Source organism: Vibrio sp. 1288, assembly GCF_033344475.1.
Genome location: NZ_JAWPOX010000001.1, coordinates 230,686 through 286,316, shown reverse-complemented (window position 1 = coordinate 286,316; position 55,631 = coordinate 230,686). Strand labels below are relative to the sequence as shown.

Genomic DNA, 55,631 nt, shown 5'->3' with positions numbered 1-55,631 from the left:
AGGTAAAATCTGGATCCGTGTGTTCCCAGACAAACCAATCACAGAAAAACCACTTGAAGTTCGTCAAGGTAAGGGTAAAGGTAACGTTGAGTACTGGGTAGCCCAAATCCAACCTGGTAAGGTTATGTACGAAATGGGTGGTGTACCTGAAGAATTGGCACGTGAAGCGTTCCGTCTTGCGGCACGTAAACTGCCTTTCAAAACTACATTTGTAACTAAGCAGGTGATGTGATGAAAGCACAAGATCTACGCGAGAAAAGCGTTGAAGAGCTTAACGCTGAGCTAATGAATTTGCTACGCGAACAGTTCAACTTGCGCATGCAAGCTGCGACTGGTCAACTACAGCAAACTCATACTCTGAAAGCTGTACGCCGTGATATCGCACGTGTGAAAACTGTTTTGACTGAGAAGGCAGGCGCATAATGAGCGAAGTAAAACGTACTCAACAAGGTCGTGTTGTTAGCGACAAGATGGACAAGTCTATCACTGTTGCTATCGAACGTTTCGTAAAACACCCAATCTACGGTAAATACGTAAAACGTACGACTAAAGTACACGCACATGACGAGAACAACGAGTGTGGCCTAGGCGACACAGTTGAAATCGCAGAGTGTCGTCCACTGTCTAAGACTAAGTCTTGGACTTTGGTAAAAGTTCTAGAAAAGGCGAAGATTTAATCTCGTTAATTCTATGAAACTAAAGCGGCTCCAAAATATTTTTGGAGCCGTTTATTTTTTGACTACCCAATCACAAAAAAGGGTGGTACAATTCGCGTCCCTTTTAAAGAGGCAGCCCGACCCGTGATGGGTCTAGTTATTAATATTTAGCGGAGCACTAACATGATCCAAATGCAAAGTATGCTGGACGCAGCTGATAACTCAGGCGCACGCAGCGTAATGTGTATTAAGGTTCTGGGTGGCTCTCACCGCCGTTATGCACATATCGGTGACGTCATCAAAGTTACTGTGAAGGAAGCAATCCCTCGCGGTAAAGTTAAAAAAGGTGATGTTCTGAAGGCGGTGGTAGTGCGCACCCGTAAAGGCGTACGTCGTCCTGACGGTTCTGTCATTCGCTTCGACCGAAATGCTTGCGTATTGCTAAACGACAATACTGAGCAACCAATCGGTACACGTATCTTTGGTCCTGTGACACGCGAACTTCGTGGCGATAAGTTCATGAAGATCGTTTCACTGGCTCCAGAAGTTCTGTAAGGAGCACGTAGAAATGGCAGCTAAAATCCGTCGTAATGACGAAGTAATCGTTCTTGCTGGTAAAGACAAAGGCAAGAAAGGTAAAGTAACTAAGGTTCTAGCAACTGGTAAAGTTATCGTTGAAGGTATCAACCTAGTTAAGAAACATCAGAAACCTGTTCCAGCTATGGGTATCCAAGGCGGTATCGTAGAGCAAGAAGCAGCTATCGACGTTTCTAACGTGGCTATCTTTAACGCAGCTACTGGTAAAGCTGACCGTATCGGTTTCCGTTTTGAAGACGGCAAAAAAGTTCGTTTCTTCAAGTCTAACGGCGAAACCGTTTCTAACTAATAGAAGTAATTTGGAGTTCTACTATGGCGAAACTGCATGATTACTACAAGTCGTCTGTAGTCGCTGAACTGACCAAACAGTTCGGTTACACAAGCGTCATGCAAGTCCCTAGAATCGAGAAAATCACCCTAAACATGGGTGTTGGTGAAGCAATCAACGATAAGAAACTGCTAGAAAATGCAGCGTCTGATATGGCAACGATCTCTGGTCAAAAGCCACTTATCACAAAAGCGCGCAAATCTGTTGCAGGTTTCAAAATCCGTGAAGGCTACCCTATCGGTTGTAAAGTAACCTTGCGTGGCGAACGTATGTGGGATTTTCTTGAGCGTTTAATTAACATCGCTCTTCCACGTGTACGTGACTTCCGTGGTGTTAGCGCTAAGTCTTTTGACGGTCGCGGTAACTACAGCATGGGCGTTCGCGAGCAAATCATCTTCCCGGAAATCGACTTTGATAAAGTTGATCGAGTACGCGGTCTAGACATCACTATTACGACGTCTGCTGGTACTGATGAGGAAGGCCGTGCTCTGCTGGCTGCCTTTAACTTCCCATTCCGTAAGTAAGGTGAAGGGTTACTGTTATGGCTAAAAATTCAATGAAAGCACGTGAAGCAAAACGTGCGAAGCTAGTAGCTAAGTTCGCTGAAAAGCGTGCAGCGCTAAAAGCTATCATCAGCGATGTAAACGCATCTGAAGAAGATCGTTGGAACGCGGTTCTTACACTGCAATCTCTTCCACGTGATTCAAGTGCATCACGTCAGCGCAACCGTTGCAACCAAACTGGTCGTCCACACGGTTACCTACGTAAGTTCGGTCTAAGCCGTATTAAGGTTCGTGAAGCTTGCATGAAAGGCGAGATTCCGGGTCTTCGTAAGGCTAGCTGGTAATTGCCACTTAATCATTTGGAGTAAATCATATGAGCATGCAAGATCCGATTTCGGATATGCTGACCCGCGTTCGTAACGGTCAGGCAGCAAACAAAGTTGCTGTAAAAATGCCTTCTTCAAAGCTTAAAGTTGCAATTGCTGCACTACTAAAAGCTGAAGGTTACATCGTTGACTTCGCTGTTGAAGGCGAAGCAAAACCTGAGCTAGAAGTTACACTTAAGTACTTCCAAGCTAAACCAGTAATCGAGCAACTTAAACGTGTTTCTCGTCCAGGTCTACGTGTTTACAAGAAGAAAGATGAACTTCCTTCTGTAATGGGTGGTCTTGGTATTGCTATCGTTTCTACTTCCAAGGGTCTTATGTCAGACCGCGCTGCACGTAAAGCAGGTCTTGGTGGTGAAATCATCGCTTACGTAGCTTAATAAGGAGTAGACTATGTCTCGTGTTGCAAAAGCACCTGTCGCTATTCCAGCTGGCGTAGAGGTGAAACTAAACGGCCAAGAAATCACTGTAAAAGGTGCGAAAGGCGAACTAACTCGCGTTCTTAACAACGCAGTTGTAATCGCTCAGGAAGAAAATAACCTGACTTTCGGTCCTAAAGAAGGTGTTGCTAACGCATGGGCTCAAGCAGGTACTGCTCGCGCTCTAGTTAACAACATGGTTGTTGGTGTTACTGAAGGCTTTACTAAGAAGCTAACTCTTAAAGGTGTAGGTTACCGTGCTGCTATCAAAGGCAACGCTGTAGGTCTAACACTAGGCTTCTCACACCCAGTTGAGCACGAGTTGCCAGCGGGTATTAAAGCTGAATGTCCAAGCCAAACTGAAATCGTGATCACTGGTGCTGACAAGCAACTAGTTGGTCAAGTTGCGGCTGACATTCGTTCTTACCGTGAGCCTGAGCCATACAAAGGCAAAGGTGTTCGTTACGCAGATGAAAATGTGCGTACTAAAGAAGCTAAGAAGAAGTAAGGTAACACTATGGATAAGAAAGCATCTCGCATCCGTCGTGCTACACGTGCACGTCGTAAGATTGCAGAACTGGGTGCGACTCGCCTAGTTGTACACCGTACTCCTCGTCACGTGTACGCACAGGTTATCGCGGCTAACGGCTCTGAGGTTATCGCAGCAGCTTCTACTGTAGAAAAAGCGATCCGTGAGCAAGTGAAATACACTGGTAACGTTGATGCAGCTAAAGCAGTGGGTAAAGCTATTGCTGAGCGCGCTCTAGAGAAGGGCGTAACTGCAGTTGCATTTGATCGTTCTGGTTTCCAATACCACGGTCGAGTAGCGGCGCTAGCAGAATCTGCTCGCGAAGCTGGTCTGAAATTCTAAGGTAGGGTTGGAAGATGGCTAAAGAACAACAAGTTCAAGCGAATGATTTGCAAGAAAAGCTAATCGCAGTTAACCGTGTTTCTAAAACGGTTAAAGGTGGTCGAATCATGAGCTTCACTGCACTAACAGTAGTTGGTGACGGTAACGGTCGTGTAGGTTTCGGTTACGGCAAAGCTCGTGAAGTACCTGCAGCGATTCAAAAAGCAATGGAAAAAGCGCGTCGTAACATGACTACGATCGCTCTAAACGAAGGCACTCTTCACCACCCAGTGAAAGGTCGCCATTCGGGCTCTAAAGTTTACATGCAGCCTGCTGCAGAAGGTACTGGTGTTATCGCAGGTGGTGCGATGCGTGCAGTACTAGAAGTTGCTGGTGTACACAACGTACTATCTAAAGCGTACGGTTCTACGAACCCTATCAACATCGTTCGTGCAACGATCGATGCACTAGGTAGCATGAAGTCACCAGAAATGGTTGCTGCTAAACGTGGTCTAACTGTTGAATCTATTTCGGAGTAAGAACACCATGGCAACTATTAAAGTAACTCAAACTAAAAGCTCAATTGGTCGTCTGCCAAAGCACAAAGCTACTTTGCGCGGTCTAGGTCTTCGTAAAATCAACCACACAGTAGAACTTGAAGATACTCCGTGTATTCGCGGTATGATCAACAAGGTTTACTACATGGTTAAAGTTGAGGAGTAATCAGAATGCGTTTGAATACTCTAGCACCGGCTGCTGGCGCGAAAACTTCTGCGAAGCGAGTAGGTCGTGGTATCGGTTCAGGCCTAGGTAAAACTGGTGGCCGTGGTCACAAAGGTCAAAAATCACGTTCTGGCGGCAGTGTTCGTCCAGGTTTCGAAGGCGGTCAGATGCCTCTGAAACAACGTCTACCAAAATTCGGTTTCACTTCTCGTAAGAGCCTAGTGTCTGCTGAAGTTCGTCTAGCTGAGCTAGCGAAAGTTTCTGGTGACGTAGTTGATCTAAACAGTCTTAAAGCTGCTAACATCATCACTAAGAACATCGAATTTGTAAAAGTTGTTCTTTCTGGTGAAATCAACAAAGCAGTGACTGTTAAAGGTCTACGTGTGACTAAAGGCGCTAAAGCTGCAATCGAAGCTGCAGGCGGTAAAATCGAGGAATAATCTCGAGGAACGAGGTACAGATGGCTAAGAAACCAGGACAAGATTTTCGTAGTGCTCAGAGCGGCTTAAGTGAACTAAAGTCGCGCTTGTTATTCGTAATTGGTGCACTTTTAGTATTCCGAGCCGGCTCTTTTGTGCCGATTCCTGGTATTGACGCTGCTGTACTTGCCGATTTGTTCGAACAGCAAAAAGGTACCATCGTTGAAATGTTTAACATGTTCTCCGGTGGTGCTCTTGAGCGTGCATCTATATTAGCATTGGGCATCATGCCGTATATTTCGGCATCTATTGTTGTCCAATTGCTAACTGTAGTTCATCCAGCGTTAGCTGAACTCAAAAAAGAGGGTGAAGCAGGCCGTCGTAAGATAAGCCAATACACACGCTACGGCACGCTTGTACTTGCAACCTTCCAAGCTATAGGTATTGCAACTGGCCTACCAAACATGGTCGACAATCTGGTTGTTATCAACCAAACCATGTTTACGCTAATTGCTACCGTAAGTTTAGTAACCGGTACCATGTTCTTGATGTGGTTAGGTGAACAAATTACAGAGCGCGGAATTGGTAACGGTATTTCGATACTGATTTTTGCAGGTATTGTTGCTGGATTGCCTTCTGCAATCGGTCAAACAATCGAGCAAGCGCGTCAAGGTGAATTGCATGTACTTCTTCTGTTGCTAATCGCGGTATTAGCTTTTGCAGTAATTTACTTCGTTGTTTTCATGGAACGTGGTCAACGCCGAATCGTCGTTAACTATGCGAAACGTCAACAGGGTCGTAAAGTGTTTGCTGCGCAAAGCTCGCACTTGCCTCTTAAAATTAACATGGCAGGTGTAATTCCAGCGATTTTTGCATCAAGTATTATCTTGTTCCCAGGAACATTGGCTCAGTGGTTTGGTCAAAACGGTGAGAGCAGCGCGTTCGGTTGGTTAACTGACGTGTCTTTGGCTCTTAGCCCTGGTCAACCGTTGTATGTAATGCTTTATGCAGCAGCAATTATCTTCTTCTGTTTCTTCTACACGGCGTTGGTTTTCAACCCGCGTGAAACAGCAGATAACTTGAAGAAGTCTGGTGCATTCGTACCCGGTATCCGCCCAGGTGAGCAGACAGCGAAATACATTGATAAAGTAATGACACGTTTAACCCTTGCTGGTGCACTGTACATTACCTTTATCTGTCTGATTCCCGAGTTCATGATGGTCGCGTGGAACGTACGTTTCTACTTCGGCGGTACATCGCTACTAATCGTAGTTGTTGTAATTATGGACTTTATGGCACAGGTACAGACTCATCTGATGTCTCAACAGTATGATTCTGTGTTGAAGAAAGCGAATCTGAAAGGCTACGGCCGTTAATCCGGCGGTAGACTCAGTTTCATTTACGGAGTTTAGCAATGAAAGTTCGTGCTTCCGTTAAAAAAATCTGCCGTAACTGTAAAGTAATCAAGCGTAACGGTGTCGTTCGCGTGATTTGCAGTGAGCCAAAGCACAAACAGCGCCAAGGCTAATTAGCAGAAATTTTTACTTGAAAATGAAGGTTGGGTCGAGTATATTCCTCGGCCTACCTTTTGCGTGCAAAAGAAGTAGTATTCCGCAGCGTATCCATAACGGGCTTTGCTGCGGCTAATTCTTTTATAGAAACACTTAGGAGTGAATAATGGCCCGTATAGCAGGCATTAACATTCCTGATCAGAAACATGCAGTAATCGCTCTAACAGCGATCTACGGCATCGGTAAAACTCGCTCTCAAGCTATCCTAGCTGAAGTGGGTATTGCTGAAAATGTTAAGATCAGTGAACTAACTGAAGAGCAGATCGATCAACTGCGTGATGGTGTAGCTAAGTACACTGTAGAAGGTGATCTACGTCGTGAAGTATCTATGAACATCAAGCGTCTTATGGACCTTGGCTGTTACCGTGGTCTTCGTCATCGTCGCAGTCTACCACTACGTGGACAGCGTACTAAAACCAACGCTCGCACCCGTAAGGGTCCGCGTAAGCCGATCAAGAAATAATCGGGAAGGTAGAGTACAATGGCTAAACAACCAACTCGCGCTCGTAAGCGCGTACGCAAGCAAGTTGCAGATGGCGTTGCGCACATCCATGCTTCTTTCAATAACACAATCGTAACCATTACTGACCGTCAAGGTAACGCTCTTGCATGGGCTACTGCAGGTGGTTCTGGTTTCCGTGGTTCTCGTAAGTCTACTCCGTTCGCTGCACAGGTTGCTGCTGAGCGTTGTGCTGAAATGGCTAAAGAATACGGCCTAAAGAACTTGGAAGTTATGGTTAAGGGTCCTGGTCCAGGTCGCGAATCTACTGTTCGTGCACTAAACGCCGCTGGTTTCCGCATCACAAACATCGTTGATGCTACACCAATCCCTCATAACGGTTGTCGTCCACCTAAGAAACGTCGCGTATAACGTTTCTAGGACAATTGGAGAAGAATCATGGCAAGATATTTGGGTCCTAAGCTGAAGCTTAGCCGTCGTGAAGGCACTGACTTATTCCTTAAGTCTGGTGTTCGCGCGATCGATACCAAGTGTAAAATTGATAACGCACCAGGTGTACACGGCGCTCGTCGCGGTCGTCTATCTGAGTATGGCGTTCAGCTTCGTGAGAAGCAAAAAGTACGTCGTATGTACGGCGTTCTAGAAAAACAATTCCGTAACTACTACAAAGAAGCTGCTCGCCTAAAAGGCAACACTGGTGAAAACCTACTTCAGCTTCTTGAAGGTCGTCTTGATAACGTAGTTTACCGCATGGGCTTTGGCGCAACTCGCGCAGAAGCACGTCAGCTAGTTAGCCACAAAGCTATCCTAGTAAACGGTAAAGTTGTAAACGTTCCTTCTTTCAAAGTAGCGGCTAATGACGTTGTTTCTATTCGCGAGAAAGCTAAACAGCAAGCTCGTATCAAAGCAGCTCTAGAAGTTGCTGAACAACGTGAAAAACCAACTTGGATTGAAGTAGATGGTGGCAAGATGGAAGGTACATTCAAGCGTATGCCTGAGCGTTCTGATCTATCAGCTGACATCAACGAACAATTGATCGTCGAGCTTTACTCTAAGTAAGGTTTAAACTAAAGAGAGGACACAATGCAGGGTTCTGTAACAGAATTTCTTAAGCCACGTCTAGTTGACATCGAACAAATCAGCTCGACTCACGCAAAAGTAACTCTTGAGCCATTAGAGCGTGGCTTTGGTCATACTCTGGGTAATGCACTTCGCCGCATCCTTCTATCTTCTATGCCAGGTTGTGCTGTAACAGAAGTAGAAATTGAAGGCGTACTTCATGAGTACAGCACGAAAGAAGGCGTTCAAGAAGATATTCTTGAAATTCTTCTAAACCTTAAAGGTTTGGCTGTGCGCGTTGCCGAAGGCAAAGATGAAGTGTTCATTACTTTGAACAAATCAGGCTCGGGCCCTGTGGTTGCAGGTGACATCACCCATGATGGTGATGTAGAGATCGCTAACCCTGAACACGTAATTTGTCACCTGACGGATGACAACGCTGAGATCGCAATGCGTATCAAAGTTGAACGTGGTCGTGGTTATGTTCCAGCTTCTGCGCGTATCCATAACGAAGAAGACGAGCGTCCTATCGGTCGCCTACTAGTAGATGCTACTTACAGCCCAGTAGACAAAATTGCCTACGCTGTAGAAGCAGCTCGTGTAGAACAGCGTACTGATCTAGACAAGCTTGTTATCGATATGGAAACAAACGGTACTCTAGAACCTGAGGAAGCAATCCGTCGTGCAGCTACAATCCTAGCTGAACAATTGGATGCATTCGTAGATCTTCGTGATGTACGAGTTCCTGAGGAGAAGGAAGAGAAGCCAGAATTCGATCCGATCCTACTGCGTCCTGTAGACGATCTTGAACTAACAGTTCGCTCTGCTAACTGTCTGAAAGCAGAAGCGATTCACTACATCGGTGATCTAGTACAACGTACTGAGGTTGAGCTACTTAAAACGCCTAACCTTGGTAAAAAATCTCTTACTGAGATTAAAGACGTACTTGCGTCACGTGGTCTGTCTCTGGGCATGCGCCTAGAAAACTGGCCACCTGCATCAATCGCTGAAGATTAATCGATACTAGTTAGAAGGATTAGGTCATGCGCCATCGTAAGAGTGGTCGTCAACTCAACCGCAACAGCTCACATCGCAAAGCGATGTTCAGCAACATGGCTAGCTCTCTAGTACGTCATGAAGTTATCAAGACTACTTTGCCAAAAGCAAAAGAGCTACGTCGCGTAGTTGAGCCTTTGATTACACTAGCTAAGACTGACAGTGTTGCTAACCGTCGTCTAGCATTTGCACGTACTCGTGACAACGAAGTAGTTGCAAAACTATTTAACGAACTAGGTCCACGTTTTGCTGCTCGTCAGGGCGGTTACACTCGTATCCTAAAAGCTGGCTTCCGTGCTGGTGATAAAGCTCCAATGGCTTACATTGAGCTTGTAGATCGCCCAGCTGCTGAAGAAGCTGCTGAGTAATCAGTTCGTAAGAACGAGAAAGCCGAGCATTAGCTCGGCTTTTTTGTATCTGTAATTCTGTAAACCTTTATATCCAGCCTGCATTTATTTCAACCCATGCAGACTGGCAATTTAAAAAGTGATTATCACTTACGCTTATTTACTAGTATTCCACAACCCGCCCAACGAACTTAGAAGCCCTTCGCTAGCGCCTTGCTTGTTCAAGTAATCCAAGATTACTGGAGCAAACTGACTGATCATAGATGGGTCTAAACCTAACGTATCGAATGCACTTTTTACTGCACTGATATTCTCAATATTTCCTAGTAAGCTTTGTGCTCCTTGCAAGTTTGAAAGTCCAGGAATCAAAGACTGTAATTCACTACTATTTTCTTGCGAAAGCTGGCTTTGAGCCAAAGCGAGTAGCGCACCACTGCCTCCGGCTGCTTGCTCAGTGGATACTGGTAATTGGCTAGTTAGCATGTCTGTTAATGGAGATGACTCGGTGTTCAAGCTGCTGCCGACCATGTCCATCAGACCACTTTCTTTACTTTTTTGAGTGACTGAATCTAAGAATGCGTGCGCACTACCAATGTTGATTGATAGGAGTGCTAGAGTTAGGAGTGTTTTACGCATAGTACCTCCAAAGGTTGAGCGTTTTTTAAAAGTGATTTTATTTTTAAAGGCTATCAGAGTGAAAGGTTCAGAGGTGAGAAAGTCTATTCAGTTTAGACAAAAAAACGGCGCTAGTGCGCCGTTTTATTTAATCATAATTGAAAATGGTTTCAATTAGATAATATCTAATAGTTCTACTTCGAAAACTAAAGCTGCAAATGGAGGGATAGCCGCACCAGCGCCACGCTCACCGTACGCAAGATCTTGTGGTACGTATAGCTTCCACTTAGAGCCAACAGGCATTAGTTGTAGTGCCTCTACCCAACCTTTGATTACACCTGTAACAGGGAATTCAGCAGGTTGACCGCGAGATACAGAGCTATCGAATACAGTACCGTCAGTTAGCTCACCGTGGTAGTGAACGCGAACTGAGCTTTCTGCTGTAGGAACTGCACCAGTACCTTCAGAAATGATTTCGTACTGAAGACCAGAGTCTAGAACGTTAACTTCAGGTCGTAGAGCGTTGTCTTTTAGGAACGCTTCGCCTTCTGCTGCCGCAATTTTTGCTGCTTCTTGGCGAGCTGTTTCTGCACGAGTGTGAAGTTCTTGTAGTGCTTTGTTGATTTCATCAATTTCGATTGATGGCATGTCACCAGTTAGTGCTGTTGCAATACCTGCTGCGATAGCATCAACGCTAAGACCTTCAAGACCAGAGCCTGCAAGTTGCTGACCCATTTGCAGACCAATGCCGTAGCTTGCTTTTTGTTCTGCAGTTTCAAATTTAATTTCAGACATGAATGTCGCTCTTATTAGGAGTGATAAAGGTATCAGGATATCAGTTTCGAGCTTAGGTTTAAATGATTGCGACCGAATGCTTAATTGAGGCGGCCAGGTTGTGACTTATCTCTTACTCCAAGTGAAATTTCTGCTAATTTAATCCCAATTCCATTTTAGTTTGGTGAAAAACATATACTCTCCGCGTCGGTATTTTTATACTGGCCGTAGAAGTATTAAGGGACTCATTACAATGAATCGTCGCAGAAAGAAAAAGCAGCAAGTCGACTATGTCGAATTGGTTAAACAAAAATTCGCTGCTATCGACTGGAAGCAGCCGTTCAACAAAGAGCAATGGTTGGAGCGTATACAGCCTGTTAAGCAGTTTTGGTTGCGTCTGCCTAAATTTCATCAGCGTGCTTTGATGGTCTTAGTGCCATTGATTCTGGTACTCCTTGTTATTCCTTTGCCGAATAAAACAGAACAACCAGTTGAGCAGACTGAGGTCGATCATCCACGCGTAGCGATTGAGCTGAACGCGCAGAGTTTAAGCCAGCAGAGAACCTCTCAGAACTCTGGACCGAAATCTGAAGACTGGAAAGAGTACACGGTTAAAAATGGTGATACATTAGCGCAGGTTTTCAGAAGTAATCAGCTCTCTATGGCGGATCTTAGCGCTCTAGTCAAAATAGAGGGCAGTGATAAGCCGCTAAGCCAAATAAAGCAGGGACAATTGATTCGCTTTAAGCTTAGTGACGAAGGTGAGTTAGATATGCTACAGCTGGAAAAAAGCGGGCGGTCCGTTATGTTTTTCCGTTTATCGGATGGGACCTTTGGACGTAACAAGTAAACGCTTCAAATGAAAAGACGCGAAGATATCGCGTCTTTTTAGTTAGTTTTTCATAGCGATTAGTTTTCATAGTAACCAATCGAGTTGAAGCTTATAGCGCTACGGATTCTTTCCGCATATCCACATGAGGGATACCATCTTCAAGATAGCACTCTGAGATAACCTTGAATCCATGACTAGCATAAAACTGGATGAGGTGTTCTTGAGCACCTATATCTATTGTCTGTCCTGGCCATAATGTTTCGCATTGTGCCAAGGCCTTGTCCAATAACTTATGACCTAAGCCACCGCCTCGCGCGGTCTGCTTTGTCACCACTCGACCAATACTCACATTGTCATACGTAGTGCCTGCGGGCAGTAATCTTGCGCAAGCAACCAGTTCATCACCGTGATAGCCTATTAGATGATAAACGCCTTCCAGCGTGTCCTTACCATCCAGTTCAGGGTAAGGGCAGGTTTGTTCAACAACGAATACATCCACACGCAATTTCATCATTTCATACAGCTGCGTGGTTGTTAGCTGAGCAAAGGGCAAAGTAATCCAAGTGAGCATGTTGTTATCCGTAATGAGAATAGAGTGACTGACTTTACTTTGTTTTGAGCTCATACTCATTAACAAAGGTTAATTAGCACTGGTTTTCCCACCAAATCTGGTGATAATGTGCCCTCTTTCCATCTCACCTGAGGATATCCCCGTGAGCAAACAAACATTCGATCAAGTTGGGCTTAACCCAGCGTTACTCGCCACACTTGATTCCCTGAACTATACCCACATGACGCCAATTCAAGCTTTGAGCTTGCCTGCAATCCTAAAACATCGTGATGTCATCGGGCAGGGTAAAACGGGCTCAGGTAAAACCGCTGCATTTGGTTTAGGGGTTTTATCGAACCTCAACGTCAAACGCTTTCGTGTCCAGTCATTAGTATTGTGTCCAACACGTGAGCTTGCAGATCAAGTAGCGAAGGAAATTCGTACTTTAGGTCGCGGCATTCATAATATTAAAGTGCTTACTCTCTGTGGTGGGATGCCTATGGGGCCACAAATTGGTTCGTTAGAGCATGGTGCGCATATCCTAGTTGGTACTCCTGGTCGTATTTTGGATCACCTTGAAAAAGGCCGAATTGATCTTAGCGAACTGAATACCTTGGTGCTAGATGAAGCTGATCGCATGTTGGACATGGGTTTCCAAGACGCATTAGATGCAATCATCGATGCAGCGCCAAAGCAGCGTCAAACTCTACTTTTCAGTGCTACTTTTCCAGAAAAAATTGAGCAAATTGCGCAGCGTATAATGCAGACACCGGAAGTGATTAAGGTGGAATCGACGCATGATACTTCAAGCATTGCGCAGTACTTCTATAAAGTTGAAGGCTCGGAAGCGCGTGATGAAGCATTGGCGAATTTACTGCTGACTCACCAACCAGAGTCCGCGGTTGTTTTTTGTAATACCAAAAAAGAAGTGCAAAGTGTCGCAGATGAGTTGCATCACAAAGGATTCAGCGTTATCGATATCCATGGGGACTTAGAGCAGCGTGAACGCGACCAAGCATTGGTGCAGTTTGCTAACAAGAGTGTGTCTATCCTTGTTGCAACAGACGTTGCGGCGCGTGGTTTGGACGTTGATAATCTTGATGCTGTCTTTAACTTTGAGCTATCGCGCGATCCTGAGGTTCATGTGCACCGTGTTGGTCGTACAGGTCGTGCGGGTAGTAAAGGTTTAGCGTTCAGCTTTTTTGGTGAGAAAGACGGTTTACGTGTAGCTCGTATTGAAGAATACCTAGAGATGGACGTGGTACCAGCAACATTGCCTGCCAAATCAAATCAGCAGCCATACCAAGCGAAGATGGTGACGATTAACATTGATGGCGGTAAGAAACAGAAAGTACGACCGGGTGATATTTTAGGTTGTTTGACAGGAAAAAATGGTATTCCAGGCTCTCAAGTCGGAAAGATTCACCTATTCCCTGTGCGCGCTTATGTTGCCGTCGAAAAGTCTGTGGCTAAAAAGGCTCTACAAACCATTAGTAACGGCAAGATGAAAGGGCGCCAGTTCCGGGCGCGAATTCTTAAATAGCTCAAATAGCAGAGAAAAAGCTCTTCGTTTGAAGAGCTTTTTTCTTTTTTGAGTTTATTTGAGAGTGTGATCTTTGGTTAAGCGTGCTTTGATTCGACTCAAACTGATTGGCGTAATGCCCAGGTAGGCCGCAATTTGACTATCGGTAATACGTTGCTTTAAATCTGGGTAATGAGCGCAAAATAATTGATATCGTTCCTCTGGAGAGTAGAGCAACATAAAGCGTTCTTTATTCTCTTTATTAACCAGTTGGTTTTCGAGTAGCTTTAAGTAAATGGCGTGCTTTTCTGCTCGCCAGTGATGCAACGTTTCAATTGGCAAGCAAAATAGCTGACAAGCGCTCAGCGTTTCCAATAAGTAAGGCGAAGGTTGGTCCTTTATTATGCTCTCAAACCCGATAACCCAGTCCTTCTCCCAATAAAATTCTTTACTGAATTCTTTGCCGTGCTCAGTAAGATAGCTTGCGTGGCATAACCCCTCAATGATGAAGTAAAGGTGTGAGCTCAACTCCCCTTGGTGATTAAGAATGTGGCGTGTAGGCAGTTCGAGCAACTCACCATTTTCAATAAGTTGGTTTGCTTCTGTCTCTAAAAAGCCATGATTGACTAAGTCTGAAAAAAGATCGATGTGCATGTGATAACTCGGAAACGGTTTTCTTTATTTTAACGGGTTTTATTGATAACAAAAAAGCGGCTCATGAGAGCCGCTTAGTGTTGCTGTCAAATCAACCTTATTTATTCAGATCGATTTGATAAATTGCGAAACCAATGTCGTCTGTTGACACGCGTTTCATTGGGTATTGTCCTTTCTCTTTGATGAACTGCGCCGCTTTATCGCTAGGGGAGGTTTCGAAACGAATATCTAGCTTGTTATCGGACTTAATCGGTGCGAAAGACCAGTTGTTGTCAGCGCTTGGTGTCACTTCTCCTTTTTCTTCACTCACGCGAGAAATATAAGTGGCGACGACAGAGCGGTTTTCATCTGGTGCGTCAAATGCAATGAAATCTGGGCCTGTACCAGGGAAAGTATTGCTATAAGCACGGTAGTTATTGGTTGCGATGATGAAATCTTGCTTCGGATTGACAGGCTTACCATTGAACGTCAGATTCACAATGCGCTGAGAATCTGGATTAATCACTTTACAATCCGCATCGTACTTCGGCGGTTGGGTAACGTCGATTTGGTAGTTAACCCCATCAATAACATCGAAGTTGTACGTACGGAAATTATCCCAATCAATCAAAGATTGCGGTTTAGGATTGTTGATGTCGATGTGGTTGAATTGACCCGCACTGCACTCTAGCCATTCGCGAACTTCTTTACCTTTCACTTTCATCGCAACCAAGGTGTTTGGATATAAGTAAAGATCGGCCGCATTACGGAAGGTGAGCTGACCGGATTCTACTTCTGTAAAGTTATTCGGATCGTTCTTACGACCGCCGACTTTAAATGGTGCTGCCGCACTCAGTACTGGAATGTCAGAAAGGTCTGGGTCGCCTTGAATAAAGCGTTCTACGTAGTCTTTCTGAGCAAGGTTAACGATTTGAATGGTGGGGTCGTCCTGCACTAATGCCAAGAAGCTGTACATGACATCATTTGCTTTGCCGATTGGTTGGTTTACAAATTCACGAGTGCCTTTGTGATCTTCTTCTAACGCTTTCACAATATCTGCATCGGCTTTAGCTAATGACTTCTTATTTACTTTATCGAAGATAGGGCGTGCTTCTGCTTGGCCTTCGACGACTTGCCATCTGCCGTCTTTCTCTTTTAGCATCAAATCCATCACACCTACGTGACTTCCCCAGCGGCCCGGCATCACGGACGTTACACCATTGATGGTCCCTTTATCTATATCAACACCAGGTAGGTTTGCGAAGTCTTTCCCTGGGAAGACGGCGTGAGAGTGGCCAAAAGCAATCGCATCAATACCTTCAACTTCTGTGAGGTAGTAAACAGAGTTTTCAGCGCCTAGTTTGTATGGATCAGTAGAAATGCCTGAGTGTGGAATCGCCACAATAACGTCTGCGCCTTCTTTCTTCATCTGAGGAACCAGCTTTTTCGCTGTCTCAGTGATGTCTTCAGCGAAGACTTTTCCTTCTAGATTCTTCTTATCCCATACCATGATTTGTGGCGGGACGAAGCCGATGTAACCCACTTTGATTTCGTGGCTTTGACCATCAGTGTCTTTGAACGTGTGCGTTTTAATTAGATAAGGTTTGAAGTAGTGCTCGCCTGTCTTCTTGTCGAAAACGTTAGCACTAACATAAGGGAAGTTCGCACCGTCGATAGAGTTTTTCAGGAACTCAAGGCCGTAGTTGAATTCGTGGTTACCAATGTTACCCACATCGTAATCCAACTGGTTCATCGCTTTGTATACCGGGTGGATTTCGCCAGCGTTAATCCCTTTCGCCGCCATGTAATCGCCCATTGGGCTGCCCTGAATTAAATCACCGTTATCTACTAGTACCGTGTTTTCTGTCTCGGACTTAGCTTGTTTCACTATTGTCGCTGCGCGACTTAAACCGATTTGCTGTGATGGTTGGTCTTTGTAGTAATCGTAATCCATCACGTTGGTGTGAATGTCGGTGGTTTCGATAATACGAAGCTTGATGGTATCGGCCATTGTTGGGCCAGCAAGCGTTAGCATGCCACTTAATACTGCGAGGGAAATAGGATGAACTGCCACTTTCATTTGGTGCTCCAATTCAATGATAAGGGGAAATCGCACTGCGTAATGTATCAAACACAGATGCAACTCGATGATAAAGATACAGAAAACTGTGAACATTAATCAGTTTACTGAACCTTATTCATATTAACCGCCGACTTTTTCACGCTTTTGAATGAGACCAAACAAAAACTTCTTAGCAGATTTTTGAATAAAAAATGAAATTTTAGAATTTCAGGTAATATAAACGCCCCGCCATAATGCTTGCATGACGATATCAATGGACGATGAGCAAGCACATGGCAACGAACGATTCAGTCACTTCTTTTCCTAAACCAAAGCCCCGGTTAGTTTCTGACAACCCAGTCGCTGGTGTTACTCGTTTTGCAAAGCAATCGCTACAGCCTGGTGAAGTCGCCTTAGTAGGTGCAGGACCAGGCGATCCTGAACTTCTGACGGTGAAAGCACTGAACTGCTTGCAGCAAGCTGACGTGGTTTTGTACGACTACTTGGTGTCTGAAGAAATCATGGCATTGATTCCAAGCGATACGATTTTGGTGTGCGTTGGGAAGCGAGCTGGGCATCACAGTGTGCCGCAGGAGAAGACGAATCAGCTTTTGGTGGATTTTGCCAAGCAGGGCTACAAAGTAGTGCGCATTAAAGGTGGGGATCCGTTTGTATTTGGTCGTGGTGGTGAAGAGTTAGAAGTGCTTGCTGATGCCGGCGTTCGTTTTCAAGTTGTCCCTGGCATTACCGCAGCAGCTGGCGCAACCGCTTATGCTGGTATTCCACTGACTCATCGTGATTATGCGCAATCGGCCATCTTTGTGACTGGCCACTTGAAAGAAGAAAGTGATGAGATGGATTGGTCCACGTTGGCGCGTGGGAATCAGACTTTAGTGATCTACATGGGGCTGATGAAATCACACTATATTCAGAATCAACTCATTAAGCATGGCCGTTCAGCGTCGACTCCGATTGCCATTATTGAGCGTGGCACGCAGATTCAACAAAAAGTATTTACGGGAGAACTCTCCCAACTCTCTGATTTATCGAAGGAAGCACAATCGCCATCTTTGATTGTTGTCGGAGAGGTAGTGCGACTGTCTCAAAAGTTAGACTGGTTTTTGTCTAGTACTGAATTCAACAAAAGTGCTATTGCCAACTCCATATAATTTCAGACCAAAGATTAGAGACGTAATGCGCCTTCAAGCTTAAAAAGGAAATACAAAACATGGACCAACAACGTTTAACTCACCTTAAACAACTCGAAGCGGAGAGTATCCATATTATCCGCGAAGTTGCGGCTGAGTTTGATAACCCAGTCATGATGTATTCGATTGGTAAAGACTCATCAGTGATGCTGCACCTAGCGCGTAAAGCTTTTTACCCAGGTAAGATTCCATTTCCATTGCTGCATGTCGACACCGATTGGAAGTTCCGCGAGATGATTGAATTTCGTGATCGCACCGCGGCCAAATACGGTTTTGAGCTTTTGGTACATAAGAATCCAGAAGGTCTAGCCATGGGCTGTAGTCCGTTTGTTCATGGTTCTTCTAAGCACACTGACATCATGAAGACTCAAGGCTTAAAACAAGCGCTGAACAAGTACGGTTTTGATGCGGCCTTTGGTGGTGCGCGCCGCGACGAAGAGAAATCACGGGCGAAAGAGCGCGTGTATTCATTCCGCGATAAGAACCATACATGGGATCCTAAAAACCAACGTCCTGAGCTATGGAAGACGTACAACGGCCAGGTCAATAAGGGTGAGAGCATTCGTGTATTCCCGCTGTCTAACTGGACTGAGCTTGATATCTGGCAATACATCTATTTAGAAAACATCGAGATCGTGCCGCTTTACCTCGCGGACAAACGCCCAGTTGTTGAACGCGATGGCATGCTGATCATGGTTGATGATGATCGTATGGAGCTTCAACCGGGTGAAGTGATTGAAGAGAAGAGTGTGCGCTTCCGTACCCTTGGTTGTTATCCATTGACCGGGGCCATCGAGTCTGAAGCAAACACTTTAACTGGCATTATTGAAGAGATGCTGGTGGCAACGTCGAGTGAGCGCCAAGGCCGAGCGATCGACCACGATCAGTCAGGATCGATGGAGCTTAAGAAACGTCAAGGTTACTTCTAAAGGATCTAAGGAAAGATAATGAACAGTGCAGTTGAAGCTCAATTAGCCGAGCTTGGTATCGAAGGCTATTTAACACAACACCAGTACAAGTCGTTACTTAGATTCTTGACTTGTGGCTCGGTGGATGACGGTAAAAGTACATTAATCGGTCGCTTACTCCATGACTCAAAACAAATTTATGAAGATCAGCTAGCGGCAGTGCACTCAGACAGCCAACGTGTGGGTACCACGGGTGAAAAGCCTGACCTTGCGTTGTTGGTCGATGGCTTACAAGCTGAGCGCGAGCAGGGGATCACGATTGATGTGGCTTACCGCTATTTCTCGACGCAGAAACGTAAATTCATCATTGCAGATACTCCTGGACACGAGCAGTACACACGTAACATGGCTACAGGTGCATCGACATGTGACTTAGCTGTGATTCTGGTTGATGCACGTAAGGGCATTCTCGATCAAACTCGTCGTCACTCTTTCATTTCCAACCTGTTGGGTTTGAAGCACTTTGTTGTGGCGATCAACAAGATGGACTTAGTGGATTACTCCCAAGAGCGCTTTGAAGAGATCCGCGACGAGTATTTGAAGTTCTCTGAGAATCTGACAGGGGATATTGATATTCAAATCATCCCGATCTCAGCGCTTGAAGGGGACAATGTGGTGGATAAAGGCCAAAACCTGACTTGGTTTAAAGGCCCATCATTGCTTGAGCTTCTTGAAACGGTCGATGTGGATCAAGAAAAAGGCGCGGGTGAATTCCGCTTCCCTGTGCAATACGTTAATCGTCCTAACCTCGATTTCCGTGGTTTTGCGGGGACCATTTCTTCTGGTTCGATCAAAGTCGGTGATGCCATTAAAGCATTGCCATCGGGTAAAACGTCAACTGTGGCTCGTATTGTGACCTTTGATGGTGATATCGAAGAAGCTCGTGCCGGATTAGCTGTCACTCTGACGCTAAGCGATGAGATCGATATTAGCCGTGGCGACTTAATTGTTCTAGATAATGCTCAAGTGGAAACCACAAACCATTTGCTTGCCGATGTGGTGTGGATGACAGAGCAACCCCTGCAACCGGGTCGTGACTATGACATCAAAATCGCAGGTAAGAAAACCGTAGGTCATGTTGAAGCGATTCGTCATCAATATGACATTAATAATCTCTCGACTCATAACTCGGCAGAGCTGCCATTGAATGGTATTGGTTTGTGTGAATGGTCTCTTAATGAGTCAGTCGCGCTGGACAATTATCAAGACTGTGCAGATACCGGTGGCTTTATCATTATCGATCGTCTGACAAACGTGACGGTTGGTGCTGGCATGGTTAAAGAGAGCCTCGCCGTGGTTGAGCGCGATTTGACGGACATCTCTGCGTTTGAAGTTGAGCTTAATGCGCTTGTCCGTAAACACTTCCCACACTGGGAAGCAAAAGACGTCAGCCAGTTTCTGAAAAAGTAACTGGCTTACCCAAGTACGATAATTTCAGGCTCTGTCTGCTGTTGTACTTGGGGCGTCGCTACCTAACTGAATTGCGAAATGTCGTTAGGTATTCTCCTAATACCAGAATGCTTCGGTGGAGCCCAAGAAAACCGAGCATTCTGATGTTCTTTTCGCTTGCGCTGATTTTTGTCTGTTTACTCGTTTGTCGGTGTTTCATTGATAAATGAGTCGTTGTTGTGCCCTTTGGGGCTATTTGGTAAGGAAAGGCTATGTGGGAACAAGGGTTTGTGTTAGCGATTTTGCTTGGCATTATCACTTGCTTGCTTGTCACGAAAATTAAGCCTAGTTACGTCTTTGCGGGTGCCGCTTTTATTGCATTCATGGCTGGGATGATGGATTCAGCCACTATCGCATCCAATTTTACCAACTCTTCATTGTTAACCCTGGTTCTATTGATTCTTGCATCCTGTGCTCTAGAAAAAACACTGCTGATCAGTTGGGTGAGCCGAAGTATCTCTGAGGGTCAGTTAGGCAGCGTGATTGCTAAGCTCGGTGTGTCGACCGCCTTGCTTTCTTCATTTACGAATAATACCGCTGTGGTTGTCTCATTGATTGGGGCGATTAAGCGTAATCAGCAGCATGCACCTTCGAAATTACTTATTCCCTTGTCTTACGCCGCCATTTTTGGTGGCACGTTAACTTTGATTGGTACGTCGACTAACTTAATCATCAACAGCTTTGTCGAAGACGCAGGCTTACCGAGCCTGAGCTTTTTTACACCTACGATGATAGGTTTGGCTGTGCTGGTGGGAGGGATGCTGATTCTTATCCCGCTCAGCTACTTGCTACCGAATTATGATGATCAAAACCAAGAAGATTTACCTTACTTTCTTGAGTCTCGCGTTGAGCCAGGCTCACCGCTAGTTGGGCGTACGATCAGCGAGAATAATTTACGTGCTCTGCGCAAACTGTTTCTTGCAGAAGTGGTGCGCGATGGTGTTACTGTTTCTTCTGTGGGACCGGATTTTGTGCTCAATGCAAAAGACCGCCTGTTATTTTGTGGCGATGTTGAGAGCGTCGCGACCCTGCAAGAAATTCCGGGCCTCAAGTTGTTTGGTCAGCAGCACTTAAATGGGCAAAACTTTATCGAAGTTGTGGTGAGCTCGTCGGCGACATTTTGCTACAAAACCCTCAAAGAGAGCCGATTCCGCGACCGATTCGATGCCGTTGTTGTGGCGATTCGCCGAGGCCACGAACGCCTAGAAGGTGGCTTGGGTAGTATTACCTTAGCGCCAGGGGACACGTTAGTTCTGGTTCCAGGCAAGCGTTTTGAGTCTGAACGCCGAGCTCATCGTAAAGAGTTTGTCTTAGTGCATGACTTGGACTCTAGCGCTCGGCTTGATACCAATAAGTCTTCCATTGTATTACTGGGCTTTGCAGCCGTAATTGGATGCGCTCTATTAGAGTTAGTGCCAATTATTAAAGGTCTAGCTGCGTACCTTATCGCGCTTATTGCGTTTGGTATTGTGCAGATTTCAGAACTGCGCCGCCGTTTTCCGATCGATATCGTCGTGATTGTCGGTTCCGCTTTGTCTATTGCTCAACTGATGATCTCTTCTGGATTGTCAGAAAGAATGGGAGTGATGTTTATTGAAGCGTTTAATGGCTGGGGAGTATTTGGTGCCTTGGTGGCGACTTATATCATGACATTGGTACTCACTGAATTGGTGACAAACAATGCCGCGGCTGCGCTTTCTTTTCCTATCGGCTATAGCATGGCGGTGGGTTATGGCGTGGATCCGATGCCATTCATCATGGCGGTTTTGTTCGGCGCGAGTGCGAGCTTTATCTCTCCCTACGGTTACCAAACTAACCTGCTGGTGTACAGCGTAGGAAATTACAAATTGACCGACTACGTGAGAATTGGAGTGCCAATTTCGATTGTGTACTCTGTATTAGTACTTACTTTGATCCCGGTCTTTTTCCCGTTTTAATTCCGATATTTACAAGGATACGTTATGACTGCCGAAACGACGGTAAAAGATGAAAACATTGTTTGGCACCAGCATTCGGTTGATAAACAGTTTCGTGCTGAATTAAAGAAGCAAAAACCTGCCGTATTGTGGTTCACTGGTTTATCTGGAGCGGGTAAATCAACCGTAGCTGGGGCGTTGGAAAATCGCCTTGCAGCATTGGGTTACCACACCTATTTATTGGATGGTGACAATGTACGACATGGTTTGTGTAGCGATTTAGGTTTTTCTGAACAGGACCGTCGCGAGAACATTCGTCGCATTGGTGAACTGGCGAAGTTGATGGCAGATGCGGGTTTAATTGTTCTGTCGGCGTTTATTTCACCGCATCGTGCAGAGCGGAAGTTAGTGCGCGATTTATTGCCAGAAGGCGAGTTTATCGAAGTGTATGTCAATGCATCTCTAGAGGTTTGCGAAGGTCGAGATCCTAAGGGTTTATACCGTAAAGCCCGTGCGGGAGAGATTCCTAATTTCACTGGTATTGATTCGGAATATCAAGCGCCAGAGAACCCTGAAATCGATTTGCCCGCGGGAGAAAAGAGTGTCGATGAGCTGGTGGATTTGTGCTTAATCGATCTTAAACAACGCGGTGTGATCCGATAAAAATCATTTAGATCATAGGTGACCTAAAGCTCTTTGAGCGGCTGGAGAAGTATTTGGATCATAGGTGGTCAAATGCTTCTCCAACTGGCTAGACAGTATGATGAACCGTACTTTTAGCTTCACTATGGACACTAAATCTATGATTTAACAGTGCAAGCATTTGCTCGTAGTATTCGGCATGTGGTTTGTTTCCGAGCAAGGTGCAGAGCTCATTGCCTGTGGGTGTGAAGCGGTAATATAAAAGGCGGACACCTTTACTGTTTACGTGCAGCGACAAGTTTTTACCTTGGTAGGTGAGGACCAACGGTGTCTCGATACTAATTTCGCCAGATTCAAGTTCGGCACTGTGCAGCAGCCCTAATTCAATTAAGAGCAACAAGCTTGAATACGGCAGTTGAAAACTTCCCATATTTAGGCTGTTGGCGACGTCTCGCTTGCCGAAGCTAAATATGCCTCCTTGCGCTTTGTAACCAATCAGCAGTTTTCTGCTGTGATCCCCTCCAAAACTGCACGCTAAAGAGGCGGCTCTTTGCAGAGTTTGTGCTTCCTTTGGTGACATATCTTTGAGGGTTTTCAACGCTTTCATGGACGTTGAGCCCGGATTTGTCACTTCACGCTTCATCACTTGAGCCCATAGCTTTTGCATCGCGCTGTTATGGATGTCTTGAGCCATCTCAAAAAATCGATGCAACCAATCTTGGTCTGGCTCTCCCGCTGTCTCATCTCGGCATGAACTGTGCGCTAATTTTAAAATCTGTTCTAAGTTTTTTTGTCGCTGTTCTTGGCGTCTTTGCTCTCGCAATTGGGCTCTTTCAAACGCAGATTTGGCTGGCGGTTCGGTTTGCAGTAAGGCGTCAAGACCGTGTATTTGGGCTATGGTTTTTACCTTACTAGCACTGTCTTTTATGTAGCCTTGTTTCTTTTCTTGTTGCGTATTTTTTTTTGTGTCTGACTGATGTTCGATGACAACAGGTTGCTTTGTCGGGTCTGCCATTCGTTTTCCTACCAAGAACTGCGTGGTTCGCACGTTTAAATTTACACCTTATCTGACCAAGCGACCAGACAGGAGTTCTCAGTTTTTGAACGAATAGGGCTATTCAAAATGATAATGAGTTGTTAAAATTGTTATCGTTATTTTGGAGGGGCTATGAAGTTCTCAGAAGCAGGTAAACTCAAAAAGCACCTGTCGATAGCGTTTCTTTTGGTTATTTATGTGGGCGTATTAGCGTATTTATCTCGTTATATCGTGTAGCACAAAGCTAAAAAAGGCGCCAGTGTGACGCCTTAGGTGTAGCGAGGCTTATCGACGACTTAAATTACATATCGTCGTAGGCTTCTATTTCTGATCCCTCAATAACGTAAGCCGTTTCTGCCAGTTCGTGGTTTATCGTCTCGGTTTTCAACGTTCCAACCACATATATGACATCCCACAACTCTTGAACAGGCGCGCCTTTCGGAAACTTCACGTAAATGATCTGGTTTGGAGGCGGTGGTGGCACGTGAATACAAGCTCCAAAATATGGCACCAATAAAAATTCGGTGACGGTATCGGCATCACCTTCAAGTGGGATAACAAACCCCGGAATTTTAACTTGGCTTCCGTTCAGTTCTGGTCGAACATTACCAATCTTGGACTGCTGCGCTGCGCCACCACTGTGATCAGATGCAGGCATGCCTATACTGTCGAACAATTTACGCTCTTTTTCTGGAACAAGGTCAATCCAGTCAAGCTTCAATGGTTCTTCGCTGGCCATAACAGGCGCTGTGAATGCGACGACCAGCAAGCAACTTGCGAGTATTTTTTTCCACATTTTATTAAATCCTTATTGTCATTCCGTCACTCAGTGACTGTCGGTAGGCGCGGAGTGCGGGAATGAAACCAATCACAATACCAGCGCATTGTACGAAACCTAATAGCATCCACTCATAAGTAGATAAGATGCTTAAGGTGAGATGTATTCCATAGTGCTGTTGGATGATCGGCTGCGCGATAGCAAGAATGGCATACAGCCCAGTAACGCCAGTAATAATACCAGCAGCAGTAAGCAAGCTGGCTTCACTAATTAAGAGTGAGAAAACATGACGAGGCCTTGCTCCCATGGCACGCAAAATCGCCATTTCACGGCGGCGTTCCTGTAGGCTAGTTAATAGACTGCTTAACATACCTAACAACCCTGCGATCACGACAAAACCAGATACTGCCATTAGGGCTTGCTCTGCAACCGACATCATTCCCCATAACTCATGCAACGCAACGCCGGGCATAATGGCGCTGAGCGGCTCTTTGGGGTAGGTGTTAATTTGTCTTTGCAGGGCGAAAGTTTGAATACGAGATTTCAAACCAACGAGCATAGCGGTAATTTGTTTGGGCTGAAAGTCTCTGTTTTTGAGATCTTGTGCCTTGGGTGTCGGGCCCAAACGCGCACCACTTTCCCATCCGACGTGAATGGCTTCGATGGCTTCCAATGATACATGGACAGTTTTGTCGACTGGTGTTCCTGTAGGTGCAAGGATACCGACAACTTTAAATGGCAGATTGTCATGACGGCTAAAGCCAACGTCGCTAATGCCGTGGGCAATGATGATTTCGCTACCGATATCATAACCAAGTTGTTTAGCGACATCAGAACCTAGCACGGTTTCAAATAAACCATGGAATTCTCTACCCTTGCTAAATGTTAGTGGTTGCTTACTTCCAAACTTGTAATGCTCAAAGTAACTGTGATTGGTTCCCATAACTCGGAAGCCTTTATGCGAGTCGCCAAGCGAGATTGGAATAGCCCAATCGACTGAACGATGATTGGCAAACTCTTGGTAGCTTTTCCAATCGATGTTGTTGGTCGCATTACCAATACGAAACACAGAATAGAGCAATAGGTTCACTTGCCCAGAGCGTCCACCAATAATGAGGTCAGTGCCTGAAATTGTATTAGCGAAGCTATCCTTGGCTTGAGTTCGGATACGCTCGACGCCCAAGAGGAGTACCACTGAAATCGCAACGGTCATTATGGTTAGAATTGCCGTCGCTTTGCGGTTCATCAAGCTTTTCCAGGCGAGCTTTACAACAGCACTCATGATATGGCTCCTAGGCTAGATACTTGATTAATGTCGGGTAGATTGAGCGTGCGATCGAATAAGGGTTCGAGTGTTGGGTCGTGGCTAACGAATACCAGTGTGGCATTGGCTTGATTCGCTTGCTCCATAAGGAGCTCAATAAATGCTTTACGATTGTCATAGTCTAAAGCTGAGGTTGGTTCGTCAGCGATCACTAACTCTGGATGTCCTATCAGAGCTCGAGCCGCAGCCACACGTTGTTGTTGACCAATACTCAATTCAGAGACAGGGCGTGTATGAAGCTCGTTTGGCAGGTGCAGTCGTTCTAGTAGGGCCTGAGCCTGTTCATTTAACGTTTGAGATGAGGCACCTAAATGGGCATGGTCACGTCGTATTTTACTGAACTGACATGGCAATAATACGTTTTCAAGTACGTTAAGGTACGGCAATAAATTGAACTGTTGAAAGATGTAGCCAATATGATTGGCGCGAAAGCGGTCTCTCTGACTGGCACTTAAACTAGCAAGGTCAGTATCGAGTACAGATAGAGAGCCTGAAGTTAATGTGTTAATCCCCGTCAACAAAGCGAGCAAGGTCGATTTACCGCAGCCACTTGGACCTTTGATAAACACATGCTCGCCTTGTGTAATGTGTAATTTAGGGATGTGGATGGTTGCGTTGATTGAACCGGGCCAGAAAAATTGGGCATCCTCTAGCTCGACAACATTTGGTGTGGTTTCAGTCATATTAAATCACCAAAGCTTTGGCGTGTAAGTAGGTACTTACACGCCACTCGTGTTATTTGATTACGATTTGGGTGTTATCTTTGCTTAATTTAATTGCTGATTGCATGGTATCAGTGAATATATTGACGCTGATGGACTCTGTAGTTGGGAACTGGTTAAACCAATCGGTTTGGATTTGGCTAAGCTGATTAACTTGTTCGCAACTGAAGCGATATTGCACCGAAAATTCACCGTGACCGCCATGATCGTGCGCCTCATCATGATCGTCATGGTGGTCATGTTTATCATGATGTTCATTATGATCATGGTGTTCGTGCCCTTCATGATCGTGATGTGCATGGTCATCATGGTCGTGCTCACTATGATCATGTTCCTCATGAGTTTCGCTTAGGTTGTGGCTCACGTAAGCTTCTTCAACATTACAATCAGCTTGTGAGTTAATAGCGAACAATGCGTTGCTGTCTTCGAGTGTAGCGACGGCTTGTTTAAGCGCTTGCTCTTGTTGCGCGTTTTCTGGAGCATGTTCGAAACCCACAACATCAGCTCCAGGAGCTGTGATCTCTACTAACAGATCTTTGCCATCTTGGGCGATATTAAACTCGACGTGACCATGCACATGAGCACCATGCTGGCGGTATTCGTTTGCATTCGCTGCTGTCGATAAAGTGAGGCCAATAGCAAGGGCTAAAACGTGTTTTGATGACATTGTATTTTTCCTAATTTTACTGGCATTAACCAAAGGCGGTATTGCTCAGATTCGAGTTTCACTAAGTTATTGTTCCCTGACACACTAGGTGCGGAAATGAACTCAATAATTTTGAGTGTGGAATAGTTTGGAAATTAAGCAAAATAAGGAGGGGCACGAGCAGCGCCAAGAATTTCTTCGCCGTACACGAGATGCAAAAAAACATGATGATGCTGGGCGCGCGTAAAAGTCGGTGTAGAGAGGGTTGGTTGTACCTTTGCTATACCGTGCTGAACCCCAGAAAATAATTGGCAATGATGATGGGTATGATGGTCGGGCGTCAGATCGACTTGATGGAGTACAACCGCAAAGTTCCAAGCGATCAGCAACGCAACACTGAAAAATAAAGCAGTGCGATACCAATATCTTAGTGTTTTTTGCCGGTGGTGGTACATCTGAGCTCCTCTTACCGACTGTTATAATATAACACCCATAATGAATAAAAGTTCACTCTTTTGTTGGCTAGCAGAAAAATTTAACTCAACACATACGTGCCGAAAAATATTGGTAATACTCTCTGATGGAAGTGTCGCACTTATAAAGAGCAGAGTTATCACTGCCCATGCTTCTAATCAAATTCATATAGCTCCTTACAACAGGAACAAGGAGCCATTCAATGAAGCTAGATGTTCTGTTTAATAAGCTCAATGACTTTTGTTATCTCATCTTGCTCAAGTGCGCCCTCTTTGACAAACAGAACTTTGCCCGTTTTGTCTTGAACAATAATGGCCGAGCTTTCTTCTTTCAGGTCCCAAGTATTAGCAACTACGCCATTTTCATCAAGAACCATGGATGACCAAGGAAACTCTTTTTTGCTGTCTTGAGCTGAAGACTTCACGAAAGAGCCTGTCCCCCAAATTGCATCATCTTGGTTGATGATAGTCGTCGTCTGGTAGCTTTCTTGTGGAAAATTTGCCGCTGTTATTGCCGACATTAAAGGGGCATTCATCTCTTTTGAACTGCTACGGCCTGCGATGGCTTGAATAACACGAACTTTGCCTTGCATATGTTGAGTTGCCCAGGGTTGGTATGCAACGCCTTCGCCTTGTAAAACTATCTCGCCGTAAGCGGCAACATTGACAGGAGGAACGCTTTTTCCTACTGACAAGTTGTGTGCAAAGGTCAAGCTTGGCGTTAAGGCCAGTAGTAGAGGTAGGAGAGTCTTAGTTTTCATATTGTTATATTCCGTACGAGGTTTGGAAGCTTCCAGTATATATCCAGATCTTAGAAATTTGTAGGACCGTTTATAACATTTATTTAACGTATGGAGTGGTGTAATCTTGCGTTATATTTAGAATTTGCTAAAATGAGTTCCGTCGCAAATTGCGCATTAAGATTGCAGAGGAAAAATAAGCAATCCGTGTTTTCTCAAAGGAATTGAGGTGAGTTATGCTACGTGAGTTTGCTGTATATCGACCATTACAAGTGGCCCGTTTTGTTAAAACGTTGTTCAAAGGTCAGTTTTTTATTGTTGGGGTTGGCTGTTTTCAGTTCGACAATGGCAAAGTGTTACTACCTGACGTCAACGATCATAAAAGGCTCACCATCTTTAAAGAAGTCAACCAAGTGATAGCATCATTATCGGCTTAGTTAGCTTGGTACCCACTTAGATTTAGAAAAGAGCGACCATATCGGTCGCTCTTTTTGTTGCTAGTTAGGTTTATCCTTGGAGGCTTGGTGGGAAGCAAACTCCCGTTCCTCCGATGCCACAGTAACCATCAGGGTTTTTCGCCAAATATTGCTGGTGGTAGGTTTCCGCAAAGTAATACGGACCTGCTGGTTGTATTTCGGTGGTGATGTTCGCGCGTTGCTCTTCTTGCAGTGCTTGCTGATACAAGAGTTTCGATTTCTCTGCGCTCTCGAGCTGCTCCGTCGAATAAGTGTAAATTGCAGAACGATATTGAGTACCTAAGTCGTTACCTTGACGCATTCCCTGAGTTGGGTCGTGTTTTTCCCAAAAAACAGCCAGTAGCTTTTCTAATGAGATGACGCGTTCATCGAAAACGACTCGTACGACTTCTGTATGACCCGTTTTACCTGTACAGACCTCTTCATACGTGGGATTGGGTGTGTACCCCCCAGCGTAACCGACCGAAGTAGATACAACGCCGTCGAGTTGCCAAAATACGCGCTCAGCGCCCCAAAAACAGCCCATTCCGAGCAAAATCTGCTGTTGGTGTGACGCAAGAGGCGCCTTTAGGTTAGATTTATTTACAAAATGATGATCGTCAATCTGCATTGGTTGATCTCTACCTGGCAAGGCATCTTCTATACTGATCAATGTTTGTTTGTTGAGCATGGTATTTGTCCTTCAATACGTGTCTTAAATTTGCGAACTTTTTCATTTCGTCTGTATCTGATGCTGTGATGACATAGACCGCGTTAAACCTATTAATATTACAGACTTAGAATCTAATTGGCGTTATCATTATTTACGTTTACTTAACCTCATTCAGCCATAAAAGCATGATAAAAAAAGCTCTCCCCACCATTGTTGGCCTGTTTGCCTTTTCTCATGGTGCCTATGCCGATGTTTCTTTGACTTTGAAAGGCATTGATGGCGCTTTAGAAGAGAATGTCAGTGCGTATCTATCATCTATTCCAGAGAAGGATTACTCCACTTCTCTGCGTTTTCAAGCGAGATTAGATCAAAGTATCACTGAAGCGCTTAACGCGCTTGGGTATTATCATGCAAAAATTTCATACTCTATTCCTGAAGCGAATGATGAGTTAATTGTGCTCATCAAGCCGGGCTTGCCAGTGAAAGTGAAAGTCATGGATGTGGTCATCACTGGAGAGGCCAAGGACGATGAAGAGTTTGCAAAACTTATTGAGCGCTCTCCGCTCAAAGTTGGTCAAGTTTTGAATCAAGGCCAATACGACAGCCTTAAGTCAGGCATTCGTAACTTGGCGCTTCAGCGTGGTTACTTCAATGGTGAGTTTACGCTAAGTCGATTAGAGGTTATCCCTGATCTGAACGAAGCTAATGTCCGTTTGCACTACAGCAGTGGAATACGTTTCAATTTTGGCGACGTTTCTTTTATTGGCAACCACATCTGGGAAGACCGTGTCGCATCACTACAACCTTTTAAAGAAGGGGACCCATACAACGTTTCGAAGCTGGGCGAGTTTAACCAGAAGCTATCAAATACGGAGTGGTTTTCCTCAGTTTTTGTTGAGCCTGAATTGGATAGGCTTGATGATGGCCGAGACTTGCCAATTAAAGTGTCTTTATCTCCTGCTTCGAAGAATCAGATCGAGACGGGTATTGGTTACTCAACGGATGTTGGCGTTCGAGGAACGTTGAAGTGGAAGAAACCTTGGGTGAGCTCCCGAGGACACAGTTTCAACACTGCTTTATCCCTATCTAAGCCAGAGCAAAACGTGACTGCTTCTTACAAAATTCCTTTAGAAGATGTCGCTAACGATTATTATCAAGTTCAATATGGGCTTAAAAACCTAGACAACCGTGACACGCAGAGTATCGAGTCTAACCTTGCAGTGGAGCGTCATTGGTTAGCAGACGGTGGTTGGCATAATACCGTTTATGTTCGTCATTTGTACGAGAGCTTTACGCAAGGTTTACAAGATGATGAATTCAACTTCGTACTTCCAGGTGCGACATTTTCTCGGACTAGGGTTCGAGGGGGCAATATGCCAATGTGGGGAGACAAGCAAAGCATCACTATTGAGTATGGTGATACCGCTATGCTTTCTGAAACTAGAGTGCTCCGCTTAATTGGCTCGACATCTTGGATTCGTGGTATTGGAGAGAATCATCGTGGTTTGTTCCGCTTAGAAGGTGGTGCGAATATTACCGATGAACTTGAAAAACTATCACCGTCGCTGCGTTTCTTCGCTGGTGGTGACAATAATATTCGTGGTTACGGCTATGAATCTATTTCACCTGTGGATGAGAGTGGTGCTTTGACGGGTGGTAAATACATTGTTAGCAGTACATTAGAATATCAATATCGTGTTTATGGAAACTGGTGGGCTGCAACGTTTTACGATATTGGTGATGCGTTTAATGAAACACCAGATTGGAAATCAGGTGCTGGTGTTGGTATCCGCTGGGCGTCTCCGGTGGGCCCTGTTAGTTTTGATTTTGCATGGGGGTTGGATGCAAAACCAGAACGAGAGTTTCGTATCCACTTCTCATTGGGGCCTGAGCTATGATCAAAATGATGTTTAAGTGGACCAAATGGCTGTCGCTCAGTTTGATTGGTCTATTGCTGTTGCTCATCATTATTGTCGCGACAGTTTTGTTTACCCACCCAGGCCTCAAATTTGCCTTGTGGGGAGCTGAAAAAGCATTACCACAATTGCAGATTGAAAAAGTGCAGGGTTCATTGTTTCCTCGCTTCGAACTGCATAACGTCAGTTTTGTCGATGAGTCTTTGAATATCGACGCCAAAGTCGAGCGTTTAGCTTTGGCAGTGAACTTCCGCTGTTTCTTTGACCCTAAGGTCTGTGTCGATGAGTTAAGACTGCAGGGGCTTGACTTTAAGATGCCAGAGCTACCGCCAGCAAGCGAGGAGCAAGAGGAAACACCACCACTGCGTTCTATCAGTACGCCAGTGCCAATTTTTGTTAATAAAGTCAGCTTTAATGACATCAATGTCAATGTGCTGGGCAATCAAATTGATTGGCAAACATTCTCGACCGCTTTGTCGATGCAGGGTGATCGTTTGGTGATCGCACCTACCGCGTTGAAAGACATTAATGTGGCTTTAGCACCAAGTGAGGCTGAACCTGAAGCGGCTGCCGAGGAGCCGAAAGAAACTGACGTTACGCCGCAAGATATTGTGTTACCCGAAGTATGGATTCCACTGACGGTTGAAGCGCGTCGTCTTGATATTCACAATTTCAAACTGGCGGGTGAAACGCCAGTGATCGTCAATCATCTTGGTTTGGTTGCAAGAGCAGGCGGTGAACGTGTTGATGTCAAAACGTTAGAGCTCGACATGCCAGAAGTGGAAGGCAAGTTGAGCACACAAGTGACGCTTTCTTCTGATTACCCTATCAAAGCGCAATTGGACGCGTTAGTGAAGCAAGCGGATGCGAAGGGACAAAAACTGTCGCTTTCGGTCTCGGGTTCGGTTGGTGATTTGTCACTAAATGCTACGCTTTCTGAGCTTGTACAAGCGGAGATCAAAGGTGATATTCAACCGCTTAAAACGCAGTTACCGTTTGATGTCGCGATTAAAAATGTACAGGCGCAATGGCCGCTATTTGGACAAAGCGATTACCAGGTTTCTGTACCAAGCTTGGCGGCAAAAGGCTCACTTGATGGCTACGAAGTCGCATTAGAAACCAAAGCTTCGGGCAAAGATATTCCCGCCGTTGATGTCGCACTAAACGGCAAAGGTACGCTAGAGCAAATTGACCTCGAAAGCCTTGTAGTGAAAACCTTAGGGGGCGAACTCTCTGGGAAAGTCATGGCCAATTGGGCCGCGCCAATCAACTGGCAAGCTGACTTGAACCTGAAAAACATTCAACCAGGTTTACAATGGAAAGAAGCTGAAGGGGATATCAGCGGTAACCTTTCGACTTCGGGGTCGTTAACAGAACAAGGCGGTTGGCAAGTCAGTTTGCCTAAGTTAGACATTGACGGCATTTTGCGAGGGTATCCGCTGAATGTTGAAGGGCAACTTGAAGCGTCTGATAAAAACGGCAAAGGCGAAGACATCCAACTTACCACTCAGGGTTTAGCGCTTTCTCATGGTCCAAACCAACTCAGTGCAAAGGGTAAGTTCGATAAGCAAATTCTGATGGATGTTGAGGTTAACTTCCCTGATTTTGCGAAAAGTGTTCCGGATCTTGCAGGTAAAATGCAAGGTAAAGTCGCACTACGTGGTAGCTTGAAAGAACCAGACATCAATCTTGATCTCGCTTTAAATCAGATAAACTGGCAGCAACAGGCGAACGTAGAAACGATCACCTTAAAGGGTGATGTGAAGCCTCTGCCAGCACCAAAAGCGAACATAAGCCTTATTGCGAACAACATTACCTATGACGACATAAAAGTTGATAGTGCTGACCTTGAAGTCTCTGGGGATGAAAAACTGCATCAACTGACGCTCGATGTAGTGTCTGACCTGGTGTCGACCAGTTTAGAAATTGAAGGGACATTCCAGCAGAAACCAGAAATGATTTGGGATGGGGCGCTGCGCCGCTTGACGCTGAGCTCGCAACAAGGCCCGTGGGCGTTGCAAAAATCGACCGCGGTGAAGGTCAATATCGACAAACAGATCGCGAACGTTCAAGCGCATTGTTGGTTGCAAGCGGAGTCGAGCGTATGTCTAACCGAAGACATTAGTGTCGGTAAGAGTGGCCAGGCGAAGTTAGCCATCAATGATTTTGATTTTGACCAAATCAAACAATTCCTGCCGCCAGAAACCAAGCTGCAAGGCTCGGTTAATGCACAGGCTTTTGCTAAATGGGCACCAGAGAAAAAGCCTGAAGTAACCTTAAGTGTCAATATGCCAAAAGGCCAAGTTGAACAAGCGTTTGAACAGCCAATTAAAGTCGGTTGGGAAAGCTTCAACTTTAAAGCAGCATTAGCGAAAGACAAGCTTGATGCCGAGTGGCTATTTGATGTGAAAGATAACGGTGACTTGTCTGGTAAGGTTTCTTTACTGAATGTCTCGTCTGAAAAGCCCACTATTGATGGTAAGGTTTCACTCTCTACGTTCCACTTGGACTTCTTGGCACCGTTGATTGGTGAGTACAGCTTGTTTAAAGCAAACATGAATACTGACCTAGCGATATCAGGTGACGTTATGCATCCGAAGGTGAACGGTCAGTTCTTGATTGACCAAATGAAGCTACAGGGTGAAGTCACACCGATAGATATAAACTCAGGGCAGGTCGTCATCAACTTTAAAGGCCATCAAGCGGACTTGGATGCCGGAATTTTAACCCCGGATGGTGAGTTGAACGTTACCGGTGATGCCGACTGGCAGGACTTACAGAACTGGCGCACTAAAGCGCGTGTATTTGCTAAAGAGCTCAATGTTGATTTGCCTCCAATGGTAAAAATCAAAGTGGAGCCTGACATGACAATAGATGTGACCCCTCAGCTTGCGAAAATTGAGGGTGATATTAATTTGCCATGGGGCAGAATTGTCGTCGAAGAGCTTCCACCAAGTGCGGTAGGCGTATCGAGTGATACCGTTATTCTCGATAAAAACTTGCAGCCAGTGGACGATGTGGCTGCGATGCCGTTTGATGTGGAAACGAACATCAACATTAAAATTGGTGATGACTTCCAACTTGCCGCTTTTGGTTTAAAAGGTGGGTTGAAAGGGAACCTAAACGTGACACAAAAAGACAAAGGTCCTTTCATCGTTGGTGAAGTGAATGTTGTCGACGGTTCTTATCGTTCGTTTGGTCAGGACTTATTGATTAAAGAAGGTAAGATTCTGATGAATGGTCCACCAGATCAACCTTACTTGTCTATCAAAGCGATTCGTAATCCAGACAATACCCAAGATGATGTCATTGCGGGGGTACAAGTGTCAGGCCCAGCATCTGATCCGAGTATAGAAATTTTCTCAGAGCCCGCGATGAACCAAGCCAATGCACTTTCTTATCTACTTCGTGGTCAAGATATTGATGGTGAAGCCGGTGGTAATGCAATGACAACTACCTTAATTGGTTTAAGCTTGGCGAAGAGTGGTCGTGTGGTTGGTGAAATCGGTGAAGCCTTTGGCGTACAGGATTTACAGCTGGACACTGCTGGGTCGGGCGATGACTCGCAAGTGACGGTGAGTGGTTATATTCTGCCAGGTTTGCAGGTGAAATATGGTGTCGGCATCTTTAACTCCCTAGGTGAGTTCACTGTGCGTTACCGATTGATGCAAGACTTGTATTTAGAAGCGGTATCTGGTGTAGATAGCGCCGTTGACCTACTCTATCAGTTTGAGTTCGATTAAAGTGCTTTAACCTAAGCATACACAGTCATGACTAAGGAGTGGTTATGCAGCATTTGATTTTTGTCTACGGCACGTTACGCAAGGGAGAGTACAACCATCAGTATTTGCGCTCGGCGCAGTTTCTTGGTTTACATGAAACGGATGCTCAATTTGCAATGTATGACTTAGGCCCTTATCCAGCGTTGTCTGATGGGCAACGCTCGATTCAAGGTGAAGTGTATCTGATTGATGATGAAACCTTATCTGAGCTAGATAGGTTAGAAGATGTGCCAGTGGAATATCGCCGAGAGAGCATCGCTACGCCTTTTGGCCAAGCTTGGATCTACTTATATCAAGATACTGAGCAATTAACCGAAGAAATCGCTTCCGGAGATTGGTGTCAAAAGGTGTGAGCTATACTGACATTATCAATAGCAACGAGCTAAACACTAAGGAGTCGCGATGAAAGCATTCGTAATTGGAGTAATGGCGTTGCTTCTTGCTGCATGCGCACAAACAACACTACCGACTTCGAATAATGTGACCGATTGGCAAGTGTTTGGTAAGCAGTCAGCTTTAGATGGATTACGGGAGTTATCTGAGGAGCGAATTGCGAAGCTGGATGATGTTAACCATGCGACGCCAGAACTGATAATGGCTTATCAAGCGGGTTACCAGCAAGGCAAACAAGAGTATTGTGAGCAAAGTGCTTATATGCTCGGTGTTATCGGGCGGCCGTATTTTGGCATTTGTGATGATGTTGACCCCTTCTTTCAACATGACTACGACGCTGGACGAATGTCTTCAGCAGGCGCACCTATCTAGTTGACACAGGTAAGATGAAAGCAAAAGAGCTGCCCTAGAGCAGCTCTTTTTAATTTTGTATCAGCAGTGATACTTATTTTTTCTGAGCTCGCTCGTAAGATTCTAGGATTTCAGCTTTGGCGGCAGCAACATCTGCCCAACCATCCACTTTCACCCATTTGCCTGCTTCAAGCTCTTTGTAACGCTCAAAGAATTGCGTGATCTGCGCTTTCAGTAGTTCTGGGATATCGCCCACATCTTGGATGTGCTCGTACTCTTTCGAGATTTTTGAGTGGGGAACCGCAAACACTTTTGCATCTTCACCCGATTCATCTGTCATCTTCAAAACGCCAACAGGACGGCAGCGAATGACTGAACCTGGCATGAGTGGGTATGGTGTTGGTACCAATACGTCGACTGGGTCGCCATCAAGAGACAGGGTATTGTTCACGTAGCCATAGTTGCATGGGTAGAACATTGGTGCAGACATGAAACGGTCGACAAATACAGCACCAGAGTCTTTATCTACTTCGTACTTGATTGGATCTGCATTTGCAGGAATTTCGATCACGACATAGATATCTTCAGGCAGCGACTTGCCTGCTGGTACATGGTTTAAGCTCATTAGAATATTCCTTTTCATTAACGATGAGTCACACAAAAGCGGCTTCATCTGATGATAAATTCGCGTTTCACTTTAGCGACAAAAACGCGGCAGGTAAACACCTGCCGCGTTGGACAAAGGTCTGAAATTATTCTTCGTCGCGGTGCAGTTCAAGGAACTCTTCAACTTTGCGAACCATGTTCTTCGAACCCACAAAGAAAGGTACACGCTGGTGCAACTCAGTAGGCTTGATGTCCATAATGCGATTCACGCCGTCCGATGCAATGCCCCCAGCTTGCTCAATGAGGAATGCCATAGGGTTACATTCGTAAAGCAGGCGTAGCTTGCCTTGTGGGTGGCTTTGTGTGCTTGGGTAAAGGTAGATACCACCTTTCAGTAGGTTGCGGTGGAAATCAGCAACCAGCGAGCCAATGTAGCGAGAAGTGTATGGGCGACCGTCTTCTGGCACGTTTTCTTGGCAGTACTTGATGTACTTCTTCACCCCTTGAGGGAAACGAATGTAATTACCTTCGTTGATGGAGTAGATCTTACCATCATCAGGAATCATCATGTTTTCATGAGAAAGACAGAAGCTGCCGATAGATGGGTCGTAAGTAAAGCCGTTTACGCCGTTACCAGTTGTGTATACCAACATGGTGGAGGAGCCGTAAATTACGTAGCCCGCAGCCACTTGTTTGTGACCAGGTTGTAGGAAGTCTTCTTCAGTTGGTGGAGTACCGATTGGAGAAACACGACGGTAAATCGAGAAGATAGTACCAACAGAGACGTTCACATCGATGTTAGAAGAGCCATCAAGTGGGTCCATCAGTACTACATATTTGGCGTTTTGGTTGAGTTCTTTATTGAACGCAACTGCTTCGTCTTCTTCTTCACTGGCAACGCCACACACTTGATCACGAGCTTCGAGCGCGGCTTTGAACTTATCGTTCGCGTAAACATCGAGCTTTTGCTGATCTTCACCTTGGACATTTTCCGTACCTACAGCACCAGTGATATCACCGAGACCCGCTGCGTTGATTTCGCGGTTAACGATTTTTGCAGCTAAACGAATGGAGGCTAAAAGGGATGATAGATCACCGCTAGCGTGGGGGAAATCCGCTTGTTTTTCGACAATGAACTCGCCTAGGGTGCGCAGTCCTGACATGGTTAATCCTTACATTTTCATTTCATTGGGGGTAGTGCGCAAGTGAGCATCTCTTTATGGATGTTAAACGATTGCGCTGGATGTAAGTTTAAGTCGCAGATCTTTTTAATGGTAATGAAGTAACTGTTTGAGATCTCAATTTATTTGTAGACTTGTTTGAGGGATTCATCAGTAAGCAAGAGGTTGTACAGTCTGTGTTCAACCTTGTCATATTTGTGAAAGGGACTGCAAGAAGAAGGCTAAAGTCACTCGCTTTTCAGGCGGTAATCGCGATAATGAAAGCATTAAAAAACGCATTACAAGGTTTAGTTTATGCACATTCATATCTTGGGTATCTGTGGCACATTTATGGGCGGCGCAGCGATTCTAGCGCGCCAATTAGGACATAAAGTCACTGGTTCTGATGCCAACGTTTATCCGCCAATGAGCACACTGCTTGAGTCTCAAGGTATTGAAATTATTGAAGGCTTTGACCCGTCTCAACTCGACCCTCAACCAGATCTTGTGGTGATTGGTAATGCGATGAGCCGTGGCAACCCTTGTGTCGAGCATGTGCTCAACACTAACATGCGCTACACCTCTGGTCCGCAGTGGCTCAACGAGTTTTTGCTGCATGATCGGTGGGTATTGGCGGTATCGGGTACACATGGGAAAACGACCACGTCGAGCATGCTTGCCTGGATACTTGAAGATTGTGGTTATCAACCGGGTTTCTTAGTCGGTGGGGTACTCGGTAACTTCGGAGTGTCTGCTCGTTTGGGTGAAAGCATGTTTTTTGTCGTTGAAGCGGACGAATATGACAGTGCTTTTTTCGATAAGCGTTCTAAGTTTGTGCATTACCATCCTCGCACTTTAATCATGAATAACCTTGAGTTCGATCATGCTGATATCTTCGATGATCTAGAGGCGATCAAGCGCCAATTCCATCATTTAGTGCGAACGGTTCCCGGCAATGGCTTAATCTTAGCTCCGAAGCAAGACCAAGCTTTGGCGGATGTATTAGAGCGTGGTTGCTGGACAGAAAAACAGTTCTCTGGTGAGAATGGTGACTGGCAAGCGCACAAATTAGTGCTTGATGGCTCAAAATTTGACGTTGCGTTGAAAGGCGAGAAGGTTGGTACCGTCGAATGGAATTTGGTGGGTGACCACAATGTGGATAATGCGCTGATGGCAATCGCTGCTGCACGACATGTTGGAGTCACTCCGGATCTTGCTTGCCAGGCATTAGGGCGTTTCATCAATACCAAGCGCCGTTTAGAGCTGAAAGGTGAAGAACAAGGTGTGACGGTTTACGATGATTTTGCGCATCACCCAACGGCAATTGAACTTACTGTCGGTGGTTTGCGTAACAAGGTAGGTGAAAAACGCATCCTAGCTGTGTTAGAGCCGCGTTCTGCCACCATGAAGCGTGGCGTACACAAAAACACACTTGCAGAGTCACTACACAGTGCAGATGAAGTCTTCTTGTTCCAGCCAGATAATATCGAGTGGTCTGTGCAAGACATTGCCGACCAATGCACACAGCCAGCGTTTGTCGATGCGGATATAGATAACTTTGTAGCCAAGATCGTCGAACGTGCGCGACCAGGTGACCAAATTCTAGTCATGAGCAACGGTGGCTTTGGTGGTATTCACGGAAAACTTCTTGAGCAGTTAAAACAAAAAGCCTGATTGATATGCAAAACAAAACACAACCCTCTCATAAAAAAGCCATCACGTTGGCATTAACGGGTGCTTCTGGTGCTCCCTACGGCCTTCGTCTTTTAGAATGCTTGGTTGCGGCGGATTATCATGTCTACGTTCTGATTTCTTCGGCAGCTCGTGTTGTGATGGCAACCGAGCATAATCTTAAGCTACCAAGTGGCCCAGAAGCGGCGCAGCAAGCATTGGTAGAGCACCTGAACTGCAATCGAAATAACATCACCGTTTGCGGTAAAGACGATTGGTTCTCGCCGGTTGCCTCTGGTTCTGCTGCACCCAAGCAAATGGTGGTTTGCCCATGCTCTGCGGGAAGCGTTGCAGCCATAGCACACGGTATGTCGGACAACTTGATCGAACGGGCCGCTGATGTAGTAATGAAAGAGCGCGGGCAGTTGTTGCTCGTGGTTCGCGAAACACCATTTTCAACGCTACATCTGGAGAACATGCACAAACTGTCGCAAATGGGCGTCACCATCATGCCAGCAGCTCCAGGCTTCTATCATCAGCCAAAGAGTATTGAAGACTTAGTGGATTTTATGGTGGCGAGAATTCTTGACCACTTAGGTATTGAGCAAGGTTTGGTGCCTCGTTGGGGTTATGACCAGCGCTCGTGAGCTGATTGTGTAACCACTCAAATACCTTTACAATCCATCCAACTCATCGGGGAGCAAACCCATTTAGCATTGAGTCAATCAATGCATTGGGGCGCTGAGACCTAAGTGTTTAACTAGGGACCCGTATTACCTGAACCAGATAATGCTGGCGTAGGAATTGAGTCTGGATATTGGAAGTCCTTAATAGCCGCCTCAAACCCTGTGCCGCTCAACTTATTTCTCTGAAATACTCATGGAGAGCGAGCAGTGAAACCCACTCTAAATCTGATTGCCCTAGCTGCAATCACCTCTACTTCAGCGTTTGCCGCTGAAAACACATTAACCATCTATACCTACGACTCTTTTGCCGCAGATTGGGGGCCGGGTCCTAAAATCGAGCAAGCTTTTGAAGCAAAATGTGGCTGTGACGTTAACTTCGTAGCGTTGGACGATGGTGTGTCGATTCTGAATCGTCTTCGTCTTGAAGGCGGTAATAGCAAAGCGGACATCGTATTAGGTTTGGATAACAATCTGATGGCAGAAGCGAAGAAAACCGGTCTGCTTGCCGAGCACAATGTGGATACGTCCAATACAGTGTTACCAAACGGTTGGAGTGACACGACGTTTGTACCGTACGATTACGGCTACTTCGCGTTTGTGTACAACAAAGAGAAACTGGCTAATCCGCCGAAAAGCATGAAAGAGCTGGTGGAAACGCGCGACGATCTGAAAGTGATTTACCAAGATCCGCGGACTTCAACGCCGGGCCAAGGCTTAATGCTATGGATGAAATCTATTTATGGCGACGATGTGACGCAAGCGTGGCAGAAGCTAGCGAGCAAAACCGTAACGGTCACGAAAGGTTGGTCTGAGGCGTATTCTATGTTCCTCAATGGTGAGTCCGATTTAGTGCTTTCTTACACCACTTCACCTGCGTACCACTTAATTGCGGAAAACGATTCGAAGTTTGCTACGGCGAATTTTGCTGAAGGCCACTACATGCAAGTTGAAGTAGCCGCCAAAGTGAAAGGGGCAAAAAACTCAGAACTTGCTGATCAATTTATGAGTTTCATTTTAAGTGATGAGTTCCAATCGGCGATGCCAACGGGTAACTGGATGTACCCAGTCACTGACGTTGAGTTACCTAATGGTTTTGAAACTTTGAGTGTTCCAAGCAAGTCGTTGAGCTTTAGTGCTGATGAAGTGGCAAAAATGCGTAAGTCTTGGATTCGCGAATGGCAAAGCGCATTGACGTTTTAGCTGACGTTTCCATCCTCATCTGAATGAGATAGGTTTTACCTTTGAATTCTGTTCCAAAAATAGGTTTAGGGGTCGCGATGATCATCGCGACCTTTGTTATTTCTGCCCTAGGTGCTTTGATTGTTCAAGCCCCTTCACTTGATGTGTCTGTGGTATGGGGCGACCCGTACTATCAACATGTCACCAAGTTCAGTTTCTACCAAGCGTTTCTTTCCACATTGCTCAGTGTTGGCTTTGCCATTCCAGTAGCGCACGCACTTTCGCGTCGCCAATTTATTGGTAAATCATTACTGCTTAAGCTGTTTGCATCGACACTGGTTTTACCGGTTTTGGTTGGTGTTTTTGGGTTGTTAGCGATTTATGGCAACAGTGGTTTGTTGGCGCAGTGGTTGCAAAGTTTCGATACTAAACTGCCATTCTCTATTTACGGTTTGAACGGTATTTTACTCGCCCATGTGTTCTTTAATTTACCTTACGCGGCGCGATTGCTTCTGCAAGCCTTGGAGTCTATTCCTGCCGAGCAGCATAAGCTTTGCGCGCATCTTGGGATGAGCCATTGGGATAAGTTTCGCTGGGTAGAATGGCCGCGTTTAAGGCAGCAGCTTCCCCACGTTTGTGGGTTGGTGTTTATGTTGTGCTTTACCAGTTTTGCCACTGTAATGGCGTTGGGGGGCGGGCCAAAATCCACCACCATTGAATTGGCCATTTACCAAGCGATTAAGTTTGATTTTGATTTACAAGCTGGGGCGTTATTGGCGCTGTGGCAGATGCTGTTATGTGGACTGCTTGCTATTGGTGTGCAGAAGTTAACAAAGCCTGTTGCTATCAGTGCTGGCAGCACATCGGTACAGCAATTTTTAACGAAGGATCATGGGTGGTCAAAAGCTTGGGATAGCTTATGGATCATAGGTGCCTTTTTACTGGTAATACCGCCGTTATTGATGGTGTTACTGAGTGGCATCAACCAACAAGTTTGGACAGTATTAACCGATGAGCGTTTTTGGTCTGCGCTATTGAACTCCCTCAAAGTCGCCTGTGTCGCTAGCGCGCTTGCGGTCGCTGCAGGGGTGTCCATACTATTGACCAGTCGCCGTTGGAGGTTGCAGTACAAAAACACGCGAGCCGATCAGATAGAGTTAATCGGCACCATTATTTTGGTGACTCCAGGTCTGGTGATTAGCACCGGTTTATTCTTACTACTGCGCACATTTACCGATGTTTTTAGCTTGGCATTTTTTGTCGTGATTTTGGTGAACGGTTTGATGGCTTTGCCTTACGTGATCAAAACGCTAGCGCAGCCAATGCTGCACATTGAACAACAGTATCAGTATGTATGTGCCAGCTTAGGCATGCGTGGCTGGCAACGGTTTAAAGTGGTGGAGTGGCAGGCGCTACGCAAGCCGTTTGCACATGCGTTTGCGATCAGCTTTATGTTTGCAATAGGGGATTTAAGTGCCATCGCACTGTTTGGTGGACAAGAGTTTCGTACCTTACCTCTGTATTTGTTCCAGTTGCTTGGCAGTTATCAGATGGACGCAGCTGCGGTGGTATCGGTGACCCTATTGTTGTTGAGTGTGGGCTGTTTTGCCTTGATTGAGAAAGTATTGAAAACGAAGGAGAGAGCGTAATGTTAGTGTTGGATGATGTGCAGTACACCTACCAACGTGAACTGTTTCGTTTTGACTTAACGATTGAGCAAGGACAGATTGTATCGCTGATGGGACCAAGTGGGGCAGGGAAGTCAACCTTGCTGGCGTTGGTGGCAGGATTCATCCATCCTGACCGTGGTGATATTTGTGTTGATGGTGAGTCCATTGTGCGTAAAGAGCCTTATCTGCGTCCGTTCTCTATGTTGTTCCAAGAGCACAATTTGTTTGCTCACTTATCGGTGCGTGACAACATCGGTTTGGGCTTACACCCAGGGCTAAAGCTTACGGTGGACCAAAATCGTCAGATTGAACAAGCCGCGCAGCAAGTTGGTGTTGCAGAGTACCTCGACCGTTTGCCAGAGCATCTTTCTGGTGGCCAGCGTCAACGTGTTGCCTTAGCGCGTTGTTTTGTTCAGCCTCATCCCATGTGGCTATTGGATGAGCCGTTCTCGGCGCTTGATCCGGTGTTGCGTGAAGAGATGCTGAGCTTGGTAAAAAAACTCGCAGCAGAGCGGGGAATAACCGTATTGATGGTCACGCACCATTTAAGCGATGCCAAAGCGATTGCCAGCCACTTTGTGTTTGTGGCAGATGGTAAAGTGGAAGCCGCGGGTGATATGTCTGCATTGAGTGAACAGCATGCTAGTGAGAAGCTTGCGGCATTTATCCGAGCCGCATGCTAGTGCCTGATAGTTGCTAGGTTATGCTTCTCCGCAACACAAACCATGCCTAGGGCCAAATTCAAATTGAGATCTTAAGCTCATGATATGGTCAATCATTGCTTGTACGCGCCGTGGGCGGTTTGCTCCAGGACGATAGACTAGATAAATAGGCATTGGTACCGTGTGCCATTGCGGCAACACTCTGACTAAGGTGCCACTTTCTAGCTCTTGCGTCATGTTTTGCACAGGTAAGTTAGCGATGCCTAGTCCTTTAAGTGCACCTTTCAATATTGCTTCTACAGTTGTACTTGAGAAGTTACTGGTTATTGAAACATTGACGGTATTATCGTGTGAGATCAGCGTCCAAGGCCCTATTTCTGAAACATATTGATACCTCAAACAGTTGTGTTTTGTCAGATCTTCTGGCGTTTCAGGTACGCCGAACTCAGCTAAATACTCAGGGCTAGCAGCCAGAACTCGAGTGGTATAGCCTAATTTTTTTGCGATCAATCGATCATCAACTATCTGACCGACTCGAATTGCCATATCAAAGCCGTGTGAAAAGAGATCAACAAAATCGTTCGATGCTTCTAACGCAATTTGTACTTTTGGCCATTGTTTTAAAAATGGCAAAAAGATGTGCTCCGCCATATACGCATCCAACGCTGGTGGCGCGGAAATACGCAGCCGGCCTTGGATCTGTTGTTCCATCTCCTGAACGTCATGGCCAATTGAGTGGAATTCCTCAACTAAGCTTGCAGCACGCTCTAAAACCATTTGGCCAGCTTCGGTGATCACTAACTTTCGGGTTGTGCGCTCTAGCAGTTTGGCTTCAAAGTGTTGTTCGAGTTTGGTTATGGCTTTGCTAACAGTAGATTTTGGTAGGTTTAACTCCAGCGCGCACTTGGTTAAGCTCAGTAGTCGACAGCTTGTGACAAAGATAGAAAGCGTTCTAAAGTCAATTGTTTCTAAATTGCGAACAATCACTTTCAATTATCCATATTGTTTCAATATTAATCTGATTATAGTCTGGCACCTCATCCTTAGCCATCAAGTTATTGTCATTTGAGGTAAACAACATGTCCAACTCTGTAGACTTATTTTCTCCTATCGAACTCGGTCAATTAGCATTAGATAACCGTGCCATTATGGCGCCTTTAACGCGAGCTCGTGCTGGCGCAGACCATATTCCTAATGACCTTATGGTTGAATACTACGCTCAACGTGCGAGTGCCGGACTTATCATTGCTGAATGCACCATGGTGATGGAAGGTACGTCTGCTTTCATGGCAGAGCCGGGCATTTACAACGAAGAGCAAATCGCAGCTTGGAAAAAGGTAACGGATGCGGTTCATGAGAGAGGCGGTAAGATTGTACTGCAAATTTGGCATGCGGGACGAGCTTGTCATCCTGATCTGAATGAAGGAAAAACACCTGTAGCGGCGAGCGCATTGGCCATTCGTGATGAATTAGTCCATACCCCTTCGGGTAAGCAAGCATATACGGTACCACGAGCACTCGAAGTGGATGAGATAGCTTCCATTGTTGCGGCGTTTAAACAAGGTGCAGAAAACGCCAAGAAAGCCGGCTTTGATGGGGTCGAGATACATGGCGCCAATGGTTATCTTATTGATAACTTCCTTCGTGACGGCTCAAATTTACGTACCGATGAATACGGTGGCTCGGTTGAAAATCGTGCTCGATTTTTACTTGAGATAGTGAAAGAAGTCGTTGAGGTGTGGGGACCCGGAAGAGTCGGTCTGCGTACATCTCCGCTAAATGGATTTAATGACATGAAAGACAGTGATCCAGTTGGCTTGGTGCGTTACTTAGCAGAGCAACTTAATTCTTTCGATCTTGCTTATTGGCACGTGATGCGTGCGGATCTGAAAGGCGTACAAAAAGCAGATGTTCTCAAGCCAGCACGCGAAAACTATAAAGGTCACTTAATGGCGAACGTGGGCTACAGTGCACAAGAAGCGGCAACAGCAATTGCAGAAAACAAAGTTGATGTGGTCGCATTTGGCGTTCCCTTTATCGCAAACCCAGATTTAGTTGAGCGATTTAAGAAAAATGCACCTCTTAATGAGGCGAAACCAGAACACTTTTATTTGGGTGGAGCAGAAGGTTATACCGATTACCCAGTGATGGCATAACCCTTACTTGTTTAATATAAAAAGGACGCTAATGTTAGCGTCCTTTTTCGTTTCTGTATTTACTTAGCCTTGCGGTTTTACGACCATCACATTGATTGGAGAATATTCCACAACCTTACTCGCGACAGAGCCAAGCATTACTTTATTGATTTTAGAGCGCTTGTGGCTTGGCATAATGATGAGATCTGCGCCTAAACATTCTGCATAATCAAGAATGGTCGCGTAGGCCTTGCCTTCAGCAACATGCACTTGGTAAACCACATCTTCAGCAATATGCTCATTAGCGAAAGCTTTTAGTTGCTGCTTCACGTCTTGCTTCATTTTGGCTGCAGCATCTTTCGGAAAGTATGTGGCAACCATCGACATGTGAATACCAGGTAGTACCGTCAGAAGATGGATTTGAGCATTTGCTTGCTTTGCCTGCCAAACCGCTAGTTCAACTGCTCGGTCTGAAAAGCCTTGGTCATTTAGATCAACCGGAACAAGAATTTGTTTGTACATTCAATGTCTCTCATTAAGGCCCCTTTATCCTCGGGGCCAAATCGGTTATGCGCTCAATTGTTCCTTACGAGCACGACGTTTTTGGTTCATGGCAAGCACCAGCAGAAGAATCAAGCAAGGTACAAACACCCACTCTTTCATCGGACGGTCTGCATCCTGGATAACCCACTTGATTTCCCAATCAAAGTCGATACCTGCGGACTCTGCTGGACTACCAAATTCAACCATATCGACAATCATTTTGTTGTCACTTTCGGTCAGCATCAGACCCATAGATGAAATACGTGCGTCTGCTGTTGTCGCACTGTCTTCGAATGGAAGACGAACCGTTTTCTCAATGTAGTCGCCCTCAAGGTTTTCACCGGCAACACGTAACTCCAATGATTCTCCTACATTTAGTGTTTCCGTGATTTGAGCTACCTCAACGCCAGGAGAAAGAACTTTCGCTGGGTACAGCATGTCCCACCAAAAACCTGGACGGAAAAACGAAAACGTCAGTACTAATAATAGGACTGTTTCCCACCACTTGTTACGCGTGAACCACCACCCTTGAGTTGCCGCAGAGAAAATCAGCATTGCAATGATCGATGAGATGACCGTGAGTGCCAAATGCCACCAAGAGTCGATCCCCATTAACAATAGCTGGGTATTGAACACAAACATGAACGGCAAAATAGCGGTTCGAATATCGTAAGTAAAACCTTGGATACCGGTACGAATTGGATCTGATTTCGCAATTGCGGCTGCTGCAAAAGCCGCAAGACCTACAGGTGGGGTATCGTCGGCCAAAATACCAAAGTAGAAAACGAACAAGTGCACCGCTATCAACGGAATAATCAAGCCATGCGCTGCGCCGAGCGTAACAATGACCGGCGCCATTAGCGTAGAGACCACGATGTAGTTCGCCGTTGTTGGCAGACCCATCCCCAGAACCAAGCTAATGATGGCGGTAAACAGCAGCATAAGAATGATGCTGCCACCAGAGATAAACTCGACGAAGTCGGTCATCACTAGGCCGATACCCGTTAGTGTAACAACACCAACAACGGTGCCCGCTGCCGCGGTTGCAACGCCGATACCAATCATATTGCGCGCACCAGAAACTAAGCTCTCGGCAAGATCGACAAAGCCATCTTTGGTTTGCTGAAGCATGTCACCTTGCTTTGACAGCAGTGCAATCAACGGACGTTGAGTCAGCAAAATGAAAATCATGAACACCGTTGCCCAGAATGCCGAAAGGCCAGGTGAGAAACGTTCGACAGTCAAACACCAAACCAATACGACGATAGGGAGTAGGTAGTGCAAGCCTGACTTAACGGTTGGACCAGGATCAGGTACTTCTGTTAATTCTGCATCAATCTCAATTGCGCCATCTTGCACGTGATTTGCTGAGACTTTCACCAACCCAACGTACGCGATTAATAGTGCGACGGTAACAATTGGTGTCGCGGCATCACCAAAGACGTCCTTTGTCCAACCCACTCCGTAGTAAACCAATGCGCTGATCACACACAATCCTAAGATTGTGCCAGTAAAGGACAGCAGACTTTGTACTAGTGTTGGGTTGTGGCGACGAGGAAGGCCCGTCATGCCTGCTTTACATGCTTCAAGGTGAACAATGTAAATTAAAGCAATATAAGAGATTAGCGCTGGAAGTAGGGCAGCTTTAATCACCTCAACGTAGGAGATACCGACGTATTCCACCATCAAAAATGCTGCTGCACCCATGATTGGCGGTGTTAACTGACCATTGGTTGAAGCCGCTACCTCTACCGCACCCGCTTTTGTGCCGGGAAAGCCAACACGCTTCATCAGTGGAATGGTAAAGGTGCCAGTTGTTACTACGTTTGCGATTGAAGAACCAGAAACCAGACCAGATAAACCTGATGCAACAACGGCCGCTTTAGCTGGACCACCTTTCATATGGCCAAGCAACGAGAAGGCAACTTTAATGAAGTAAGCACCAGCACCAGCGCGTTCCAGCATTGCTCCAAACAATACAAACAAGAAGACAAAAGAGGTAGAAACACCTAGCGCAACTCCAAATACGCCTTCAGTTGTTAGCCACAAGTGAGACATGGCCTTGTTCAAGCTTGCCCCTTTGTGCGCGATAACGTCAGGCATGTAAGGGCCTGCAAAGGTGTAAGTAAGGAAAACAGCAGCCACGACCATTAATGGTGGACCAAGTGCTCGGCGTGTTGCTTCTAAAAGGAGGAGCATACCGATAACAGCAACAACGATATCAACTGTTGTCGGTGCGCCTGAGCGTCCTGCTAGCTCGGTATAAAAAAGGTATATATAGGCTGCTGAAAAGCTGCCAGCCAACGCGAGTATCCAATCAACAAGAGGGATATGATCGCGAGGAGAATTCTTCATCGCTGGATAAGCAGTGAAAGCCAAAAAGATCGCGAAAGTAAGGTGGATAGATCGCGCTTCCGTGTCGTTCAGTACGCCAAAATTGAAAATAAATGGTAACGGGGATGCGTACCATAATTGAAATAGTGACCAACACAGAGGAACAAACCAAAGGATTCGTCCTTGCATTCCCGAAGGGCTACGTGCACCTGTGTCTGCCTGAGCCACCATTTCTTGCACATCTTGTGACGGAGCTTGATTCGTCGCCATGTACTTTTTCCTTATTATTGATGGTCCTGTCTGATTTTTATCGAGAACCACACTTCGCCTCTATCAGTGTAGTGAATGGAGCGAAGTTTGCTTTCGAGTATTTTGCTGCCTGAACTCAAAGTGTTGATTGTTGGATACTCTGTTAGGCGGCGTTTAAGTTTTCTTGGGTATGAGCTCGCAGTTTTCAGAAGAAAACTGGCGAATGAAGCATACAGTTAGAACGTGCTACAACCTGTATGCTCAAACAGGCAGAAAATATTCTTTCCTGCCTGTATGTAGAGTCTGAGGAAATTACTTAATTAGACCCATTTCTTTGTAGTATTTTTCTGCACCTGGGTGAAGAGGAATAGAAAGACCAGCTTTCACCATGTCTTCTTTCTTCAAGTTTGCGAATGCAGGGTGTAGACGTTTGAAGGTATCAAAGTTTTCAAACACAGCTTTTGCCACGTTGTAAGCGACATCGTCTGAAACATCAGAGGTCGTTACCATTGTTGCTGCAACACCAAAGCTGTTTACGTCTTTGTCTGTGCCGCGGTACATACCAGCCGGTACTGAGCTAAAGGCGTAGTATGGGTTGTCGGCAACAATTTTATCGATTTTAGGGCCTGTTGCTGAAACTAGCTTCGCATCACATGATGTGGTTGCTTCTTTGATTGAACCGTTCGGGTGGCCGACCATGTAAATGAAGGCGTCAATTTTGTTATCACAAAGTGCCTGAGAGCGTTCAGAGCCTTTTAGCTCAGACGCCAATTTGAAGCTGTCGTTTGTCCAACCCATCGCTTCCATGACAACGCCCATCGTTGCACGGTCACCAGAGCCTGGATTACCGATGTTTACGCGCTTACCTTTCAGGTCTTCAACGTTTTCAATACCTGAATCTGCACGCGCAATGATGTTGAAAGGTTCTGTATGAAGAGAGAACATTGCGCGTAGCTTCTTGTACGGGCCTTGTTCTTCAAACTTGCTCGTACCGTTGTAGCCGTGGTACTGCCAATCCGATTGCACGATACCAAAATCTAATTCGCCTGCACGGATAGTGTTAACGTTGTAAATTGAGCCACCAGTCGATTCTACTGAACAACGGATGTTGTGGTCTTTACGACCTTTATTTACCAACTTACAGATAGCACCACCAGTTGGGTAGTAAACACCTGTCACAGAGCCAGTACCGATGGTAATAAACTCTTGAGCGTTAACTGCGCTTGCGCCCATTACGGCTGCAGCGATAGCGCCTACTTTGAGAAGTTTGTTAAATGCCATGAATTTCCCTTCCTTATATTCATTATTTACCCGGAAATAACCATAAATCACTTCTGGAGTTTCCTATTTGGAAACGGCACCTTTTTCAATCCAATCGTTTGAAAAAGCGAGCGAATCATAACAAAAAATTGGCAGAAAATTATCCAATTGTTAAATGTTATAGTTGATAAGTCTGAATTTTGTATCAGGGGATAGGATTCAATTTGTGATTTAATTCTTTTTATAACAATTACTTAATTAACGTTTAGTGACTGAAATGAAAAAGATCAATTGCGTGATGTTAATCACAAAATGGATGGTTAAAGAATGAGCGGAGTAAGCAAAAAATTTACATAAATTATGGGCTACAAAATGAGACTTCTTTTATAACCCACAATGAGTTAGCTGATTGAAGCTTTATAGAACTTAACCAGTATATTCGAACAGCTCGCACACTGATTTGAAGAGTTGCTCAGTCGTAATTGCCATGGTTGGCGTAATGAAAATGGTATCGTCACCTGCGACAACACCAAGAATACCTTCGGATTTACCGAGTGAATCAAGCAAGCGAGCAATCAACTGTGCTGCACCTGGGCCAGTGTGAATTACTACTAACGCTGCGTTACGATCGATGTCTAGTACTAGTTCACGCAGAGAACTGCTGACTGTTGGGACACCTAGCTCAGCAGGAAGACAGTAAACCATTTCCATTTTTGCATTGCGCGTACGGACGGCGCCAAATTTAGTCAGCATACGTGAGACTTTAGATTGGTTGATACTCTCAAACCCTTGCTGTTTGAGTGCGTCAACAATCTCGCCCTGTGAGCCAAAGCTTTCTTCTTTTAACAGGGCTTTAAAGGCGCGAACTAAGTTGTCTTGTTTTTCTGAATTGCGCATAGTCATTACAAATCTCTTATTACGGGTCAGCAATTTTGCATATTCTCGCATATATATTCAGGCGGTGCCAAAGAGTCCCAGGATTATGTTAGATGCGTCACTGTAAACTATGAACCACATAGAATTCTTTAGCGCGCTGAAGTAGGGCTGTATCTGTTTTCTTGAATTCCTTGTCATTTCAACAGAATAAAAGAATAATCCAAGCCCCATTTGTAGCACGGTAACAGCGAGTTGCGCGAGGTCGCAAAGCTAGCGTTAATTGATTGTAATCAAGTTGTGATTCCGATAGCTTTATTTAAGTTGGTTACAAACTACCCTACGAATACGTTTATAAGAGAAATACTCTCAAGGAGAACTACATGAAAGTAGCCGTTATTGGTGCCGCTGGTGGCATCGGTCAAGCCCTGGCCCTTCTACTTAAGAACCGTCTTCCTGCTGGTTCTGATCTAGCCCTATATGATATTGCTCCAGTAACTCCTGGTGTGGCCGCTGATCTTAGCCACATCCCTACGCCAGTTTCTATCAAAGGTTACGCTGGTGAAGATCCTACTCCAGCACTAGAAGGCGCGGATGTTGTGCTAATTTCTGCTGGTGTTGCGCGTAAGCCAGGTATGGATCGTGCGGATCTATTTAATGTAAACGCTGGTATCGTTAAATCGCTAGCGGAGAAGATTGCGGTTGTTTGTCCGAAAGCTTGTGTTGGTATCATCACAAACCCTGTAAATACAACAGTGCCAATTGCTGCTGAAGTTCTTAAAAAAGCGGGTGTTTATGATAAGCGTCGTCTATTTGGTGTAACAACGTTGGATGTTATCCGTTCAGAAACGTTTGTTGCTGAGCTAAAAGACAAAGATCCAGGTGACGTTCGCGTGCCAGTTATTGGTGGTCACTCTGGCGTAACGATCTTACCTCTACTGTCTCAAGTAGAAGGTGTTGAGTTTACAGCTGAAGAAGTAGAAGCATTAACGAAACGTATTCAAAATGCAGGTACTGAAGTTGTAGAAGCGAAAGCGGGTGGTGGTAGTGCAACACTATCAATGGGCCAAGCTGCATGTCGCTTTGGTCTGTCTCTGGTTCGTGCTCTTCAAGGTGAAGAAGGCGTAGTTGAGTGCGCTTACGTTGAAGGCGACGGCGAACACGCGACTTACTTCGCGCAACCTGTGAAACTGGGTAAAGAAGGCGTTGAAGAAGTACTAAGCTACGGCAAACTCAGCGATTACGAAAAGTCTGCATTAGACGGTATGCTAGAAACACTAAATGGCGACATCAACATTGGTGTTGAATTCGCAAAGTAATCTAGAAAGCCTATATAAGAAGAAAGCCGATCATTTTGATCGGCTTTTTTGATCCTTGATTTCTCAACTTCGTAAAAATGGTCGAATAAAACCACGTAGTGAAGGAGAAGATGATGGAAGCGAGTCGAATCCGTAAAGGCATGGTTGTTGAGTGCCAACAAGGCGTCGGTACGATATTAGTGGTCGACCATGAAGCAGAGACGGTATTGTTGTCCAAACAAGGGACTGAACAGCAACTCGCCGTTAGCTTTGATGAAATAGAAGATGATCCACAACTGCATGGCGGTAGTGACAGATATTACTAGCGCCTCGGGGCGTCGTCATTAGGTATCAAACGTAAAAAAGGAAGAGCATGCTCTTCCTTTTTGCTATAAGTCTTGCGTTATGGGTAGCTATTGATTACTTCGTGCGTTGTACTGCGACATGAGCCAGAGTAACAAGCGCTTGTTTGTATTCAGACTCTGGCAACACTGATAGTTCTGCGATTGCTTTGTCTGCTTCTTCTAGAGCTTTTTGCGTTGTGTATTCCAGAGAGCCTGCTTCTTTCATGACCGCAAGAATTTCTTCTAAGCGATCCATGCCATTCGCTTTCTCAATCGCTTCACGAATCATGATTGCGTTTTCTGGTGTGGTATTACGCATAGCATGGAGTAGAGGTAAAGTTGGCTTACCTTCGGCCAAGTCATCACCCACATTTTTACCCATGTCTTCGCCATCAGAAGTGTAATCCATGACGTCATCAATGAGCTGAAACGCAGTGCCTAGATACTTACCGTAATTTTGCATTGCGATTTCCACATGCTCAGGAGCATCATTTAAGATTGCACCGATTTGAGTTGCGGATTCAAATAAGCGCGCAGTCTTAGAGTAGATGACTTGCATGTAGCTTTCTTCTGTCGTGTCAGGGTCGTTACAGTTCATCAACTGCTGTACTTCACCTTCGGCGATCACGTTTACGGCATTGCTCATTAGTTTAAGGATCTTCATGGATCCTAGTTCCGTCATCATCTGAAATGAGCGTGTATAGATAAAGTCCCCAACTAATACGCTAGCCGCATTGCCAAATGCTGCATTCGCAGTGGCTTTACCACGGCGCATGTCTGATTCATCTACCACGTCATCATGCAGCAAAGTCGCTGTATGGATGAACTCAATAAACGCAGCTGCCATTGTATGACCATTGCCTTGGTAACCAAGTGCACGGGCTGACAGTATCGCTAAAAGCGGTCTTAGACGTTTGCCTCCACCACTCACGATATAAAAACCGAGCTGGTTGATTAAAGAGACATCAGAATTAAGTTGGGCTTGAATTGTTTCATTCACTTTTGCCATGTCATCGGCAGTAAGCGCTTGGATAGTTTTAAAATCCATCGTATATCCGGCTGAAGTTAGACCCTGCAAGGCTTATTCGATTTATATAATTGTCGAATAATACACTAAAAAACGTTGATTAATACATTACTAAAGGGCATGATTGCCGCACTTTTCTTTGGCGATTAGCTTTTCGCCAATTTTTTCAAAATATGGCTTGTCATAGGAGCATCTATTCTGTAGAATCTGCGCCCTATTGATGATTAGTTTAGCGCACACCCTCAAGAAAGGCTGTGCGGAAAAAGCGGAGTAAAATATGTACGCTGTTTTCCAATCTGGTGGTAAACAACACCGTGTAAGCGAAGGTCAAACTCTTCGTTTAGAGAAATTAGACGTTGAAACTGGTGCAACTGTAGAATTTGATAAAGTTCTTCTTGTTGCTAACGGCGAAGACATCAAAGTTGGTGCTCCTCTTGTAGAGGGCGGCAAAATTGTTGCTGAAGTTGTACAACACGGTCGTGGCGATAAAGTTAAAATCGTTAAGTTCCGTCGTCGTAAGCACTCTCGTAAGCAACAGGGTCACCGTCAGTGGTTCACTGAAGTGAAGATCACTGGTATCAACGCTTAATCTATTAGGAGAGTTTAACAATGGCACACAAAAAAGCTGGTGGTTCTACTCGTAACGGCCGCGATTCAGAAAGCAAACGTCTAGGTGTTAAGCGTTTCGGTGGTGAATCTGTACTTGCAGGTAACATCATCGTTCGTCAACGTGGTACTAAGTTCCACGCTGGTAACAACGTAGGTATCGGTAAAGACCACACTCTATTCGCTCTTACTGAAGGTAAAGTGAAGTTCGAAGTGAAAGGTCCTAAGAACCGTAAGTTTGTAAGCATCGAAGCTGAGTAATTAGGTTTTTAACCAAATTACTTAATAGCTTTAAGCTGAATTCAAAAGCCCTGCCGAATCGGCGGGGTTTTTTATTTGTGGCAGTCGACATATCGAAGTTTCTCGCTAAGATCCTAAGCGATTTGAATCTGGGAGCTTAGATCTGTCATCTGCTAAAATTGTCGGATGACATAGTAAGATTTAATCCACGCACGAAGTAGTCGGAGTAAAAGATGAAGTTCGTAGATGAAGCGGTAGTAAAAGTTCAGGCTGGTGATGGCGGTAGTGGCGTTGTCAGTTTCTGGCGTGAAAAATTCATCACTAAAGGTGGCCCTGATGGCGGTGATGGCGGTGACGGTGGTGATGTTTATATCCAAGCCGATGAAAACCTAAATACCCTGATTGATTACCGTTTCCAGCGCTTCTACGAAGCTGAGCGTGGTGAAAACGGTCGCGGTGGTAACTGTACAGGTAAGCGTGGTAAAGACATCGTTCTTCGTGTACCTGTGGGTACGCGCGCTGTGGATATCCACACAAATGAAATCGTGGCGGAAGTTGCTGAACACGGTAAGAAAGTGATGATCGCAAAAGGCGGTTGGCACGGTCTAGGTAACACGCGTTTCAAATCTTCAGTAAACCGCGCGCCTCGTCAGAGAACATTGGGTACAAAAGGTGAAGTACGCGAAATTCGCCTTGAGCTATTGCTTCTTGCTGATGTGGGTATGCTTGGTCTACCTAATGCCGGTAAATCAACCTTTATCCGCGCAGTATCAGCAGCAAAACCGAAAGTCGCTGATTACCCATTCACGACTTTGATCCCAAGCTTGGGTGTCGTAAGTGTCGTACCAGAGAAAAGTTTTGTTGTTGCAGACATCCCTGGTTTGATCGAGGGTGCAGCAGATGGCGCTGGCCTTGGTATTCGATTCTTGAAGCACTTAGAGCGTTGTCGAGTATTGCTGCACATGATCGATATTATGCCAATTGATCAGTCCGATCCGGTGCAAAATGCATTGACGATCATTGATGAACTAGAACAATACAGCGAAAAACTGGCAAGTAAGCCGCGCTGGTTAGTGTTCAACAAAGTTGATCTAATGCCTGAAGAAGAAGCGAATGAGAAGATCCAAGAAATCTTAGACGCACTAGGTTGGGAAGACGAGTACTTTAAGATCTCGGCGATCAATCGTAACGGTACTAAAGAGCTTTGTTACAAACTGGCTGACTTTATGGATAACCTACCTCGCGAAGAGGAAG

At 45.4% G+C, this 55,631-nt stretch carries 64 protein-coding genes and 1 riboswitch (2 of these 65 only partly in view); of the genes, 43 read left to right on the top strand and 21 right to left on the bottom strand.

The genetic code is table 11. The annotated features are described in order from the left end of the window. The 20 genes from rplP to rplQ all read left to right on the top strand — a co-directional run. Window positions 1-232 carry the 3' portion of a 50S ribosomal protein L16 gene (gene rplP / locus R8O11_RS01285; RefSeq protein WP_005379577.1) on the top strand. Its footprint begins 179 nt before the window's first position, so 232 of the gene's 411 nt are visible here — the last part of the coding sequence; its start codon lies off the left edge, out of view; its stop codon occupies window positions 230-232. Further along, a complete protein-coding gene (rpmC, locus tag R8O11_RS01280) occupies window positions 232-423 on the top strand; it encodes a 50S ribosomal protein L29 (RefSeq protein ID WP_005379576.1) in 192 nt (63 codons plus the stop codon). The genes rplP and rpmC overlap by 1 nt, the downstream gene beginning before the upstream one ends. Then, window positions 423-677, top strand: a complete 255-nt coding sequence (rpsQ, locus tag R8O11_RS01275; RefSeq protein WP_005379575.1) for a 30S ribosomal protein S17 — start codon at window positions 423-425, stop codon at window positions 675-677. Before rpmC ends, rpsQ begins: the two co-directional genes overlap by 1 nt. A gap of 162 nt (window positions 678-839) precedes the next feature. Beyond that, a complete protein-coding gene (gene rplN, locus R8O11_RS01270; protein WP_004410450.1) occupies window positions 840-1,211 on the top strand; it encodes a 50S ribosomal protein L14 in 372 nt (123 codons plus the stop codon). A 13-nt stretch (window positions 1,212-1,224) separates the two neighbouring features. Then, window positions 1,225-1,542, top strand: a complete 318-nt coding sequence (rplX, locus tag R8O11_RS01265) for a 50S ribosomal protein L24 (protein WP_005379574.1) — start codon at window positions 1,225-1,227, stop codon at window positions 1,540-1,542. 23 nt (window positions 1,543-1,565) lie between these two features. Continuing rightward, complete coding sequence (gene rplE, locus R8O11_RS01260; RefSeq protein ID WP_005379573.1) at window positions 1,566-2,105, top strand: 50S ribosomal protein L5; 540 nt, start codon at window positions 1,566-1,568, stop codon at window positions 2,103-2,105. A 17-nt stretch (window positions 2,106-2,122) separates the two neighbouring features. Then, window positions 2,123-2,428 carry a 30S ribosomal protein S14 gene (gene rpsN / locus R8O11_RS01255; protein ID WP_004410442.1) on the top strand — a complete coding sequence of 102 codons (306 nt, stop codon included), beginning with the start codon at window positions 2,123-2,125 and terminating at the stop codon, window positions 2,426-2,428. Between the two features lie 29 nt (window positions 2,429-2,457). After that, entirely contained in the window at window positions 2,458-2,850 is a 393-nt protein-coding gene (gene rpsH / locus R8O11_RS01250) for a 30S ribosomal protein S8 (RefSeq protein WP_005379572.1), read from the top strand. A gap of 13 nt (window positions 2,851-2,863) precedes the next feature. Further along, window positions 2,864-3,397 carry a 50S ribosomal protein L6 gene (rplF, locus tag R8O11_RS01245; protein WP_005379570.1) on the top strand — a complete coding sequence of 178 codons (534 nt, stop codon included), beginning with the start codon at window positions 2,864-2,866 and terminating at the stop codon, window positions 3,395-3,397. A 9-nt stretch (window positions 3,398-3,406) separates the two neighbouring features. Beyond that, on the top strand, window positions 3,407-3,760 hold the full coding sequence (gene rplR / locus R8O11_RS01240) for a 50S ribosomal protein L18 (protein WP_005379568.1): 354 nt from the start codon (window positions 3,407-3,409) through the stop codon (window positions 3,758-3,760). A 14-nt stretch (window positions 3,761-3,774) separates the two neighbouring features. After that, a complete protein-coding gene (gene rpsE, locus R8O11_RS01235; RefSeq protein ID WP_004745894.1) occupies window positions 3,775-4,278 on the top strand; it encodes a 30S ribosomal protein S5 in 504 nt (167 codons plus the stop codon). 7 nt (window positions 4,279-4,285) lie between these two features. Next, on the top strand, window positions 4,286-4,462 hold the full coding sequence (gene rpmD, locus R8O11_RS01230) for a 50S ribosomal protein L30 (RefSeq protein WP_005379565.1): 177 nt from the start codon (window positions 4,286-4,288) through the stop codon (window positions 4,460-4,462). A gap of 5 nt (window positions 4,463-4,467) precedes the next feature. Then, complete coding sequence (gene rplO, locus R8O11_RS01225) at window positions 4,468-4,902, top strand: 50S ribosomal protein L15 (protein WP_005383155.1); 435 nt, start codon at window positions 4,468-4,470, stop codon at window positions 4,900-4,902. A 20-nt stretch (window positions 4,903-4,922) separates the two neighbouring features. Beyond that, window positions 4,923-6,257, top strand: coding sequence for a preprotein translocase subunit SecY (gene secY / locus R8O11_RS01220; RefSeq protein ID WP_005379562.1), 1,335 nt, complete (start codon window positions 4,923-4,925; stop codon window positions 6,255-6,257). A 38-nt stretch (window positions 6,258-6,295) separates the two neighbouring features. After that, window positions 6,296-6,409, top strand: coding sequence for a 50S ribosomal protein L36 (gene rpmJ, locus R8O11_RS01215; RefSeq protein ID WP_000868186.1), 114 nt, complete (start codon window positions 6,296-6,298; stop codon window positions 6,407-6,409). A gap of 149 nt (window positions 6,410-6,558) precedes the next feature. Next, window positions 6,559-6,915 carry a 30S ribosomal protein S13 gene (gene rpsM / locus R8O11_RS01210; RefSeq protein WP_005383154.1) on the top strand — a complete coding sequence of 119 codons (357 nt, stop codon included), beginning with the start codon at window positions 6,559-6,561 and terminating at the stop codon, window positions 6,913-6,915. An 18-nt stretch (window positions 6,916-6,933) separates the two neighbouring features. Then, window positions 6,934-7,323, top strand: coding sequence for a 30S ribosomal protein S11 (gene rpsK, locus R8O11_RS01205; RefSeq protein ID WP_001118870.1), 390 nt, complete (start codon window positions 6,934-6,936; stop codon window positions 7,321-7,323). Between the two features lie 27 nt (window positions 7,324-7,350). Continuing rightward, window positions 7,351-7,971 carry a 30S ribosomal protein S4 gene (gene rpsD, locus R8O11_RS01200; RefSeq protein WP_005383146.1) on the top strand — a complete coding sequence of 207 codons (621 nt, stop codon included), beginning with the start codon at window positions 7,351-7,353 and terminating at the stop codon, window positions 7,969-7,971. Between the two features lie 24 nt (window positions 7,972-7,995). Then, a complete protein-coding gene (locus R8O11_RS01195; protein WP_005383143.1) occupies window positions 7,996-8,988 on the top strand; it encodes a DNA-directed RNA polymerase subunit alpha in 993 nt (330 codons plus the stop codon). Window positions 8,989-9,014: 26 nt separating this feature from the next. After that, window positions 9,015-9,395 carry a 50S ribosomal protein L17 gene (rplQ, locus tag R8O11_RS01190; RefSeq protein WP_005383141.1) on the top strand — a complete coding sequence of 127 codons (381 nt, stop codon included), beginning with the start codon at window positions 9,015-9,017 and terminating at the stop codon, window positions 9,393-9,395. A 135-nt stretch (window positions 9,396-9,530) separates the two neighbouring features. Here rplQ and R8O11_RS01185 read toward each other — a convergent pair whose 3' ends face one another. Both R8O11_RS01185 and R8O11_RS01180 read right to left on the bottom strand, forming a co-directional pair. Continuing rightward, window positions 9,531-10,010 carry a DUF2780 domain-containing protein gene (locus R8O11_RS01185; protein WP_017820297.1) on the bottom strand — a complete coding sequence of 160 codons (480 nt, stop codon included), beginning with the start codon at window positions 10,008-10,010 and terminating at the stop codon, window positions 9,531-9,533. A gap of 153 nt (window positions 10,011-10,163) precedes the next feature. After that, entirely contained in the window at window positions 10,164-10,784 is a 621-nt protein-coding gene (locus R8O11_RS01180; protein ID WP_005383137.1) for an FKBP-type peptidyl-prolyl cis-trans isomerase, read from the bottom strand. Between the two features lie 232 nt (window positions 10,785-11,016). Here R8O11_RS01180 and R8O11_RS01175 point away from each other — a divergent pair, with 232 nt between their 5' ends. Further along, entirely contained in the window at window positions 11,017-11,613 is a 597-nt protein-coding gene (locus R8O11_RS01175; protein WP_053303347.1) for a LysM-like peptidoglycan-binding domain-containing protein, read from the top strand. 91 nt (window positions 11,614-11,704) lie between these two features. Here the strand turns inward: R8O11_RS01175 and R8O11_RS01170 are convergent, their stop codons facing one another. Then, complete coding sequence (locus R8O11_RS01170) at window positions 11,705-12,166, bottom strand: GNAT family N-acetyltransferase (protein WP_017820295.1); 462 nt, start codon at window positions 12,164-12,166, stop codon at window positions 11,705-11,707. Window positions 12,167-12,308: 142 nt separating this feature from the next. Between R8O11_RS01170 and dbpA the strand changes: the two genes are divergently transcribed. Continuing rightward, window positions 12,309-13,688 (top strand): ATP-dependent RNA helicase DbpA, encoded by a 1,380-nt coding sequence (gene dbpA, locus R8O11_RS01165; protein WP_053303346.1) that lies wholly within the window; start codon window positions 12,309-12,311, stop codon window positions 13,686-13,688. Between the two features lie 54 nt (window positions 13,689-13,742). On the opposite strand, the gene R8O11_RS01160 is transcribed toward dbpA, so the two are convergent. Together R8O11_RS01160 and cpdB are read right to left on the bottom strand one after the other, a co-directional pair. After that, a complete protein-coding gene (locus R8O11_RS01160) occupies window positions 13,743-14,321 on the bottom strand; it encodes a Crp/Fnr family transcriptional regulator (protein WP_005379584.1) in 579 nt (192 codons plus the stop codon). Window positions 14,322-14,418: 97 nt separating this feature from the next. After that, complete coding sequence (gene cpdB, locus R8O11_RS01155) at window positions 14,419-16,380, bottom strand: 2',3'-cyclic-nucleotide 2'-phosphodiesterase (RefSeq protein WP_047101902.1); 1,962 nt, start codon at window positions 16,378-16,380, stop codon at window positions 14,419-14,421. Window positions 16,381-16,655: 275 nt separating this feature from the next. On the opposite strand from cpdB, the gene cobA reads away from it, so the two are divergent. From cobA to cysC, 5 genes are all read left to right on the top strand, one after another. Next, window positions 16,656-17,531, top strand: a complete 876-nt coding sequence (gene cobA / locus R8O11_RS01150) for a uroporphyrinogen-III C-methyltransferase (RefSeq protein WP_031780800.1) — start codon at window positions 16,656-16,658, stop codon at window positions 17,529-17,531. Window positions 17,532-17,590: 59 nt separating this feature from the next. Further along, window positions 17,591-18,499, top strand: coding sequence for a sulfate adenylyltransferase subunit CysD (gene cysD / locus R8O11_RS01145; RefSeq protein ID WP_005379592.1), 909 nt, complete (start codon window positions 17,591-17,593; stop codon window positions 18,497-18,499). Between the two features lie 18 nt (window positions 18,500-18,517). After that, entirely contained in the window at window positions 18,518-19,948 is a 1,431-nt protein-coding gene (cysN, locus tag R8O11_RS01140; RefSeq protein WP_318193847.1) for a sulfate adenylyltransferase subunit CysN, read from the top strand. Between the two features lie 251 nt (window positions 19,949-20,199). After that, entirely contained in the window at window positions 20,200-21,924 is a 1,725-nt protein-coding gene (locus tag R8O11_RS01135) for an SLC13 family permease (protein WP_005379596.1), read from the top strand. Window positions 21,925-21,948: 24 nt separating this feature from the next. After that, window positions 21,949-22,566 (top strand): adenylyl-sulfate kinase, encoded by a 618-nt coding sequence (gene cysC, locus R8O11_RS01130; RefSeq protein WP_005379598.1) that lies wholly within the window; start codon window positions 21,949-21,951, stop codon window positions 22,564-22,566. Between the two features lie 88 nt (window positions 22,567-22,654). Here the strand turns inward: cysC and R8O11_RS01125 are convergent, their stop codons facing one another. From R8O11_RS01125 to R8O11_RS01095, 7 genes are all read right to left on the bottom strand, one after another. Further along, on the bottom strand, window positions 22,655-23,560 hold the full coding sequence (locus R8O11_RS01125; RefSeq protein WP_171344404.1) for a TIGR03899 family protein: 906 nt from the start codon (window positions 23,558-23,560) through the stop codon (window positions 22,655-22,657). A 322-nt stretch (window positions 23,561-23,882) separates the two neighbouring features. After that, window positions 23,883-24,377, bottom strand: a complete 495-nt coding sequence (locus R8O11_RS01120; protein ID WP_005379600.1) for a DUF3299 domain-containing protein — start codon at window positions 24,375-24,377, stop codon at window positions 23,883-23,885. A 4-nt stretch (window positions 24,378-24,381) separates the two neighbouring features. Then, window positions 24,382-25,641, bottom strand: coding sequence for an ABC transporter permease (locus R8O11_RS01115; protein ID WP_017820287.1), 1,260 nt, complete (start codon window positions 25,639-25,641; stop codon window positions 24,382-24,384). Next, window positions 25,638-26,366: an ABC transporter ATP-binding protein gene (locus R8O11_RS01110; RefSeq protein ID WP_318193846.1), complete on the bottom strand. Its 729-nt coding sequence runs from the start codon at window positions 26,364-26,366 to the stop codon at window positions 25,638-25,640. Before R8O11_RS01110 ends, R8O11_RS01115 begins: the two co-directional genes overlap by 4 nt. A gap of 52 nt (window positions 26,367-26,418) precedes the next feature. Next, a complete protein-coding gene (gene zrgA, locus R8O11_RS01105; RefSeq protein WP_017820285.1) occupies window positions 26,419-27,072 on the bottom strand; it encodes a zinc uptake protein ZrgA in 654 nt (217 codons plus the stop codon). A 134-nt stretch (window positions 27,073-27,206) separates the two neighbouring features. Continuing rightward, entirely contained in the window at window positions 27,207-27,506 is a 300-nt protein-coding gene (locus R8O11_RS01100) for a DUF2607 family protein (RefSeq protein ID WP_318193845.1), read from the bottom strand. A gap of 227 nt (window positions 27,507-27,733) precedes the next feature. Further along, window positions 27,734-28,285, bottom strand: coding sequence for a YtfJ family protein (locus R8O11_RS01095; RefSeq protein WP_005383122.1), 552 nt, complete (start codon window positions 28,283-28,285; stop codon window positions 27,734-27,736). Window positions 28,286-28,500: 215 nt separating this feature from the next. Between R8O11_RS01095 and R8O11_RS01090 the strand changes: the two genes are divergently transcribed. Next, window positions 28,501-28,701 carry a DUF1107 domain-containing protein gene (locus R8O11_RS01090; protein ID WP_005379612.1) on the top strand — a complete coding sequence of 67 codons (201 nt, stop codon included), beginning with the start codon at window positions 28,501-28,503 and terminating at the stop codon, window positions 28,699-28,701. A 70-nt stretch (window positions 28,702-28,771) separates the two neighbouring features. On the opposite strand, the gene msrA is transcribed toward R8O11_RS01090, so the two are convergent. Beyond that, window positions 28,772-29,410, bottom strand: a complete 639-nt coding sequence (gene msrA, locus R8O11_RS01085; RefSeq protein ID WP_005379620.1) for a peptide-methionine (S)-S-oxide reductase MsrA — start codon at window positions 29,408-29,410, stop codon at window positions 28,772-28,774. A gap of 167 nt (window positions 29,411-29,577) precedes the next feature. Here msrA and R8O11_RS01080 point away from each other — a divergent pair, with 167 nt between their 5' ends. The 4 genes from R8O11_RS01080 to R8O11_RS01065 are packed head-to-tail and all read left to right on the top strand — an operon-like array spanning window position 29,578 to window position 35,855. Next, on the top strand, window positions 29,578-31,290 hold the full coding sequence (locus R8O11_RS01080) for an autotransporter assembly complex family protein (RefSeq protein ID WP_318193844.1): 1,713 nt from the start codon (window positions 29,578-29,580) through the stop codon (window positions 31,288-31,290). After that, window positions 31,287-35,051 carry a translocation/assembly module TamB domain-containing protein gene (locus R8O11_RS01075; protein WP_318193843.1) on the top strand — a complete coding sequence of 1,255 codons (3,765 nt, stop codon included), beginning with the start codon at window positions 31,287-31,289 and terminating at the stop codon, window positions 35,049-35,051. Before R8O11_RS01080 ends, R8O11_RS01075 begins: the two co-directional genes overlap by 4 nt. Before the next feature lie 44 nt (window positions 35,052-35,095). Further along, window positions 35,096-35,443, top strand: coding sequence for a gamma-glutamylcyclotransferase (locus R8O11_RS01070; RefSeq protein ID WP_053303337.1), 348 nt, complete (start codon window positions 35,096-35,098; stop codon window positions 35,441-35,443). A 49-nt stretch (window positions 35,444-35,492) separates the two neighbouring features. Next, on the top strand, window positions 35,493-35,855 hold the full coding sequence (locus R8O11_RS01065) for a DUF2799 domain-containing protein (RefSeq protein ID WP_017633454.1): 363 nt from the start codon (window positions 35,493-35,495) through the stop codon (window positions 35,853-35,855). Window positions 35,856-35,928: 73 nt separating this feature from the next. Here the strand turns inward: R8O11_RS01065 and ppa are convergent, their stop codons facing one another. Both ppa and fbp read right to left on the bottom strand, forming a co-directional pair. Continuing rightward, window positions 35,929-36,459, bottom strand: coding sequence for an inorganic diphosphatase (gene ppa / locus R8O11_RS01060; RefSeq protein WP_054574250.1), 531 nt, complete (start codon window positions 36,457-36,459; stop codon window positions 35,929-35,931). 127 nt (window positions 36,460-36,586) lie between these two features. Further along, entirely contained in the window at window positions 36,587-37,603 is a 1,017-nt protein-coding gene (gene fbp / locus R8O11_RS01055) for a class 1 fructose-bisphosphatase (RefSeq protein WP_005383114.1), read from the bottom strand. A 312-nt stretch (window positions 37,604-37,915) separates the two neighbouring features. Here fbp and mpl point away from each other — a divergent pair, with 312 nt between their 5' ends. The 5 genes from mpl to thiQ all read left to right on the top strand — a co-directional run bounded on the left by mpl (window position 37,916) and on the right by thiQ (window position 43,489). Next, entirely contained in the window at window positions 37,916-39,274 is a 1,359-nt protein-coding gene (gene mpl, locus R8O11_RS01050) for a UDP-N-acetylmuramate:L-alanyl-gamma-D-glutamyl-meso-diaminopimelate ligase (RefSeq protein ID WP_053303335.1), read from the top strand. 5 nt (window positions 39,275-39,279) lie between these two features. Beyond that, window positions 39,280-39,918: a flavin prenyltransferase UbiX gene (locus R8O11_RS01045; protein ID WP_005379640.1), complete on the top strand. Its 639-nt coding sequence runs from the start codon at window positions 39,280-39,282 to the stop codon at window positions 39,916-39,918. A 37-nt stretch (window positions 39,919-39,955) separates the two neighbouring features. Continuing rightward, window positions 39,956-40,092: riboswitch (TPP riboswitch) on the top strand. Window positions 40,093-40,164: 72 nt separating this feature from the next. Continuing rightward, the gene (gene thiB / locus R8O11_RS01040) at window positions 40,165-41,157 is read left to right on the top strand and encodes a thiamine ABC transporter substrate binding subunit (RefSeq protein ID WP_318193842.1); all 993 of its coding nucleotides are present in this window, start codon (window positions 40,165-40,167) and stop codon (window positions 41,155-41,157) included. 41 nt (window positions 41,158-41,198) lie between these two features. After that, entirely contained in the window at window positions 41,199-42,785 is a 1,587-nt protein-coding gene (thiP, locus tag R8O11_RS01035) for a thiamine/thiamine pyrophosphate ABC transporter permease ThiP (RefSeq protein WP_318193841.1), read from the top strand. Beyond that, window positions 42,785-43,489: a thiamine ABC transporter ATP-binding protein gene (gene thiQ / locus R8O11_RS01030; protein ID WP_005379648.1), complete on the top strand. Its 705-nt coding sequence runs from the start codon at window positions 42,785-42,787 to the stop codon at window positions 43,487-43,489. Before thiP ends, thiQ begins: the two co-directional genes overlap by 1 nt. Window positions 43,490-43,507: 18 nt before the next feature. Here the strand turns inward: thiQ and R8O11_RS01025 are convergent, their stop codons facing one another. After that, window positions 43,508-44,455 carry a LysR family transcriptional regulator gene (locus R8O11_RS01025; protein ID WP_005379650.1) on the bottom strand — a complete coding sequence of 316 codons (948 nt, stop codon included), beginning with the start codon at window positions 44,453-44,455 and terminating at the stop codon, window positions 43,508-43,510. A 92-nt stretch (window positions 44,456-44,547) separates the two neighbouring features. Here R8O11_RS01025 and R8O11_RS01020 point away from each other — a divergent pair, with 92 nt between their 5' ends. After that, complete coding sequence (locus R8O11_RS01020; RefSeq protein ID WP_053349696.1) at window positions 44,548-45,624, top strand: alkene reductase; 1,077 nt, start codon at window positions 44,548-44,550, stop codon at window positions 45,622-45,624. Window positions 45,625-45,687: 63 nt separating this feature from the next. Here the strand turns inward: R8O11_RS01020 and R8O11_RS01015 are convergent, their stop codons facing one another. From R8O11_RS01015 to argR, 4 genes are all read right to left on the bottom strand, one after another. Further along, window positions 45,688-46,125 (bottom strand): universal stress protein, encoded by a 438-nt coding sequence (locus R8O11_RS01015; RefSeq protein WP_318193840.1) that lies wholly within the window; start codon window positions 46,123-46,125, stop codon window positions 45,688-45,690. 45 nt (window positions 46,126-46,170) lie between these two features. Continuing rightward, window positions 46,171-48,750 (bottom strand): TRAP transporter permease, encoded by a 2,580-nt coding sequence (locus R8O11_RS01010; protein ID WP_115385708.1) that lies wholly within the window; start codon window positions 48,748-48,750, stop codon window positions 46,171-46,173. Between the two features lie 291 nt (window positions 48,751-49,041). Continuing rightward, the gene (locus R8O11_RS01005) at window positions 49,042-50,010 is read right to left on the bottom strand and encodes a TAXI family TRAP transporter solute-binding subunit (protein ID WP_054579268.1); all 969 of its coding nucleotides are present in this window, start codon (window positions 50,008-50,010) and stop codon (window positions 49,042-49,044) included. Window positions 50,011-50,415: 405 nt separating this feature from the next. Further along, window positions 50,416-50,886 carry a transcriptional regulator ArgR gene (gene argR / locus R8O11_RS01000; protein WP_005379659.1) on the bottom strand — a complete coding sequence of 157 codons (471 nt, stop codon included), beginning with the start codon at window positions 50,884-50,886 and terminating at the stop codon, window positions 50,416-50,418. A gap of 359 nt (window positions 50,887-51,245) precedes the next feature. Here argR and mdh point away from each other — a divergent pair, with 359 nt between their 5' ends. Continuing rightward, window positions 51,246-52,181, top strand: a complete 936-nt coding sequence (mdh, locus tag R8O11_RS00995) for a malate dehydrogenase (RefSeq protein WP_005379660.1) — start codon at window positions 51,246-51,248, stop codon at window positions 52,179-52,181. Between the two features lie 113 nt (window positions 52,182-52,294). Beyond that, window positions 52,295-52,486 carry a hypothetical protein gene (locus R8O11_RS00990; RefSeq protein ID WP_005379661.1) on the top strand — a complete coding sequence of 64 codons (192 nt, stop codon included), beginning with the start codon at window positions 52,295-52,297 and terminating at the stop codon, window positions 52,484-52,486. Between the two features lie 94 nt (window positions 52,487-52,580). On the opposite strand, the gene ispB is transcribed toward R8O11_RS00990, so the two are convergent. Next, on the bottom strand, window positions 52,581-53,552 hold the full coding sequence (gene ispB / locus R8O11_RS00985) for an octaprenyl diphosphate synthase (RefSeq protein ID WP_005383097.1): 972 nt from the start codon (window positions 53,550-53,552) through the stop codon (window positions 52,581-52,583). A 256-nt stretch (window positions 53,553-53,808) separates the two neighbouring features. On the opposite strand from ispB, the gene rplU reads away from it, so the two are divergent. The 3 genes from rplU to cgtA all read left to right on the top strand — a co-directional run. Then, a complete protein-coding gene (rplU, locus tag R8O11_RS00980) occupies window positions 53,809-54,120 on the top strand; it encodes a 50S ribosomal protein L21 (RefSeq protein WP_005383096.1) in 312 nt (103 codons plus the stop codon). Window positions 54,121-54,140: 20 nt separating this feature from the next. Next, complete coding sequence (gene rpmA / locus R8O11_RS00975; RefSeq protein ID WP_005383095.1) at window positions 54,141-54,398, top strand: 50S ribosomal protein L27; 258 nt, start codon at window positions 54,141-54,143, stop codon at window positions 54,396-54,398. Window positions 54,399-54,610: 212 nt separating this feature from the next. Then, window positions 54,611-55,631 carry the 5' portion of an Obg family GTPase CgtA gene (gene cgtA, locus R8O11_RS00970; protein ID WP_005383091.1) on the top strand. 155 nt of this gene lie beyond the right edge of the window, so only the first 1,021 of its 1,176 coding nucleotides appear in the window; the start codon lies at window positions 54,611-54,613; its stop codon lies beyond the right edge, outside the window.

Coding starts and splice junctions, on each gene's coding strand:
- R8O11_RS01070 (WP_053303337.1), top strand. CDS start 35,096: ATGCAGCATTTGATTTTTGTCTACGGCACGTTACGCAAGGGAGAGTAC.
- R8O11_RS01195 (WP_005383143.1), top strand. CDS start 7,996: ATGCAGGGTTCTGTAACAGAATTTCTTAAGCCACGTCTAGTTGACATC.
- R8O11_RS01015 (WP_318193840.1), bottom strand. CDS start 46,125: ATGTACAAACAAATTCTTGTTCCGGTTGATCTAAATGACCAAGGCTTT.
- rpsM (WP_005383154.1), top strand. CDS start 6,559: ATGGCCCGTATAGCAGGCATTAACATTCCTGATCAGAAACATGCAGTA.
- R8O11_RS01075 (WP_318193843.1), top strand. CDS start 31,287: ATGATCAAAATGATGTTTAAGTGGACCAAATGGCTGTCGCTCAGTTTG.
- rplO (WP_005383155.1), top strand. CDS start 4,468: ATGCGTTTGAATACTCTAGCACCGGCTGCTGGCGCGAAAACTTCTGCG.
- argR (WP_005379659.1), bottom strand. CDS start 50,886: ATGCGCAATTCAGAAAAACAAGACAACTTAGTTCGCGCCTTTAAAGCC.
- rpsH (WP_005379572.1), top strand. CDS start 2,458: ATGAGCATGCAAGATCCGATTTCGGATATGCTGACCCGCGTTCGTAAC.
- thiQ (WP_005379648.1), top strand. CDS start 42,785: ATGTTAGTGTTGGATGATGTGCAGTACACCTACCAACGTGAACTGTTT.
- cobA (WP_031780800.1), top strand. CDS start 16,656: ATGGCAACGAACGATTCAGTCACTTCTTTTCCTAAACCAAAGCCCCGG.
- R8O11_RS01020 (WP_053349696.1), top strand. CDS start 44,548: ATGTCCAACTCTGTAGACTTATTTTCTCCTATCGAACTCGGTCAATTA.
- R8O11_RS01110 (WP_318193846.1), bottom strand. CDS start 26,366: ATGACTGAAACCACACCAAATGTTGTCGAGCTAGAGGATGCCCAATTT.
- cpdB (WP_047101902.1), bottom strand. CDS start 16,380: ATGAAAGTGGCAGTTCATCCTATTTCCCTCGCAGTATTAAGTGGCATG.
- R8O11_RS01180 (WP_005383137.1), bottom strand. CDS start 10,784: ATGTCTGAAATTAAATTTGAAACTGCAGAACAAAAAGCAAGCTACGGC.
- rplF (WP_005379570.1), top strand. CDS start 2,864: ATGTCTCGTGTTGCAAAAGCACCTGTCGCTATTCCAGCTGGCGTAGAG.
- R8O11_RS01090 (WP_005379612.1), top strand. CDS start 28,501: ATGCTACGTGAGTTTGCTGTATATCGACCATTACAAGTGGCCCGTTTT.
- ispB (WP_005383097.1), bottom strand. CDS start 53,552: ATGGATTTTAAAACTATCCAAGCGCTTACTGCCGATGACATGGCAAAA.
- ppa (WP_054574250.1), bottom strand. CDS start 36,459: ATGAGCTTAAACCATGTACCAGCAGGCAAGTCGCTGCCTGAAGATATC.
- rpsK (WP_001118870.1), top strand. CDS start 6,934: ATGGCTAAACAACCAACTCGCGCTCGTAAGCGCGTACGCAAGCAAGTT.
- rpmA (WP_005383095.1), top strand. CDS start 54,141: ATGGCACACAAAAAAGCTGGTGGTTCTACTCGTAACGGCCGCGATTCA.
- mdh (WP_005379660.1), top strand. CDS start 51,246: ATGAAAGTAGCCGTTATTGGTGCCGCTGGTGGCATCGGTCAAGCCCTG.
- R8O11_RS01080 (WP_318193844.1), top strand. CDS start 29,578: ATGATAAAAAAAGCTCTCCCCACCATTGTTGGCCTGTTTGCCTTTTCT.
- R8O11_RS01095 (WP_005383122.1), bottom strand. CDS start 28,285: ATGAAAACTAAGACTCTCCTACCTCTACTACTGGCCTTAACGCCAAGC.
- rplX (WP_005379574.1), top strand. CDS start 1,225: ATGGCAGCTAAAATCCGTCGTAATGACGAAGTAATCGTTCTTGCTGGT.
- mpl (WP_053303335.1), top strand. CDS start 37,916: ATGCACATTCATATCTTGGGTATCTGTGGCACATTTATGGGCGGCGCA.
- rpmD (WP_005379565.1), top strand. CDS start 4,286: ATGGCAACTATTAAAGTAACTCAAACTAAAAGCTCAATTGGTCGTCTG.
- R8O11_RS01100 (WP_318193845.1), bottom strand. CDS start 27,506: ATGTACCACCACCGGCAAAAAACACTAAGATATTGGTATCGCACTGCT.
- R8O11_RS01185 (WP_017820297.1), bottom strand. CDS start 10,010: ATGCGTAAAACACTCCTAACTCTAGCACTCCTATCAATCAACATTGGT.
- rplN (WP_004410450.1), top strand. CDS start 840: ATGATCCAAATGCAAAGTATGCTGGACGCAGCTGATAACTCAGGCGCA.
- R8O11_RS01135 (WP_005379596.1), top strand. CDS start 20,200: ATGTGGGAACAAGGGTTTGTGTTAGCGATTTTGCTTGGCATTATCACT.
- cysD (WP_005379592.1), top strand. CDS start 17,591: ATGGACCAACAACGTTTAACTCACCTTAAACAACTCGAAGCGGAGAGT.
- R8O11_RS01045 (WP_005379640.1), top strand. CDS start 39,280: ATGCAAAACAAAACACAACCCTCTCATAAAAAAGCCATCACGTTGGCA.
- rplR (WP_005379568.1), top strand. CDS start 3,407: ATGGATAAGAAAGCATCTCGCATCCGTCGTGCTACACGTGCACGTCGT.
- zrgA (WP_017820285.1), bottom strand. CDS start 27,072: ATGTCATCAAAACACGTTTTAGCCCTTGCTATTGGCCTCACTTTATCG.
- rplU (WP_005383096.1), top strand. CDS start 53,809: ATGTACGCTGTTTTCCAATCTGGTGGTAAACAACACCGTGTAAGCGAA.
- rpsN (WP_004410442.1), top strand. CDS start 2,123: ATGGCTAAAAATTCAATGAAAGCACGTGAAGCAAAACGTGCGAAGCTA.
- rpsE (WP_004745894.1), top strand. CDS start 3,775: ATGGCTAAAGAACAACAAGTTCAAGCGAATGATTTGCAAGAAAAGCTA.
- R8O11_RS01125 (WP_171344404.1), bottom strand. CDS start 23,560: ATGGCAGACCCGACAAAGCAACCTGTTGTCATCGAACATCAGTCAGAC.
- R8O11_RS01175 (WP_053303347.1), top strand. CDS start 11,017: ATGAATCGTCGCAGAAAGAAAAAGCAGCAAGTCGACTATGTCGAATTG.
- cysN (WP_318193847.1), top strand. CDS start 18,518: ATGAACAGTGCAGTTGAAGCTCAATTAGCCGAGCTTGGTATCGAAGGC.
- rplQ (WP_005383141.1), top strand. CDS start 9,015: ATGCGCCATCGTAAGAGTGGTCGTCAACTCAACCGCAACAGCTCACAT.
- R8O11_RS01065 (WP_017633454.1), top strand. CDS start 35,493: ATGAAAGCATTCGTAATTGGAGTAATGGCGTTGCTTCTTGCTGCATGC.
- rpsQ (WP_005379575.1), top strand. CDS start 423: ATGAGCGAAGTAAAACGTACTCAACAAGGTCGTGTTGTTAGCGACAAG.
- R8O11_RS01010 (WP_115385708.1), bottom strand. CDS start 48,750: ATGGCGACGAATCAAGCTCCGTCACAAGATGTGCAAGAAATGGTGGCT.
- R8O11_RS01170 (WP_017820295.1), bottom strand. CDS start 12,166: ATGCTCACTTGGATTACTTTGCCCTTTGCTCAGCTAACAACCACGCAG.
- R8O11_RS01005 (WP_054579268.1), bottom strand. CDS start 50,010: ATGGCATTTAACAAACTTCTCAAAGTAGGCGCTATCGCTGCAGCCGTA.
- rplE (WP_005379573.1), top strand. CDS start 1,566: ATGGCGAAACTGCATGATTACTACAAGTCGTCTGTAGTCGCTGAACTG.
- R8O11_RS00990 (WP_005379661.1), top strand. CDS start 52,295: ATGGAAGCGAGTCGAATCCGTAAAGGCATGGTTGTTGAGTGCCAACAA.
- R8O11_RS01120 (WP_005379600.1), bottom strand. CDS start 24,377: ATGTGGAAAAAAATACTCGCAAGTTGCTTGCTGGTCGTCGCATTCACA.
- R8O11_RS01115 (WP_017820287.1), bottom strand. CDS start 25,641: ATGAGTGCTGTTGTAAAGCTCGCCTGGAAAAGCTTGATGAACCGCAAA.
- rpmJ (WP_000868186.1), top strand. CDS start 6,296: ATGAAAGTTCGTGCTTCCGTTAAAAAAATCTGCCGTAACTGTAAAGTA.
- rpsD (WP_005383146.1), top strand. CDS start 7,351: ATGGCAAGATATTTGGGTCCTAAGCTGAAGCTTAGCCGTCGTGAAGGC.
- R8O11_RS01160 (WP_005379584.1), bottom strand. CDS start 14,321: ATGCACATCGATCTTTTTTCAGACTTAGTCAATCATGGCTTTTTAGAG.
- rpmC (WP_005379576.1), top strand. CDS start 232: ATGAAAGCACAAGATCTACGCGAGAAAAGCGTTGAAGAGCTTAACGCT.
- cysC (WP_005379598.1), top strand. CDS start 21,949: ATGACTGCCGAAACGACGGTAAAAGATGAAAACATTGTTTGGCACCAG.
- fbp (WP_005383114.1), bottom strand. CDS start 37,603: ATGTCAGGACTGCGCACCCTAGGCGAGTTCATTGTCGAAAAACAAGCG.
- secY (WP_005379562.1), top strand. CDS start 4,923: ATGGCTAAGAAACCAGGACAAGATTTTCGTAGTGCTCAGAGCGGCTTA.
- msrA (WP_005379620.1), bottom strand. CDS start 29,410: ATGCTCAACAAACAAACATTGATCAGTATAGAAGATGCCTTGCCAGGT.